The 57,195-nt window shown below is 72.1% G+C and carries 44 protein-coding genes and 2 pseudogenes (1 of these 46 running past the window's edge); 28 read left to right on the forward strand and 18 right to left on the reverse strand.

Annotation, left to right across the window (positions count from 1 at the left end; all coding sequences use genetic code 11):
- The first annotated feature begins 196 nt into the window (after nt 1–196).
- Nucleotides 197–1,231, forward strand: coding sequence for a WxL protein peptidoglycan domain-containing protein (locus ACZ5WG_RS12865; protein ID WP_468722742.1), 1,035 nt, complete (start codon nt 197–199; stop codon nt 1,229–1,231).
- A gap of 134 nt (nt 1,232–1,365) precedes the next feature.
- Here the strand turns inward: ACZ5WG_RS12865 and ACZ5WG_RS12870 are convergent, their stop codons facing one another.
- The 4 genes from ACZ5WG_RS12870 to iolC are packed head-to-tail and all read right to left on the reverse strand — an operon-like array spanning nt 1,366 to nt 6,604.
- Nucleotides 1,366–2,865 (reverse strand): CoA-acylating methylmalonate-semialdehyde dehydrogenase, encoded by a 1,500-nt coding sequence (locus tag ACZ5WG_RS12870; RefSeq protein ID WP_468722743.1) that lies wholly within the window; start codon nt 2,863–2,865, stop codon nt 1,366–1,368.
- A 12-nt stretch (nt 2,866–2,877) separates the two neighbouring features.
- Nucleotides 2,878–4,746 carry a 3D-(3,5/4)-trihydroxycyclohexane-1,2-dione acylhydrolase (decyclizing) gene (iolD, locus tag ACZ5WG_RS12875; RefSeq protein WP_468722745.1) on the reverse strand — a complete coding sequence of 623 codons (1,869 nt, stop codon included), beginning with the start codon at nt 4,744–4,746 and terminating at the stop codon, nt 2,878–2,880.
- The gene (iolB, locus tag ACZ5WG_RS12880) at nt 4,743–5,672 is read right to left on the reverse strand and encodes a 5-deoxy-glucuronate isomerase (protein WP_468723045.1); all 930 of its coding nucleotides are present in this window, start codon (nt 5,670–5,672) and stop codon (nt 4,743–4,745) included. The genes iolD and iolB overlap by 4 nt, the downstream gene beginning before the upstream one ends.
- A gap of 20 nt (nt 5,673–5,692) precedes the next feature.
- The gene (gene iolC / locus ACZ5WG_RS12885) at nt 5,693–6,604 is read right to left on the reverse strand and encodes a 5-dehydro-2-deoxygluconokinase (RefSeq protein WP_468723047.1); all 912 of its coding nucleotides are present in this window, start codon (nt 6,602–6,604) and stop codon (nt 5,693–5,695) included.
- Between the two features lie 80 nt (nt 6,605–6,684).
- Here iolC and ACZ5WG_RS12890 point away from each other — a divergent pair, with 80 nt between their 5' ends.
- From ACZ5WG_RS12890 to ACZ5WG_RS12900, 3 genes are all read left to right on the forward strand, one after another.
- Entirely contained in the window at nt 6,685–7,599 is a 915-nt protein-coding gene (locus ACZ5WG_RS12890; RefSeq protein WP_468722746.1) for a sugar phosphate isomerase/epimerase family protein, read from the forward strand.
- Nucleotides 7,600–7,619: 20 nt separating this feature from the next.
- Nucleotides 7,620–8,630 (forward strand): Gfo/Idh/MocA family protein, encoded by a 1,011-nt coding sequence (locus ACZ5WG_RS12895; RefSeq protein WP_468722748.1) that lies wholly within the window; start codon nt 7,620–7,622, stop codon nt 8,628–8,630.
- Nucleotides 8,631–8,897: 267 nt separating this feature from the next.
- Nucleotides 8,898–9,098, forward strand: a complete 201-nt coding sequence (locus ACZ5WG_RS12900; protein ID WP_030297784.1) for a helix-turn-helix transcriptional regulator — start codon at nt 8,898–8,900, stop codon at nt 9,096–9,098.
- A gap of 95 nt (nt 9,099–9,193) precedes the next feature.
- On the opposite strand, the gene ACZ5WG_RS12905 is transcribed toward ACZ5WG_RS12900, so the two are convergent.
- Nucleotides 9,194–11,488, reverse strand: a complete 2,295-nt coding sequence (locus tag ACZ5WG_RS12905) for an MMPL family transporter (protein ID WP_468722750.1) — start codon at nt 11,486–11,488, stop codon at nt 9,194–9,196.
- Between the two features lie 131 nt (nt 11,489–11,619).
- Here ACZ5WG_RS12905 and ACZ5WG_RS12910 point away from each other — a divergent pair, with 131 nt between their 5' ends.
- The 3 genes from ACZ5WG_RS12910 to ACZ5WG_RS12920 all read left to right on the forward strand — a co-directional run bounded on the left by ACZ5WG_RS12910 (nt 11,620) and on the right by ACZ5WG_RS12920 (nt 15,133).
- On the forward strand, nt 11,620–12,315 hold the full coding sequence (locus tag ACZ5WG_RS12910; RefSeq protein WP_468722752.1) for a TetR/AcrR family transcriptional regulator: 696 nt from the start codon (nt 11,620–11,622) through the stop codon (nt 12,313–12,315).
- A gap of 192 nt (nt 12,316–12,507) precedes the next feature.
- Nucleotides 12,508–12,744 carry a heavy-metal-associated domain-containing protein gene (locus ACZ5WG_RS12915; RefSeq protein WP_468722754.1) on the forward strand — a complete coding sequence of 79 codons (237 nt, stop codon included), beginning with the start codon at nt 12,508–12,510 and terminating at the stop codon, nt 12,742–12,744.
- A gap of 88 nt (nt 12,745–12,832) precedes the next feature.
- Nucleotides 12,833–15,133, forward strand: a complete 2,301-nt coding sequence (locus ACZ5WG_RS12920) for a heavy metal translocating P-type ATPase (RefSeq protein WP_468722756.1) — start codon at nt 12,833–12,835, stop codon at nt 15,131–15,133.
- Nucleotides 15,134–15,557: 424 nt separating this feature from the next.
- On the opposite strand, the gene ACZ5WG_RS12925 is transcribed toward ACZ5WG_RS12920, so the two are convergent.
- Both ACZ5WG_RS12925 and recD2 read right to left on the reverse strand, forming a co-directional pair.
- Nucleotides 15,558–16,847 (reverse strand): citrate synthase, encoded by a 1,290-nt coding sequence (locus tag ACZ5WG_RS12925; protein WP_360902915.1) that lies wholly within the window; start codon nt 16,845–16,847, stop codon nt 15,558–15,560.
- A gap of 182 nt (nt 16,848–17,029) precedes the next feature.
- Nucleotides 17,030–19,276 (reverse strand): SF1B family DNA helicase RecD2, encoded by a 2,247-nt coding sequence (gene recD2, locus ACZ5WG_RS12930; protein WP_468722758.1) that lies wholly within the window; start codon nt 19,274–19,276, stop codon nt 17,030–17,032.
- Nucleotides 19,277–19,553: 277 nt separating this feature from the next.
- Here recD2 and ACZ5WG_RS12935 point away from each other — a divergent pair, with 277 nt between their 5' ends.
- Together ACZ5WG_RS12935 and ACZ5WG_RS12940 are read left to right on the forward strand one after the other, a co-directional pair.
- On the forward strand, nt 19,554–20,081 hold the full coding sequence (locus ACZ5WG_RS12935; RefSeq protein WP_468722760.1) for a DUF937 domain-containing protein: 528 nt from the start codon (nt 19,554–19,556) through the stop codon (nt 20,079–20,081).
- A 76-nt stretch (nt 20,082–20,157) separates the two neighbouring features.
- Nucleotides 20,158–20,655: pseudogene (locus ACZ5WG_RS12940) on the forward strand (GNAT family N-acetyltransferase); the annotation flags it as partial.
- On the opposite strand, the gene ACZ5WG_RS12945 reads toward ACZ5WG_RS12940, so the two are convergent.
- The gene (locus tag ACZ5WG_RS12945; protein WP_468722761.1) at nt 20,606–21,562 is read right to left on the reverse strand and encodes an EamA family transporter; all 957 of its coding nucleotides are present in this window, start codon (nt 21,560–21,562) and stop codon (nt 20,606–20,608) included. The pseudogene ACZ5WG_RS12940 and the gene ACZ5WG_RS12945 sit on opposite strands and share 50 nt — an antisense overlap.
- A 119-nt stretch (nt 21,563–21,681) precedes the next feature.
- Here ACZ5WG_RS12945 and ACZ5WG_RS12950 point away from each other — a divergent pair, with 119 nt between their 5' ends.
- Entirely contained in the window at nt 21,682–22,638 is a 957-nt protein-coding gene (locus ACZ5WG_RS12950) for a LysR substrate-binding domain-containing protein (protein WP_468722763.1), read from the forward strand.
- Between the two features lie 55 nt (nt 22,639–22,693).
- Complete coding sequence (locus tag ACZ5WG_RS12955; RefSeq protein ID WP_468723049.1) at nt 22,694–24,613, forward strand: glycoside hydrolase family 3 protein; 1,920 nt, start codon at nt 22,694–22,696, stop codon at nt 24,611–24,613.
- Nucleotides 24,614–24,671: 58 nt separating this feature from the next.
- Here the strand turns inward: ACZ5WG_RS12955 and ACZ5WG_RS12960 are convergent, their stop codons facing one another.
- The 6 genes and pseudogenes from ACZ5WG_RS12960 to speB all read right to left on the reverse strand — a co-directional run bounded on the left by ACZ5WG_RS12960 (nt 24,672) and on the right by speB (nt 33,984).
- The gene (locus ACZ5WG_RS12960; RefSeq protein ID WP_468722765.1) at nt 24,672–26,105 is read right to left on the reverse strand and encodes a S28 family serine protease; all 1,434 of its coding nucleotides are present in this window, start codon (nt 26,103–26,105) and stop codon (nt 24,672–24,674) included.
- Between the two features lie 84 nt (nt 26,106–26,189).
- On the reverse strand, nt 26,190–26,591 hold the full coding sequence (locus ACZ5WG_RS12965; protein ID WP_468722767.1) for a hypothetical protein: 402 nt from the start codon (nt 26,589–26,591) through the stop codon (nt 26,190–26,192).
- 130 nt (nt 26,592–26,721) lie between these two features.
- On the reverse strand, nt 26,722–30,567 hold the full coding sequence (locus ACZ5WG_RS12970; RefSeq protein ID WP_468723050.1) for an ABC transporter ATP-binding protein: 3,846 nt from the start codon (nt 30,565–30,567) through the stop codon (nt 26,722–26,724).
- 138 nt (nt 30,568–30,705) lie between these two features.
- Nucleotides 30,706–31,137: pseudogene (locus ACZ5WG_RS12975) on the reverse strand (GntR family transcriptional regulator); the annotation flags it as partial.
- A gap of 134 nt (nt 31,138–31,271) precedes the next feature.
- A complete protein-coding gene (locus tag ACZ5WG_RS12980; protein ID WP_468722769.1) occupies nt 31,272–32,957 on the reverse strand; it encodes a thiamine pyrophosphate-binding protein in 1,686 nt (561 codons plus the stop codon).
- 46 nt (nt 32,958–33,003) lie between these two features.
- Nucleotides 33,004–33,984, reverse strand: a complete 981-nt coding sequence (gene speB / locus ACZ5WG_RS12985; RefSeq protein WP_403736639.1) for an agmatinase — start codon at nt 33,982–33,984, stop codon at nt 33,004–33,006.
- A gap of 116 nt (nt 33,985–34,100) precedes the next feature.
- Here speB and ACZ5WG_RS12990 point away from each other — a divergent pair, with 116 nt between their 5' ends.
- The 6 genes from ACZ5WG_RS12990 to ACZ5WG_RS13015 all read left to right on the forward strand — a co-directional run bounded on the left by ACZ5WG_RS12990 (nt 34,101) and on the right by ACZ5WG_RS13015 (nt 39,818).
- Complete coding sequence (locus ACZ5WG_RS12990) at nt 34,101–35,567, forward strand: helix-turn-helix domain-containing protein (protein WP_468722771.1); 1,467 nt, start codon at nt 34,101–34,103, stop codon at nt 35,565–35,567.
- 130 nt (nt 35,568–35,697) lie between these two features.
- Entirely contained in the window at nt 35,698–36,021 is a 324-nt protein-coding gene (locus tag ACZ5WG_RS12995) for a hypothetical protein (protein WP_468722773.1), read from the forward strand.
- 170 nt (nt 36,022–36,191) lie between these two features.
- A complete protein-coding gene (locus ACZ5WG_RS13000) occupies nt 36,192–37,349 on the forward strand; it encodes an acyl-CoA dehydrogenase family protein (protein WP_468722775.1) in 1,158 nt (385 codons plus the stop codon).
- Between the two features lie 35 nt (nt 37,350–37,384).
- Nucleotides 37,385–38,263, forward strand: coding sequence for an acyl-CoA thioesterase (locus ACZ5WG_RS13005; RefSeq protein ID WP_468722776.1), 879 nt, complete (start codon nt 37,385–37,387; stop codon nt 38,261–38,263).
- Nucleotides 38,264–38,371: 108 nt separating this feature from the next.
- Nucleotides 38,372–38,860: a hypothetical protein gene (locus ACZ5WG_RS13010; protein ID WP_468722777.1), complete on the forward strand. Its 489-nt coding sequence runs from the start codon at nt 38,372–38,374 to the stop codon at nt 38,858–38,860.
- Between the two features lie 22 nt (nt 38,861–38,882).
- Nucleotides 38,883–39,818 carry a cation diffusion facilitator family transporter gene (locus ACZ5WG_RS13015; protein ID WP_468722779.1) on the forward strand — a complete coding sequence of 312 codons (936 nt, stop codon included), beginning with the start codon at nt 38,883–38,885 and terminating at the stop codon, nt 39,816–39,818.
- Here the strand turns inward: ACZ5WG_RS13015 and ACZ5WG_RS13020 are convergent.
- Nucleotides 39,815–40,294 carry a MarR family winged helix-turn-helix transcriptional regulator gene (locus tag ACZ5WG_RS13020; protein WP_468722781.1) on the reverse strand — a complete coding sequence of 160 codons (480 nt, stop codon included), beginning with the start codon at nt 40,292–40,294 and terminating at the stop codon, nt 39,815–39,817. The two genes, ACZ5WG_RS13015 and ACZ5WG_RS13020, sit on opposite strands and share 4 nt — an antisense overlap.
- Nucleotides 40,295–40,372: 78 nt before the next feature.
- Here ACZ5WG_RS13020 and ACZ5WG_RS13025 point away from each other — a divergent pair, with 78 nt between their 5' ends.
- Nucleotides 40,373–41,233: an SDR family NAD(P)-dependent oxidoreductase gene (locus tag ACZ5WG_RS13025; protein ID WP_468722782.1), complete on the forward strand. Its 861-nt coding sequence runs from the start codon at nt 40,373–40,375 to the stop codon at nt 41,231–41,233.
- Nucleotides 41,234–41,281: 48 nt separating this feature from the next.
- On the opposite strand, the gene ACZ5WG_RS13030 is transcribed toward ACZ5WG_RS13025, so the two are convergent.
- Nucleotides 41,282–42,103, reverse strand: coding sequence for a phosphatase (locus ACZ5WG_RS13030; protein ID WP_468722783.1), 822 nt, complete (start codon nt 42,101–42,103; stop codon nt 41,282–41,284).
- 56 nt (nt 42,104–42,159) lie between these two features.
- Entirely contained in the window at nt 42,160–42,738 is a 579-nt protein-coding gene (locus tag ACZ5WG_RS13035; RefSeq protein WP_468722785.1) for an SACE_7040 family transcriptional regulator, read from the reverse strand.
- 99 nt (nt 42,739–42,837) lie between these two features.
- Here ACZ5WG_RS13035 and ACZ5WG_RS13040 point away from each other — a divergent pair, with 99 nt between their 5' ends.
- The 10 genes from ACZ5WG_RS13040 to ACZ5WG_RS13085 all read left to right on the forward strand — a co-directional run bounded on the left by ACZ5WG_RS13040 (nt 42,838) and on the right by ACZ5WG_RS13085 (nt 56,194).
- On the forward strand, nt 42,838–44,454 hold the full coding sequence (locus ACZ5WG_RS13040; RefSeq protein ID WP_468722786.1) for a carboxyl transferase domain-containing protein: 1,617 nt from the start codon (nt 42,838–42,840) through the stop codon (nt 44,452–44,454).
- 23 nt (nt 44,455–44,477) lie between these two features.
- Nucleotides 44,478–46,625, forward strand: a complete 2,148-nt coding sequence (locus ACZ5WG_RS13045; RefSeq protein ID WP_468722787.1) for an acetyl/propionyl/methylcrotonyl-CoA carboxylase subunit alpha — start codon at nt 44,478–44,480, stop codon at nt 46,623–46,625.
- 11 nt (nt 46,626–46,636) lie between these two features.
- Nucleotides 46,637–47,557 (forward strand): hydroxymethylglutaryl-CoA lyase, encoded by a 921-nt coding sequence (locus ACZ5WG_RS13050; protein WP_468723053.1) that lies wholly within the window; start codon nt 46,637–46,639, stop codon nt 47,555–47,557.
- 7 nt (nt 47,558–47,564) lie between these two features.
- Entirely contained in the window at nt 47,565–48,725 is a 1,161-nt protein-coding gene (locus ACZ5WG_RS13055) for an acyl-CoA dehydrogenase family protein (RefSeq protein WP_468722788.1), read from the forward strand.
- A gap of 136 nt (nt 48,726–48,861) precedes the next feature.
- A complete protein-coding gene (locus ACZ5WG_RS13060) occupies nt 48,862–49,908 on the forward strand; it encodes an ABC transporter substrate-binding protein (RefSeq protein ID WP_468722789.1) in 1,047 nt (348 codons plus the stop codon).
- Nucleotides 49,909–49,961: 53 nt separating this feature from the next.
- Nucleotides 49,962–50,912 (forward strand): siderophore-interacting protein, encoded by a 951-nt coding sequence (locus ACZ5WG_RS13065; RefSeq protein ID WP_468722790.1) that lies wholly within the window; start codon nt 49,962–49,964, stop codon nt 50,910–50,912.
- A gap of 144 nt (nt 50,913–51,056) precedes the next feature.
- Nucleotides 51,057–52,538, forward strand: a complete 1,482-nt coding sequence (locus tag ACZ5WG_RS13070) for a pyridoxal phosphate-dependent decarboxylase family protein (RefSeq protein WP_468722792.1) — start codon at nt 51,057–51,059, stop codon at nt 52,536–52,538.
- Nucleotides 52,522–53,832, forward strand: a complete 1,311-nt coding sequence (locus ACZ5WG_RS13075) for a lysine N(6)-hydroxylase/L-ornithine N(5)-oxygenase family protein (RefSeq protein WP_468722794.1) — start codon at nt 52,522–52,524, stop codon at nt 53,830–53,832. Before ACZ5WG_RS13070 ends, ACZ5WG_RS13075 begins: the two co-directional genes overlap by 17 nt.
- A complete protein-coding gene (locus ACZ5WG_RS13080) occupies nt 53,829–54,413 on the forward strand; it encodes a GNAT family N-acetyltransferase (RefSeq protein WP_468722795.1) in 585 nt (194 codons plus the stop codon). Before ACZ5WG_RS13075 ends, ACZ5WG_RS13080 begins: the two co-directional genes overlap by 4 nt.
- Nucleotides 54,410–56,194, forward strand: coding sequence for an IucA/IucC family protein (locus tag ACZ5WG_RS13085; RefSeq protein WP_468722796.1), 1,785 nt, complete (start codon nt 54,410–54,412; stop codon nt 56,192–56,194). Before ACZ5WG_RS13080 ends, ACZ5WG_RS13085 begins: the two co-directional genes overlap by 4 nt.
- A gap of 71 nt (nt 56,195–56,265) precedes the next feature.
- On the opposite strand, the gene ACZ5WG_RS13090 is transcribed toward ACZ5WG_RS13085, so the two are convergent.
- On the reverse strand, nt 56,266–57,195 hold the 3' portion of the coding sequence (locus ACZ5WG_RS13090) for a beta-N-acetylhexosaminidase (protein ID WP_468722798.1). The gene runs 648 nt beyond the window's last position; 930 of the gene's 1,578 nt are visible here — the last part of the coding sequence; its start codon lies beyond the right edge, outside the window — the gene reads right to left on this strand; its stop codon occupies nt 56,266–56,268.

Here is a 57,195-nt window from a genome sequence, read left to right on the forward strand (position 1 = left end):
CGGCGCGGGGGTGACCAACCTCCCCCTTTTTGTTTTCACCGAAACCCACCAGCGGTTCGCCACCTTTTCGGTCGCCGCCCCCGGGGGGGGGGGGGGGGCGGGGGGGGCCCCCCCCCCCCCCCCCCCACCACCCCTTCGCCTTCCGTCCCCGCCCCGTCCCCGCCCCCGCCTCCCCGCGCCGACTGGAGATCCGCCCATGCGCCCCCGCGTCTCTGTTTCGTACGGTCCGCTCCTCGCCCTGTTGCTGCTGGTCGCGGGCCTGCTCCTGCCCGCCGCGACGGCGAAGGCCGCGGACAACGGCACCTGGGGGGTGTTCCCGACGCCTCCGGCCGGCGCCGCGATGACCGACCGCGCGTACTTCTTCCACCAGGGCGCGGCCGGGACCACGGTCAGCGACAGCGTGACGATCCTGAACTCCTCCGACAAAGAACTGACCTTCCAGGTCTTCGCCACCGACGCGGTGAACACCCCGGCCGGCGGCGCCTTCGCGCTGCTCCCGGTGGACCAGAAGCCCAAGGACGTGGGCACGTGGATGGCACTGCCGCCCGAGACGGCGACCACGGTGACCGTGCCGCCCAAGGGGCGCAAGGACATCCCGTTCACGGTGAAGGTCCCGCAGGACGCGACGCCCGGCGACCACGTCGGCGGGATCGTCGCCCTCAACACCGCCGTGGAGGGCATCCGGCAGGAGGGCAAGGTCCAGGTCGGGGTGAAGCGGCAGGTCGGCTCGCGGCTGTACTTCCGGGTGCCGGGGCCGGTGACGGCGGGGCTGAGCGTGGAGAACGTGAAGGTCAGCCGGTCCGCGCCGCTGCTGGCGTGGGTCAAGGAGGCCCGCGCCACGGTCTCGTACACGCTGGTCAACCGGGGCAATGTGGTCGTCGAGCCCAAGGTGGCCGTGTCTGCTGAGGGGTTGTTCGGCCGCACGGTGCTGGACCGGCCGGCCCGCGAGCTGAAGCTGGTGCTGCTGCCGGGCCAGCGGATCGAGCTGACCGAACCGTGGGCGGACGCACCGCAGTCGGACTGGGTCACCGTACGGATCTCGGCCGGGGCGAGCGCCCATCCTGACCTCACCTCGGCATCCGAGGCGGAGTTCGTCGCCGTACCGTGGACCGCCCTCGGCGCACTGCTGGTCCTGGCGGGCGCGGCGCTCACCGTCCGGGTACTCCGCCGACGCCGCCGGTCCCCTGCGGAACAGGCCGAGCCCGCACCGGACTTCGCCGCAACGCACTGACGGGCTCTGCCAGCCCGGAGGCCGGGGCCCGGAGGCCGGGGCCCGGATCGGAAACGGAGCTCGCCCCCCGCGCGAGAGGTGCGGGGGGCGATCGGGTCCTGCGGTCCTACGAGCCTTGCGGCGCGCGGTCCCGGTCAGTGGTTGCGGGGGAAGCCCAGGTCCACGCCCGACGGGGCCTCGGAGGGGTCCGGCCAGCGGGTCGTGACGACCTTGCCGCGGGTGTAGAAGTGGATGCCGTCGTTGCCGTAGATGTGGTGGTCTCCGAAGAGCGAGTCCTTCCAGCCGCCGAAGGAGTGGTAGCCCACCGGCACCGGGATCGGCACGTTGACGCCGACCATGCCCGCCTCGATCTCCAGCTGGAAGCGGCGGGCTGCGCCGCCGTCGCGGGTGAAGATCGCGGTGCCGTTGCCGAACGGCGAGGCGTTGATGAGCGCCACGCCCTCCTCGTAGGTCTCGGCGCGCAGCACGCACAGCACCGGCCCGAAGATCTCGTCGCGGTAGGCGTCGGAGTCGGTCCTGACGTTGTCCAGCAGCGACAGGCCGATCCAGTGGCCCTTCTCGAAGCCGCCGACCGTGTAGCCGGTACCGTCCAGGACCACGTCGGCGCCCTGGCCGGCCGCGCCCTTCACGTACGAGGCGACCTTGTCGCGGTGGGCGGCCGTGATCAGCGGACCCATCTCGGAGGTCGGGTCGTTGCCCGGGCCGATCTTGATCTTCTCGGCGCGCTCGCGGATCTTCTCGACCAGCTCGTCACCGATGGAGCCGACCGCGACGACCGCCGAGATCGCCATGCAGCGCTCGCCGGCCGAGCCGTACGCGGCCGAGACCGCCGCATCGGCGGCCGCGTCCAGGTCGGCGTCCGGCAGCACCAGCATGTGGTTCTTGGCGCCGCCCAGGGCCTGGACCCGCTTGCCGTTCGCGGAGGCGGTGGTGTGGATGTGGCGGGCGATCGGCGTGGAGCCGACGAAGGAGACGGCCGCGATGCCCGGGTGGGCGAGCAGCGCGTCGACGGCGACCTTGTCACCGTGGACGACGTTGAGCACACCGGCCGGCAGACCGGCCTCGGACGCCAGCTCGGCCAGCTTGTTGGCGGCCGACGGGTCCTTCTCGCTCGGCTTGAGGATGAAGGTGTTTCCGCAGGCCACGGCCAGCGGGAACATCCACATCGGCACCATCGCCGGGAAGTTGAACGGGGTGATGCCCGCGACCACGCCGAGCGGCTGGCGGATCGAGGAGACGTCCACGCGGTTCGAGACGGACGTGGACAGCTCGCCCTTGAGCTGCGTGGTGATCCCGCAGGCCAGCTCGACGATCTCCAGACCGCGGGCGACCTCGCCCAGCGCGTCCGAGTGCACCTTGCCGTGCTCGGCGGTGATCAGCTCGGCGATGGCGTCGCGGTTGGCGTCCAGCAGCGCGCGGTAGGCGAACAGCACCTTGGTGCGGGCGGCCAGCGAGGACTGGCCCCAGCTCTGGAAGGCCTCCTGGGCGACCCGTACGGCCGCGTCGACCTCATCGGCCGACGCGAGGGCGACCTGCGTGGTGACCTCGCCGGTGGCCGGGTCGGTGACCGGGCCGTAGTTGCCCGACGCGCCCTCGACGGTCTTGCCACCGATCCAGTGGTTGACGGTCTTCATTGCCTTGCTCCTTCACAGATGGCGACGTCGCTGCGCGGCTTGCCGGTCGTACTCTTCGCGGGCCGCGTTCGCGGACGCACGGGTCGCGGTCTCGGCCACAGGAACATCCCACCACGCCTGTGCCGGGGGCGGGCCCGACACAGTGTCGGGTGTTCGGGTCTGTGCGTAGACACATGTGGGACGGTCCGCCTCACGCGCTTCGGCGAGGGCTTTCCGCAGGTCACCGATGGTGCGGGTGCGGATCACGGCCATCCCGAGGGAGGCTGCGTTGGCCGCGAGGTCCACCGGCAGGGGCGCTCCGGTGTACGAGCCGTCGTCCGCCCGGAAGCGGTATGCGGTCCCGAAGCCCTCCCCGCCCACGGCCCCGGAGAGGCCGCCGATGGAGGCGTAGCCGTGGTTGTCGAGGATCACCACCTTGATCGGGATCCCCTCCTGCACGGCCGTGACGATCTCGGTCGGGTTCATCAGGTACGTCCCGTCGCCGACCAGCGCCCACACCGGGCGGCCGGGGGCGGCGAGCGCCGTGCCGATCGCCGCCGGGATCTCGTAGCCCATGCAGGAGTACCCGTACTCCACGTGGTACTGGTCGGGCGAGCGCGAGCGCCACAGCTTGTGCAGGTCCCCGGGGAGGGAGCCGGCGGCGTTGATCAGGATGTCGTCGGCGTCGACGAGTGCGTCGAGCAGCCCGAGCACCTGGGCCTGCGTCGGGGCGGCGTCCTCGTCGGGGGCCGCGTAGGCCTGGTCGACCAGCCGCTCCCAGCTGCGTTTCCGCTCTTTGTACGCCGTCTCGTACGCGGGGTCCACGCGGTACCCGGCAGCCGCGCCCCGGAGGTCTTCCAGGCCCACCCGCGCATCGCAGACCAGCGGCCGGGCGGCGAGCTTGTGGGCGTCGTACGGGTCGAGGTTGAGCCCGAGGAAGCGGACGGCGGGGTTCTGGAACAGGGTCGCCGAGGCGGTGGTGAAGTCGGTGAGCCGGGTCCCGGCGGCGATGACCAGGTCGGCGCCGCGGGCCAGCTCGTCGGCGGCGGCCGTCCCGGTGTGCCCGATGCCGCCGACATCGGCGGGGTGGTCGTACGGGAGCACCCCCTTGCCCGCCTGTGTGGAGGCGACCGGGATCCCGGTGGCCTCGGCGAACTCCGCCAGTGCGGCCTGGGCCGCGCTGTGCCGGATCCCGCCGCCGGCGACGATCAGCGGGCGCGCGGAGCCCCGTACGGCCTCGGCGGCCCGGGCGAGCTCGTCCCGGTCGGGCCGTGGCCGGCGTACGCCCCACACGCGCTCGGCGAAGAACTCGGGCGGCCACTCGTACGCCTCGGCCTGGACGTCCTGCGGCAGCGCCAGGGTCACCGCGCCGGTCTGGACGGGGTCGGTCAGCACCCGCATGGCCTGGAGGGCGGCCGGGATCAGGGCCTCGGGGCGGGTGATCCGGTCGAAGTGGCGGGAGACGGGCCGCAGGGTGTCGTTGACGGAGAGGTCGCCCGCGTACGGCACCTCGAGCTGCTGCAGCACGGGATCGGCGGGCCGGGTGGCGAAGGTGTCGCCGGGCAGGAGGAGGACGGGGATCCGGTTGATGGTGGCGAGGGCGGCCCCGGTGACGAGGTTGGTGGCGCCGGGCCCGATGGAGGTGGTGACGGCGTGGGCCGAGAGCCGCTCGCGCTGGCGGGCGTACCCGACGGCGGCATGCACCATGGCCTGCTCGTTGCGCCCCTGGAGGAAGGGCATCTCCCGCGGGCCGCTCTCGAGGAGGGCCTGCCCGATGCCGGCGACGTTCCCGTGCCCGAAGATCCCCCAGGTGGCGGCGATCAGCCGGTGCCGGCGGCCGTCGCGCTCCGTGTACTGGCGCGCGAGGAAGCGGACGAGGGCCTGCGCGACGGTGAGCCTCATCGGGTCTCGTCCTCCGCTCGGTAGAAGGGCAGCCGGGGGTCGGTGTCCTGGCCGGGCCAGGTGTCCTTGATCCAGCCGTGGTCGGGGTGGTCCCGGATCAGCCACTCCCGCGGCGGGCCCGGGGGCCCGGCCATGACGTTGAGGTAGTACATGTCGTGCCCGGGAGCGGCGATGGACGGCCCGTGCCAGCCGTCCGGGATGAGCACCGCGTCGCCGGTCCTCACCTCCGTGAGGATGTCGGTCTTCCCCGCCGGGGAGGGGGTGACACGCTGGTAGCCGAGGCCGGGGGTGTCCCCGTGCGGGGCGATCTCGAAGTAGTAGATCTCCTCGAGGCGGGACTCGTGGCCGGGGTGGAACTCGTCGTGCTTGTGGGGCGGGTACGAGGACCAGTTGCCGCCGGGGGTGAGGACCTCGACGGCGATGAGGCGGTCGCAGTCGAAGACGCCGGCGGCGGCGAAGTTGTTGACCTGGCGCGTGCAGTGGGCTGCGCCGCGGATCTCCAACGGGATGTCCCGGGCGGGCCCGTACCGGGCGGGCAGTACGGTCTCGCACCGCGCCCCGACCAGCGCGAACCGTCCCCCGGCGGCGGACCCGATCTCCGCCTCCCCGTCCCGGGGCAGGTACGCGAAGTCGGTCAGCCCGCTGAACACGCTCTCGCGTCCCCGCAGTTCGAACACCTGGGGCCCGGTGTCTGCGGAGCCTCCCCCCGCCCCGCCCTTCTCCCGTTCACCGGGCTCCGTCCGGACCCGGTCCTCGGACGCCGGACGGGCTGGAAGCTCCGGCCCCGCCGGCGTTCGAGGCGGCTGCGCGCAGCGGACCACGCACGCCCCGGCCAGCGGGAGGACGATCCACTCCCGGTCCCCGCACGCGTGCGCATACGTCTCGCCGGGCGCGAGCTCCAGCACCCGCAGCGCGGTGAACTCCATCTCGTGCGACGCGGTCACCGTCACGGCTCCAGCACCTCCTCCACTTCCTTCGCGTACGGCATGGCCGCCGAGCACGCCAGCCGTGACGCCACGATCGCCCCCGCCGCATTGGCGTAGCGGATCACCTGCGCCAAGTCCCAGCCCGCCAGCAGCCCGTGGCACAGCGCCCCGCCGAACGCGTCCCCCGCGCCCAGCCCGTTCACCACCTCCACCGGCACCGGCGCCGCCTCCACCACCGTTCCGTCCCGCCGCATCGCCAGTACCCCGTCCGGCCCCCGCTTCACCACCGCCAGTTCCACCCCGGCCGCCAGCAGCGCCCGCGCCGCGGCCCGGGGTTCGGACTCGCCCGTCGCGATCGTGCACTCCTGCGCGTTGCCGACCGCCACCGTGGCGAGGCCCAGCGCCTGCGCGTACGCGTCCTCCGGCTCGTCCTCCCACAGCATCGGCCTCCAGTCGAGGTCGAAGACCGTGATCCCGGACTTCGCGCGGGCTTCCAGCGCGGCCAGAGTGGCGGACCGGCTCGGCTGCGCGCTCAGGCCGGTCCCCGTCATCCAGAACACCCGTGCGGCCCGTACCGCCGCCAGGTCCAGCTCTGCCGGCTCGATCTCCAGGTCGGGGGCCTTCGGCAGCCGGTAGAAGTAGAGGGGGAAATCGTCCGGCGGGAAGATCTCGCAGAACGTGAGCGGGGTCGGATAGCGCGCCTCCTCCCCCACCCACCGGTCGTCCACCCCGAACCCGCGCAGCTCGGCCCGCAGGTAGGCGCCGAAGGGGTCCGCTCCGGTCTTGGTGATCACCGCCACCCGGCGGCCCAGCCTGGCCGCTGCGACGGCGACGTTGGCGGGCGAGCCGCCCAGGAACTTCCCGAAGGTGTCCGCCTCCGCCAGCGGTACGCCCGTTCTCAGAGGGTAGAGATCCACCCCGATGCGCCCCATCGTGATCAGGTCGAACGCGACATCGTCCGCGGTGGTCACAGGCAGTCCTCCCACTCGTCTCGCACCCTAAGGTGGCCGTCATGACGTCCTCCCCGCCCGCGTTGACCCGTATCCGCATCGGTTCGGCTCCGGACTCATGGGGTGTCTGGTTCCCCGACGATCCGCTGCAGACCCCGTGGGACCGGTTCCTCGACGAGGTCGCCGACTCCGGGTACGAGTGGATCGAGCTCGGCCCGTACGGCTATCTCCCCACCGACCCCGCCCGCCTCGCCGAGGAGACCGCCGGACGGGGCCTGCGGGTCAGCGCCGGCACCGTCTTCACGGGACTCCATCACGGGCCCGCCGTCTGGGCGGACACCTGGGAGCACGTGTCGCGGATCGCGGCGCTCACGCAGGCCATGGGCGCGGGCCACCTCGTCGTCATTCCCTCGTTCTGGCGGGACGACAAGACCGGCGAGGTGCTGGAGGACCGCACCCTCACGCCCGCGCAATGGCGTGAACTGACCACGCAGACCGAACGCCTGGGCCGCGAGGTCCAGGACCGGTACGGACTGCGGATCGTCGTCCATCCGCATGCGGACACGCACATCGACACCCCGGACAACGTGGCCCGCTTCCTGGACTCCACCGACCCGGACCTGGTCTCCCTCTGCCTGGACACAGGTCACTACGCCTACTGCGGCGGCGACAGCGTCCAGGCCGTCGAGACCTTCGCCGAGCGGATCGGCTACCTCCACCTCAAGCAGGTCGACCCGCGGATCCTCGCCGAAGTCGTCGCGGAGCAACTGCCCTTCGGGCCGGCCGTGGCCCGCGGGGTGATGTGCGAACCGCCGTCGGGGGTGCCCGCGCTGGAGCCCGTACTGGCGGCCGCCCAGCGGCTCGGCGTGGACCTGTTCGCGATCGTGGAGCAGGACATGTACCCGTGCCCGCCCGACCGGCCGCTGCCGATCGCCCGCCGCACCCGCGCCTACCTGCGCTCCTGCGGCGCCCGCTGACCACCTGGAGGGAACACGACATGAGCACGCTGGGCATCGCCGTCATCGGGACGGGGAAGATGGGCGCCGACCACGTCCGCCGGATCGGGCGGACGGTGGGCGGGGCCCGGGTGGTGGCCGTGGCCGATCCGGACGGCGACCGGGTCAAGGCGGTCGCGGCGGCGCTGGACGGCGCGAGCGCGCACACGGATCCGGCGGCCGCGATGGCGGCACCGGGGGTGCAGGCCGTACTGATCGCCTCCCCGGGGCCCGCCCACGAGGAGGCGATCCTGCAGGCCCTGGAGCGGGAGTTGCCGGTGCTGTGCGAGAAGCCGCTGACCCCGGATCCGGCGGGGTCGCTGCGGGTGATGGAGGCGGAGCAGCGGCTGGGCCGGCGCCTGGTGCAGGTGGGGTTCATGCGGCGGTTCGACTCCGAGTACGAGCGGCTCAAGGAGCTGCTGGACGCGGGCGGGATCGGCCGGCCGCTGTTCCTGCACTGCCGGCACCGGAATGCCTCCTCGCCCTCCTTCTTCACCAGCGACATGCTGATCACCGACTCCGTCGTGCACGAGGTCGACACGGCGCGCTGGCTGCTCGGGCAGGAGATCACCGCGGTGTCCGTGCTCTCCCCGGCGCCCACCTCGGCGGCCCCCGAGGGGCTGCGCGATCCCCGGCTGGTCCTGCTGGAGACCTCGGGCGGGGCGATCGTGGACGTGGAGATCTTCGTCAACTGCGGCTTCGGCTACGAGGTCCGGTGCGAGGCGGTCGGCGAGGCGGGGAGCGCCCAGATCGGCGAGGGGCAGGCGATGGTCGTCCGGTCCGCGGGCCGCAGCTACGGGGAGATCGTCCAGGATTTCACCGTGCGCTTCGCCGATGCGTACGACCGCCAGCTGCGGCGCTGGGTGGCCGCGGCCGCGCAGGGCCGGGTGGCCGGGCCCGACGCCTGGGACGGCTACGCGGCGGCCGCGGTCTCCGCAGCAGGGCTCACTGCCGCGCACAGCGGCGTACGGACCCCGGTGGAGCTGGTGGAACGGCCGGCCCTGTACCGCTGAGCCGGCCTCCCGCCCCGCTCACTGCTCCCCGTTCGCTGCTCCCCTTTCGCCTCCCATCCGTTGTGCCGCATCTGTCACAGGCGTCGACCTCGTGTCACGGATATCCGCATTACACGGGTCTTCCGTCACAGCAACTCAACAGCCCCTCCCGCGCCTTCACCCCCCGCCGTTCTCCGGGCACAACCTGACTGATCGTCTGTGTCCACGCGTCGGCTCCCCCGACGGCTTCCAGGCCGGCCCCGCGGCGTGGACAAGGAGGTGTCGTGGATGAGCGACCGGCAGCTGTGGTCGTACAAGGAGATCGCCGCCCACATCCGGGTCCAGCCGGACACGGTGCGCTCGTACCGCAAGCACGGGCTGCTCCCCGCTCCCGACCACGTGGAAGGCGGCAAGCCCTACTGGTACGCCGACACGATCCGCACCTGGGTGGCCCGCCGCCCCGGCAACCGGGGCCGCCGCGAGGACTGACCGCCACGCTCGCAGCTCCGGCCGCGGACGGGACCCCCCGGGGCCCCGTCCGCAGGGGGAGCCGCCCCCAGCCGCGGCGGCTCCCCCACCACTCCCTAGCGGCTGCCCGCGGGTATCCGGTCCGGCTCCGGCGCCTCCCCCGGCACCTGCGGCAGCGGTCCCGGCGCGGACTCCCCCTCGCTCAGCCCGAACCGCTCGTGCAGTCTCCGCAGCGGGCCCGGCGCCCACCAGGTGGCCTTCCCCGTCAGCTTCATGACCGCCGGGACCAGGAGGCTCCGTACCACCAGCGCGTCCATCAGCACGGCCAGCGCGATGCCGAGCCCCAGCATCTTGGTGTTGGTCACCCGGGAGCTGCCGATGGCCACCATCACCACCGCCAGGATCACGGCCGCCGCGGTGATCAGCCCGCCCGTGCGGACAAGTCCGGCGCGCACCGCTCCCTCGTGGTCCCCGGTCCGCTCGTACTCCTCCTTGATGCGGGATATGAGGAACACCCCGTAGTCCATGGAGAGTCCGAAGGCGATGCAGAACATCAGGACGGGCAGGGTGGTCTCGATGTCCCCGGTGGAGGTGAAGGAGAGCAGTCCGGACAGGTTGCCCTCCTGGAAGACCCACACCACCGCCCCGAACATCGCCGTCAGGCTCAGCGCGTTGAGCAGTACCGCCTGGACGGGTATCAGCACGCTCCCGGTGAGCAGGAAGACCAGCAGCAGCGTGGCCAGGACCACCAGGGCCAGGGCCGCCGGCAGTTTCTGCGCTATCGCCTTCTGGGCGTCGACGAGTACCGCCGCCTGCCCTGTGACCGAGGTGTCGAAGGGCGCGTCCACCCCTCGCACCTCGCCGACGAGGTCCTGGGCCTGCTGCCCCACCGCCTCGCCCTCGGTGACCACCGAGAAGTACGCGTACCCCGGCCGGGCCTCGGAGGCCACCGGCCCGTTCACCCGCACCCCGGGCAGGGCGGCCAGCCGGTCCCGGTAGGCGGCCAGGTCCGCGGGACCGGACGCGCCCTCGGCCAGCACGGTAAGCCCGGCGCCGGGGCTGCCCGGGAAGCCGTCGCGGATCTGCTGCTGGACCAGGTGGGACGAGGCTGTCTTCGGCAGCTGCCGGTCGTCCACGGTGCCGAACTTCACCCCGAGGAAGGGCAGTCCGAGGAGGAGCAGCCCGGCCGTCGTGGCGATGGCGAACACCGGGGCCCGGCGCATCACCAGCGCGGTCGCCCGCGCCCAGCCCCGGCCGGCCTCGGCATCCGCGCCCGGCGCCCCTGCGGCCGCCCCGGCGCGCCCCCGCCGCCACAGCCGCCGCAGGTCGAGCGAGTTGACCCGCTCGCCGAGCAGCACCAGCGCCGCCGGCAGCAGGATCAGGGCGGCGGCCGCCGCGAGCAGGACCACCGCGACGCCGGCGTAGGCGAAGGACCGCAGGAAGTACATCGGGAAGAACAGCATCGCCGAGAGCGAGACGGCCACGGTCAGCGCCGAGAACAGCACCGTACGCCCGGCGGTCCGCAGCGTGGCCCCCACGGCCGCCACCGGATCCCGCCCGGCGGCGAGCTCTTCGCGGAACCTCCGCACGATGAACAGGGCGTAGTCGATGGCGAGTCCGAGGCCCAGCGCGGTGGTCAGGTTCTGGGCGAAGACGGAGACGTCGGTGAACTCGGTGAGGCCGCGCAGCACGGCATTGGTGCCGAGGATGGCGACGATCCCCACGCCCAGCGGCAGCAGCGCGGCGACGGCGCTGCCGAAGACGATGACGAGCAGGACGAGGGTCACCGGCAGGGCGATCACCTCGGCGCGCAGCAGGTCCTCCTGGATGGTGGTGGTCACCTCGCGCTGGACGGCGACCGGCCCCCCGAGGGAGACGCGCACCGGCCCGTGCTCGCCCCGGTAGCGCGGGGCGATCCGCTCCAGCACCGCGGCGCGGGTCTTCTCGTCGCCGAGCACCCGGGCGGCGATCAGGGCCTGCCTGCCGTCCTCGGAGCGCAGCGCGGGCAGGTGCGTGCGCCAGTACGAGCCGACCCCGGCCACCCCCTGCTCGGAGGCGAGTTGCGCGGTCAGCCGCTCGGCCTCGGCGGCGACGGCGGGATCGTCCACCCCGGCCGCCCCCGGCCCCGCGCCGGCCCCGGTGCCGGTGCCGGTGCCGGAGTCCACCAGCAGGAGCAGGTTGGGCTGGGAGCCGGGGAACTCGCGCTCCAGGACCTTGGCGGCGTAGGTGGACCGGGCGTCCGGGTCCTCCCAGCCGCCGCTGCCCATCCGGTCGGCGACGCCGCCGCCCGCGAGGACGGCCAGTGCCGTGACCACGAGGGCGAGCAGCAGCGAGAGCCGCGGCCGGGCCGTGACGATCCGGGTCCACCGTCCGCTCTCCCCGGGCGACGGCGGTTTTTTGACTTCGGACATGACTCGGTGTCCCCTTCACCGTGATTGCCAGGCCAATTAAACTGGCAAATACGAGCAGTCGCTCGCGTTTTCCAAGAATGCGAGCGCCCTCTCGCGTTTGTCAATCACCCACGGGAAGCAAAGGACGTGACATGCCGGAGAGGTCCCGGGCCGAAACCGCCGCAAAGGCCACGAAGGCGACGAAGGCCCCGGAGCCCACGAAGGCCCCGAAGAAGGCCGCCGCACCCAGGCGCCAGGCCCGCGGGGAGCGCCGGATCGCCCAGCTCCTGGCGGCTGCCGCCAGCGTGTTCTGCCGTACCGGCTACGCCGCGGCCAGCACCAACGCCATCGCCCGCGAGGCCGAGGTCTCGCCGGGCACGCTCTACCAGTTCTTCCCGAACAAGGAGGCCATCGCCATCGAACTGGGCGGCCAGCTGCTCCGGCGCGCCCACGAGATGCACGGCCAGGTGTTCCTCCCGGAGAACCTGGACAGGCCCCTGCCCGAGCTGCTCGACGCCGTCCTGGACCCGGTCATCGCCTTCAACTGCGAGAACCCGGCGTTCTGGGCCCTCATGCACGGCTCCGGCATCCCCGGCATCACCCAGGAGCACGAAGAGCTGCACTCCGGGCTGCAGACCCGGATCCAGAGCGTCCTGCGCAGCTTCTGCCCGGACAGCACACCCGACGAGATCACCCACGTCTCCCAGATGATCCTGGGCATCTTCAAGGCGTCGCTCGACCTGATCCTGGCGAGCGAGGGCGCCGAGCGGGCCGCGTACGTCGCCGAGCTGAAGACCGTACTGCTGCGCTACCTGGAGCCGATGGCCACCGCGTCCCGCCGGCACTGACGTACGCCTTCACACTCCCGCGCCCGCCACGGTCGCCGCGGTCGCCGCCCCGGACACATCCGGAACCGGCCGGAAGTGGCAGCGAACGCTCGCATTGATACCCCCTAGGGGTATAGTCTCCAGGAGTCGGGAGGACGGTGGAGCGAAACCGCCGCCCCGGCGACCGGACACGCCCTTGAAGAGGAGAACGACATGACCGCCGAGACGGACACCCAGACCACCACCGTCTACCGGGTGACCGGCATGACCTGCGGGCACTGCGAGGGCGCGGTGACCACCGAGATCTCCGCCCTGCCGGGCGTCAGCTCGGTCAAGGCCGTCGCCGCGACCGGCGAGGTCACCGTGGTCTCCGCCGCCGCGCTCGCCGACGAGGACGTCCGCGCCGCCGTGGACGAGGCCGGGTACGACTTCGCCGGCCGGGCCGCCTGAGCACCCTCTCCTTCGCAGTACCCCGCCGGGTCGTGCCGGCCAGCTCATACTGGTTCCGTACGACCCGGCCCTCCCCCTGGAGCCGGACATGAGCAGCAGCACAGTGCACGACGGGCCCATAGCGGCGGCCGGAGCCGCCGAGGTCGAGCTGACCATCGGCGGGATGACCTGCGCCTCCTGCGCCGCCCGCATCGAGAAGAAGCTGAACCGGATGGACGGGGTCGCCGCCACGGTGAACTACGCCACCGAGAAGGCCCGCGTCTCGTACGGCGGCGGAGTCCAGGTCGCCGACCTGATCGCGACCGTCGTCAAGACCGGGTACACCGCCGAGGAGCCCCCGCCGCCGGAACCGGAACCCGAAGCAGAGGCCCCGGAGTCCGCACGGGCAGGCGCCCCCCGCGACCCCGAACTGGCCGCGCTGCGCCAGCGGCTGCTGGTCTCCGCCGTGCTGGCCCTGCCCGTCGTGCTGCTCTCGATGATCCCGGCCCTCCAGTTCGACGACTGGCAGTGGCTCTCGCTGACCCTGGCCGCCCCCGTGGTGGTCTGGGGCGCCCTCCCCTTCCACAAGGCCGCCTGGACCAACGCCCGGCACGGCGCCGCCACCATGGACACCCTGGTCTCCGTCGGCACGCTCGCCGCCTTCGTCTGGTCGCTGTGGGCCCTGTTCTTCGGCCACGCCGGAATGCCGGGGATGCGTCACGGCTTCGCCCTCTTCACCGTTCAGGGGGGCGCCCTCTCGCGTACGGACGGCTCCTCCGCGATCTACCTCGAGGTCGCCGCTGGCGTCGTCAGCTTCATCCTGCTCGGCCGCTATCTGGAGGCCCGCTCCAAGCGGAAGGCGGGCGCCGCCCTCAAGGCCCTGCTCGAGCTGGGCGCCAAGGACGTCGCCGTCCTGCGCGGCGGCACCGAGGTACGCATCCCCGTGGCGCAGCTCGCGGCCGGTGACCGGTTCGTCGTCCGCCCCGGCGAGAAGATCGCCACCGACGGCACGGTCGTCGAGGGCGCCTCCGCCGTGGACGCCTCGATGCTGACCGGCGAGTCCGTCCCGGTCGAGGTCGCCGTGGGCGACTCCGTCACCGGCGCCACCGTCAACACCTCGGGCCGCCTCGTCGTCGAGGCCACCCGGATCGGCGCCGACACCCAGCTCGCCCGGATGGCCAGGCTCGTCGAAGAGGCACAGAACGGCAAGGCCGAGGTGCAGCGCCTCGCCGACCGGATCTCCGCGGTCTTCGTGCCGGTCGTGCTGGTGCTGGCGCTCGGCACCTGGGTCACCTGGCTGCTGATCACCGACAACCCCACCGCCGCCTTCACCGCCGCCGTGGCCGTCCTGATCATCGCCTGCCCCTGCGCCCTGGGCCTGGCCACCCCGACCGCGCTGATGGTCGGCACCGGGCGCGGCGCGCAGCTCGGCATCCTGATCAAGGGCCCCGAGGTGCTGGAGTCCACCCGCCGCGTCGACACGGTCGTCCTCGACAAGACCGGTACGGTCACCACCGGCCGGATGACCCTGTCCGGCGTGCACACCGCCGCCGGTACGGACGAGCGCGAACTGCTGCGCCTCGCGGGCTCGCTGGAGCACTCCTCCGAGCACCCGATCGCGCGGGCGATCGCCACCGGCGCCGCCGAGAGGGCCGGGGCCCTGCCGGTCCCGGAGTCCTTCGAGGCCCTCGCCGGGCTGGGCGTCCAGGGCGTCGTGGACGGACACGCCGTTCTGGTCGGCCGCGAGCGGCTGCTGACCGACTGGTCGATCACCCTGCCCGCCGGTCTCGCCGAGGCCAAGGCGGCCGCCGAGGCCGCGGGCGGCACCGCCGTCCTGGTGGCCTGGGACGGGGCGGCGCGCGGGGTCCTGACCGTGGCCGACGCGGTCAAGGAGACCAGCGCCGAGGCGGTGTCCCGGCTGCGGGCGCTGGGCCTGACCCCGGTGCTGCTGACCGGCGACAACAAGGCCGTGGCCGAGACGGTGGCCCGCGAGGTGGGCATCGACGAGGTGATCGCGGAGGTGCTCCCGCAGGACAAGGTGGAGGTCGTACGCCGGCTCCAGGCGGAGGGCCGTACGGTCGCGATGGTGGGCGACGGGGTCAACGACGCGGCCGCGCTGGCTCAGGCCGACCTCGGCCTGGCCATGGGCACCGGCACCGACGCCGCGATCGAGGCGGGCGACCTGACCCTCGTACGGGGGGACCTGCGGGTGGCGGCGGACGCGATCCGGCTCTCCCGGCGGACCCTGGCCACCATCAAGGGCAACCTGTTCTGGGCGTTCGGCTACAACGTGCTGGCCTTGCCGCTCGCGGCCGCCGGCCTGCTGAACCCGATGATTGCGGGGGCAGCGATGGCGTTCTCCTCCGTTTTCGTGGTGAGCAACAGCCTCCGGTTGCGATCCTTCCGCTAGTGGATCTTCTCCCCACTGTGCGCACATTTTCTTCACGGGAGACGCAGATCACAGTGATTGCAACGTAACCATCCGGCACTGCAGTGGGTCTAATGGGGCGATGCCAGGAACGTCTTGGGGGACGTTCACGGGGGTCTTGGGGGACGTCCGGGGCATCAGCCGGCCGGGACGCGTGCTCAACGGGGTGCTTTGAGCGGCCCTCCCGACCCGTACGGGTCCCGGCAGACACCCACTGGAGCGCACCGCGCGTGCGCTCCTCGCCGACACCCCGGCTCGGGTCCCGTGGGGGGAATCCGTTCCGGGGAAAGGAAAGCGCCCCGACCGTCGACCCGTGGGGGGATCGACGGCGGGGCGCTTTTCGCTTGCCTGGTGGCCTCTTCGCCCGACTGAACGCGTCGGCTGAGGGCCTCGGTTGAGCCTCGGGTCAGCGGGCCTCGACCGGGACGAAGTCGCGCAGGACCTCGCCGGTGTAGATCTGGCGCGGACGGCCGATGCGGGAACCGGGCTCCTTGATCATCTCGTGCCACTGGGCGATCCAGCCGGGAAGGCGGCCGAGCGCGAAGAGCACGGTGAACATCTCGGTCGGGAAGCCCATGGCCCGGTAGATCAGACCGGTGTAGAAGTCCACGTTCGGGTAGAGGTTGCGGGAGACGAAGTACTCGTCGGCCAGCGCGTGCTCTTCCAGCTTCAGGGCGATGTCGAGCAGCTCGTCGCTCTTGCCGAGCGAGGAGAGCACGTCGTGCGCCGCAGCCTTGATGATCTTCGCCCGGGGGTCGAAGCTCTTGTAGACGCGGTGCCCGAAGCCCATGAGGCGGACGCCGTCTTCCTTGTTCTTCACCTTGCGGATGAAGGCGTCGACGTCGCCACCGTCGTTCTTGATGCCCTCGAGCATCTCCAGAACGGACTGGTTGGCGCCACCGTGCAGCGGACCCCACAGGGCCGAGATGCCGGCGGAGATCGAGGCGAACATGTTCGCCTGCGAGGAGCCGACCAGGCGCACGGTGGAGGTCGAGCAGTTCTGCTCGTGGTCCGCGTGCAGGATCAGCAGCTTGTCGAGCGCCGCGACCACGACCGGGTCCAGGTCGTACTCCTGGGCCGGCACGGAGAAGGTCATGCGCAGGAAGTTCTCGACGTAGCCGAGGTCGTTGCGCGGGTAGACCACCGGGTGGCCGACCGACTTCTTGTACGCGTACGCGGCGATCGTCGGGAGCTTGGCCAGCAGCCGGATCGTCGAGAGGTTGCGCTGCGTCTCGTCGAACGGGTTGTGGCTGTCCTGGTAGAACGTCGACAGCGCGCTGACCACGGAGGACAGCATCGCCATCGGGTGCGCGTCACGCGGGAAGCCGTCGTAGAAGCGCTTCACGTCCTCGTGCAGCAGCGTGTGCTGGGTGATCTCGTTGCGGAAAGACGCGAGCTGGTCGACGGTCGGCAGCTCACCGTTGATCAGCAGGTACGCGACCTCGATGAAGGTCGAACGCTCGGCCAGCTGCTCGATCGGGTAACCGCGGTAACGCAGGATGCCCTGCTCACCGTCGAGGTAGGTGATCGCGGACTTGTAGGCGGCGGTGTTGCCGTATCCGCTGTCCAAGGTGACGAGCCCGGTCTGGGCCCTCAGCTTCGAGATGTCGAAGCCCTGGTCACCGACGGTGCTTTCGACCACCGGGTAGGTGTATTCACCGTCCGCGTACCGGAGTACTACAGAGTTGTCGCTCACGTCATCCCTCACCGACGTAGTGCCTCTTCTTCGAGGTGCCCTGACTGCCTCTACCTTCCCCCATTTGGCGCAGGAGAGTGCACTCGGGGTCGGCCTTTGGTCTTTTTGACGGCACTGAGTGCCTTCAACCTGCTCATCCTGCCCCCTCCGCGCCGGTGCCGGAACCCCAAATGATCGATCATTTAGGTGATGTTTCCCACCGGTACGCGTCCGGACAGCCTGGGCGCGACCGCCGTGTACCTCCTGCCTGCAGAAACCGTACGCACAGCCTGGCCGAGGGCCTTGCGGGACCCGACCAGTACGACGAGTTTCTTCGCCCTGGTCACCGCCGTGTAGAGCAAGTTGCGCTGGAGCATCATCCAAGCTCCGGTGGTGACCGGGATCACCACGGCCGGATATTCACTCCCCTGGGAGCGGTGGATGGTGACGGCGTACGCGTGGGCCAGCTCGTCCAGTTCGGCGAACTCGTAGCCGACCTCCTCGTCCTCCTCCGTCCGTACCGTCAGCCGCTGTTCGTCCACGTCGAGGGCGGTGACCACGCCGACCGTGCCGTTGAAGACGCCGTTGGCGCCCTTCTCGTAGTTGTTCCGGATCTGGGTGACCTTGTCGCCGACCCGGAAGACCCGGCCGCCGAACCGCTTCTCGGGCAGGTTCGGCCGGGCCGGCGTGATGGCCTGCTGGAGCAGGCTGTTGAGGTTTCCGGCACCGGCCGGGCCGCGGTGCATGGGCGCGAGCACCTGGATGTCGCGGCGCGGGTCCAGCCCGAACCGGGCCGGAATCCTGCGGGCCGCCACGTCCACGGCGAGCCGCCCGGCCTCCTCGGTGTCCTCCTCCGGGAACAGGAAGAAGTCCGGCAGCCCGTCGGTGAGCGGCGGCAGGCCCGTGTTGATCCGGTGGGCGTTGGTGACCACGCCCGACTGCTGGGCCTGCCGGAAGATCCGGGTCAGCCGGACCGCGGGCACCGGCCCGCCCTCGGCCAGCAGGTCCCGCAGCACCTCCCCGGCGCCGACCGAGGGCAGCTGGTCCACATCCCCGACCAGCAGCAGGTGCGCACCCGGCGCCACCGCCTTGACCAGCTTGTTCGCCAGCAGCAGGTCCAGCATCGAGGCCTCGTCGACGACCACCAGGTCCGCGTCCAGCGGGCGTTCCCGGTCGTACGCCGCATCCCCGCCCGGCTTCAGCTCCAGCAGCCGGTGCACGGTGGAGGCCTCGGCCCCGGTGAGCTCCGCGAGCCGTTTCGCGGCCCTGCCGGTGGGCGCGGCGAGCACGACCTTGGCCTTCTTGGCCCGGGCCAGCTCCACGATCGAGCGCACGGTGAAGGACTTCCCGCAGCCCGGCCCGCCGGTGAGGACGGCCACTCTGTGGGTCAGCGCCAGTCTGACGGCGTCCCGCTGCTCGGGGGCCAGCTTGGCTCCGGTGCGCCCGGCCAGCCAGCCCAGCGCCTTGTCCCAGTCCACGTCCTGGAAGCCCGGCATCCGGTCGCCCTCGGCGCCCAGGAGCCGCCGCACCTGCCCCACCAGTGAGAGCTCGGCGCGGTGGAAGGGCACCAGGTACACGGCGGTCAGCGGGTCCGGACCGCCCTGCGGATCCGGCACGGATTCCCGTACGACGCCCTCCGGGTCGGCGGCGAGCTCGGCCAGGCATTCGATGACCAGCCCGGTGTCCACCTGGAGCAGCTTGACCCCGTCGGAGATCAGCCGCTCCTCGGGCAGGAAGCAGTGCCCCTGGTCCGTGGACTGGGACAGCGCGTACTGGAGCCCGGCCTTGACCCGTTCGGGGCTGTCGTGCGGTATGCCGACGGCCTGGGCGATCCGGTCGGCCGTGAGGAAGCCGATGCCCCACACATCTGCGGCGAGCCGGTAGGGCTGGTTCCTGACCACCGAGATGGAGGCGTCCGCGTACTTCTTGTAGATGCGGACCGCGATGGAGGTGGAGACGCCGACGCCCTGGAGGAAGACCATGACCTCCTTGATCGCCTTCTGCTCCTCCCACGCGGCGCCGATCAGCTTGGTCCGCTTGGGGCCGAGCCCGGGCACCTCGATCAGCCGCTTCGGCTCGGCCTCGATGACGTCGAGGGTGTCGGTGCCGAAGTGCTCCACGATCCGGTCGGCGATCTTCGGGCCGATGCCCTTGATCAGGCCGGAGCCGAGGTAGCGGCGTATGCCCTGGATGGTCGCGGGGAGCACGGTGCGGTAGTTCTCCACCGTGAACTGCTTGCCGTACTGGGGGTGGGAGCCCCAGCGGCCCTCCATGCGCAGCGATTCGCCGGGCTGGGCCCCGAGCAGGGAGCCGACGACCGTGAGCAGGTCCCCGCTGCCTCGGCCGGTGTCGACCCGGGCGACCGTGTACCCGCTCTCCTCGTTGGCGTAGGTGATGCGCTCGAGCACCCCCTCGACCACTGCCGGTTGCACCGCCCCGTTGGTTGCCATGGCAATGAAACTACCGCCCGCCGCCGACAGCCCGTCAGGCCTGTGGACAACCAGAAGGGGGTCCGGCCTCGCGGCCGGACCCCCTCACGGTTACCCCTCCCGTGCCGGACTTCCCGATCCCCCCAGATCCCTCCCCGGAAGTGCCGACGCACCATACGACCCGCTGCCCCGCCCCTGGGTTGCACACAGAATCGGAACTTTACGTTTCCATTACCTACGCGCCCTCCGGCGTACGTCCGAGGTGCCGCCGAATCCCCACAGAAGTAGCGTTTCGGCCATGAGTGAATCCTCGTTCCAGGATGACGTGATGGGCGAGCTGGGATCCGACCGGCTGACCGAGATCGCCGGCCTGCTCGGCACCGACGAGGCGGGCGCGCGCGACACCGTCGCGACCACGGTCGGTGCCATGGCCGGCGGTCTCCAGGAGAAGGCCGGCGCCGCGGACGCGGACGGCGACGAGGTCCGCCGGGCCTTCGCCGAGGTGGCCGAGCCCCCGCTGACGGGTGTGGCCACGCTCGGCGGCGGTCTGCTCGGCGGCGGGCTGATGGCCGGGGTGCTCGCGAAGGCGAGCAGGCCGGTCGCCGCGGCGGTCGCCAAGAAGACCGGTATCCCCCAGGCCACCGTCAGCCGCGTCGTCGAGCTGCTGATCCCGGTGCTGCTGGCGGTCTTCGCGAAGCGCGCGGCCGCCGGCAAGGGCGCCGCCGCCGGAGCCCCTGCTCCCGGGTCCGCCGCCGGGTCCGCCCCGGCGGAGAGCGGCGGACTCGGCGACCTGCTGGGCCAGATCCTGGGCGGCGCCAGGAAGTAGCCCGACCGCCGCCCCGCCGTCCGCCGCGCTATCCTCGGGCGCCATGGAGCCCCCTGCCGACAACTCCCCCGCAGCGGTACGGCTGCGGGACCCCGAGCCCGGGGAGCTGGGCTGGATCGTGCAGCGGCACGGCGCGCTCTACGCCGCCGAGTACGGCTGGAACACGGACTTCGAGGGCCTGGTGGCCCGGATCGTCGCGGACTTCGCCGAGGACCACGACCCGTATCTGGAGCGGGTCTGGATCGCCGAGCTGAACGGCCGCCCGGTCGGCTCGGTGATGTGCGTCCGCGAGGACGGCTCACCGGGCACGGCGCGGCTGCGGCTGCTCCTCGTCGAGCCGGAGGGGCGCGGGCACGGCATCGGGTCCCTCCTCGTCGACACCGTCGTCGCCTTCGCCCGCTCGGTCGGCTACCGCGAGCTGGTGCTGTGGACCAACGACGTGCTGACCTCGGCCCGTTCCCTCTACCAGCGCGCCGGCTTCACCCTGGTCGCCGAGCGCCCGCACCGCTCGTACGGCGTCACGCTCACGGGGCAGGACTGGCGGCTGCCGTTGCAGGAGGACTCCCCGCGCTGACCGCCCCGGCACCGCCCTCCACCGCGCCGCCGCCCTTCGTACGGATTCCGGCGCGGGCGGGGGCCAGCGAGGTCATGCCCACTCCGCCGACCAGCAGCAGCGCCGCCACCCAGCGCAGCCCCGAGACGCTCTCGCCGAGTACCAGCGCGGCCGAGGACATCCCGAACACCGGCACCAGCAGCGAGAACGGCGCGACGGAGGAGGCCGGGTAGCGCTTCAGCAGGTGGTTCCAGGCGCCGAATCCGAACACGGTGGACACCCAGGCCACGTACCCGATGACCGCGACCCCGGACCAGTCCAGCCCGCGCAGCGCGGCCAGGTCCCGCTCGGGGCCCTCGAGCAGCAGCGAGAGCCCGAACAGCGGCAGCACCGGGACGGTGCACACCCAGACCATGAAGTTCAGCGCGTCGGGCGGGGACGCCTTCCGCGTCAGCACGTTGGACACGCCCCAGCAGGCGGCGGCCGCGACGACCAGGGTGAAGCCGAGCACCGGCCCGGAGGTGCCCCCGTCCACGGCGGCGACGGCGATCCCGGCGAGCGCCACCGCCATGCCGGCCACCCGGACCCGCCCGGGCCTCTCGCGCAGTACGAGCGAGGCGAGGACGGCGGTGAAGACGGACTGGACCTGGAGCACGAGGGAGGACAGTCCGGCCGGCATCCCCGCGGCCATGCCGGTGAACAGGAGGCCGAACTTGGCGATGCCGAGGGCCGCCCCGACCGCGATGATCCACTTCCAGGCGGTCTTGGGCCGGCCGACGAAGAACACGGCGGGCAGCGCGGCGACGAGGAAGCGCAGGGCGGACAGGAGCAGCGGCGGGAAGTGGCCGAGGCCGATCTCGATGACGACGAAGTTGAAGCCCCAGACGGCGGCGACGAGTACGGCGAGTGCAGTGTGGACGGGACGCATGCTTCGAGCATCGGCGGCGCAACCATGTAGCACCAGCGCGGATCTCTTCCGGGATGGATGAAGCATTGCTTACGGATGACCAGCGGTCCGGCGGCCCGGCGATGCCTACGATGGGCCGCATGCTCGACCTCTCCCGGCTGCGCGCCCTGCACGCCGTCTCCGTCCACGGCTCTGTCGCGGGCGCGGCGGCCGCCCTCGGATACACCCCCTCCGCCGTGTCCCAGCAGATCGCCAAACTGGAGCGGGAGACCCGCACCACGCTGTTGGAGCGGCGCGGGCGCGGAGTCGCACTCACCGAAGAGGCCCGGCATCTCGCCGAGACCGCCCAGGAGTTGCTGGCGATCGTGGAGCGCGCCGAAACCACCCTGGAGGAACGGCGCGGGCAGCCGAGCGGCCTGCTGACCGTGGCCGCCTTCGCCTCGGCGGCGCGCGGGCTCCTGCCGGGGGTGCTCGCCGATCTCGCGCGCCGGCATCCCGCGCTGGACGTGCGCCTCACGGAGGTCGACCCCCATCTGTCGGTGGACCTGGTGGCCCGGGGGGTCACGGATCTGGCGGTGGCCCACGACTGGGACATCGCACCGCTGCCGGCCCCGGAGGGCGTCGAACAGGCGGTCATCGGGGACGACCCCTGCGACCTGGTGGTGCCGCGCGACCACCCGTTCACGGCGCGGGCGGTCATCCGCAGGGCCGACCTCGGCGGCCAGCGCTGGGTCTGCCAGCCGCCCGGCCGGGTCTGCCACGACTGGCTGATGCGGACCCTGCGCACGGCCGGGTTCGAGCCGGACATCGCGCACGTGGCCGAGGAGAACCACACCATCGTCGCGCTCGTCGCGGCCGGGCTCGGGGTGGCCGTCGTACCGCGGCTGGGCACCGGAGCGCTGCCGCCGGGCGCGGTGGCCGTGCCGCTGGAGCCCGGCCCCGTACGCAGGCTGTACGCCCTGTGGCGGACGGGGGCGGCCCGCCGGCCGGCGATCACCGAGGCCGTGCGGACCCTGCAGGAGCACTGGGCGTACGCGGCACCCCTTCCGGGGGACCTCCCGAGTGTCCGCAGCGCCGGGGGCGCGGCCCGGCAGTAGGGTCCGGCGCGTGTCGTACCACGCGTCCCGCAGGTCCCTGCTCACCGCGGCCGCCATGGCCGCCGTCACGGCCGCCGGAGTGGCCTCGTACGCCGTGGGCGGTGGCCCGGGCGGCGGGGACGGCGAACCGCACGCCGACGACCCGCGTCCCGGCGACCGTCCCCCCGGCCGGGCACCCGACCGGGCGGCGCTGCGCCGCCTGGTGGCCGGGATGAGTCTGGCCGAGAAGGTCGGGCAGCTCTTCGTGTCCCGCGCGTACGGCCATTCGGCGACCGACCCCGACCCGGCGGACGCCGAGCAGAACCTGAAGCTGTTCGGGGTGCGCACGGCCGCGGAACTGGTCGCCCGCTACCACCTCGGCGGGATCATCTACTTCTCCTGGGCGCACAACACCCGTGGCCCGCAGCAGATCGCCGAGCTGTCGGCCGCCCTCCAGCGGGCGGCCGCCGGCTCCGGTTCCGGCATCCCGCTCATGCTCTCCACCGACCAGGAGCACGGAGCCGTGGCGCGCATCGGCAAGCCCGCGACGCTGCTGCCCGGGGCGATGGCCCTGGGGGCGCGGCACGGCGCGGGCGGCACGGCGGGCGCCTCCGCCGAAGCAGCCACGGCCGGCCCGGCCGCAGGCACCGGCCCGGCCGCAGCCACCGCCGGCCCGGGCGCGAGCACCACCGGCCCGGCCGCAGGCGCCGATTCCGCGGCCACCGCCGAGGCCCGCCGCGCCGCGCGCATCGCGGGCGCCGAGCTGGCCGCGATGGGCATCCGGCAGGACTACGCGCCGGTGGCCGACGTGAACGTCAACCCGGCCAACCCGGTGATCGGCGTACGGTCCTTCGGCGCCGACCCGCAGGCGGTGGCGGCGCTGGTCGCCGCCCAGGTCCGCGGCTACCAGGGCGCCGGGGTCGCCGCCACCGCCAAGCACTTCCCCGGCCACGGGGACACCGAGACCGACAGCCACGTCGGTCTGCCGGTGATGCGGCACAGCCGGGCCCAGTGGGAGGAGCTCGACGAGCCGCCGTTCCGGGCGGCGGTGGAGGCGGGCGTGGACGCCGTCATGACGGCGCACATCGTCTTCCCCGCGCTCGACCCTTCGGGGGACCCGGCGACCCTCTCCGGACCGATCGTGACCGGCATCCTGCGCGAACGCCTCGGCTTCCGGGGGGTGGTGGTCACCGACGCCCTCGACATGGCCGGGGTCCGGCAGAAGTACGGGGACGACCGGGTACCGGTGCTGGCCCTGAAGGCGGGCTGCGACCAGCTGCTGAACCCGCCGGACCTGGGCCTGGCGCATCGCAGCGTGCTCGCGGCCGTCGAGGCGGGCGAGCTGACGCAGGACCGGATCGAGGAGTCGGTGCTGCGGATCCTCGAACTGAAGGCCCGCCGGGGCCTGTTCGACGCGGCGCACACCGCCGCCGGGCAGATGGACGCGATGGTGGGGATCCCGGCGCACCTGACCGCCGCCGACGAGATCGCGGCGGGTACGACGACCCTGCTGGCCAATCCCGTGAAACTGCTGCCTCTGGATGCGACGGCCGCGCCCCGGGTGCTGGTCACCGGGACCGACCCGGCCTCCCCCAGCGGTACGACGGGACCCCCTACGGCGGTACTGGCCCGGGAGCTGACCGCCCTGGGCTGCCGTGCGACGGCCGTACCGCCCGCCCGGGCGGTGGCCGCGGCCCCCGGCAACGCGGCGGTGCTGGTGTGCACGTACAACGTCCCGGAGGGGGACGGTCCGCAGCGCACGCTGGTCACGGAGCTGCTGGCCACCGGGGTGCCGGTGGTCGTGGTGGCGATCCGCAATCCGTACGACCCGGCCCGGCTGCCCACGTGCGCGGCGGAGCTGGCGACGTACACCTGGACGGACGTGGAGATGCGGGCGGCGGCCCGGGTGGTCACCGGGGCGGCACGGCCCTCGGGCCGCCTCCCGGTCCCGGTGCCGGGCCGCTACCCGCTGGGCCACGGGCTGTCGTACGACTGAGTACGTCTGGTACCAGCCGTACCACCTCTCCCGTGGCCCCTCGGGCCCTGCCCGGGAGCTACGGCCGCAGCTGCGGCTCGCGCTCCTGGTCCTTCTGGTCGAGCACGGCGTCGGGCTTCGCCAGCGGCGTCGCCCGGCCCGCGTCGGCGAGCGCGGCGGCCGGGGCGACCCCGGCCCACTGCAGGATCTTCTGCGTGGCCAGCGCCTTCTCGCCCTCCTGGAGCTTGGCGACGTTGGCGCCGTGGTTGGCGCCCGGCGCGATCATCACGTAGCTGTCGCGGACGGTGTAGCCGAGGTGGAACGGTTCGGCACCCCACGGGTCGTTCTGCCCGTACACGAACAGCATCTGGTCGGCGTTGCGCTTCACCCAGTTGTCCACGTCCGCCATGACCCCCGGCTGGAAGGTCATCGGGATCTCGCGGGGCACGAAGTTGCGCGGCGGCTGGTAGCCGTAGCGGCTCAGGCCCCGCAGGTGCGGCTGCTTGATGTCGGGCGAACCGAGCTGCGTACCCGCCTGGTAGTAGTACGGCGTGTACGTCTCCAGGCCCTGGTCGGCGTAGGCCGAGAAGCCGGAGATCGTGTCGATCGAGTCCCAGATCTCCTGGTCGCTCGCGGTCGCGGCGGCCGGGATGGAGGCGCAGTCGGCCAGCAGGCTGTACTGCCAGAAGGCCCACACGTAGTCGAGCACGACGGCCTCGTAGGCCTTGTCGAGGTTGCCGACGGTGGTGAAGGTCCAGCCGTTCTCGGCGGCGGCGGCCGCGTACTTGGCCTCCAGCGGCTCACGGCGGACGAGGGCCTCGCGCTGCACCGCGTTCAGCTTGTCGCGGCACTCCTTGGTGCCGACCTTGGCGAAGAACCGGTCGTACGCCGAGTCCTCCTTGTTGACGACGTCGTTGGGCGCGACGTAGGCGACGACACCGTCCATGTCACGCGGGTAGTAGCGCTCGTAGTACGTCGCCGTCATACCGCCCTTGCTGCCGCCCGTGGCGAGCCAGTTCTTCTTGTAGACCTTCTTCAGGGCGGTGAAGATGCGGTGCTGGTCGCTGGCGGCCTGCCAGATGTCCAGGTTCGCCCAGTTGGCCGGATCGGGCCGGGAGGGCGTGAAGAATCGGTACTCCAACGACACCTGGTTGCCGTCGACGATGGTCGTCGGCTCGCTGCGGCGCGGGCTGGTGTTGACGTTGTAGCCGGAGGTGAAGAACACCGTGGGCCGGGAGACGTCCTTGTGCAGCAGGGTGAGGCGCTGCTTGAAGGTGCCCTTCGACGGGTTCCGGTGGTCGACCGGCTGTTCGTAGTTCAGTACGAAGAAGCGGTACCCGGGGTACTCCTTCTCCTCGATCAGACTCATCCCCGCAATGGCGAGGATCTCGTCCTTGATGTCCGTCGCGGCGGACGGCCCTGCGGCGGTGGCCGCCTGAGCCGTGAAGCCGGCTGCGCCCATGGTGCCGATCAGCACCACGAGCGACAGCAGCCAGCCGAGCGTCTTGCGCATTCACCCTCCCCTGAGTTCACTTCGGTCGCCCGTGAACCTAGCGGGGTCAACGCACGGCTGACCAGACCTAGTTGGGACGCTCGTTCAGCACAGAATCCAGCCGGATTCGACGGATCCGGCCTCGATGCTCCCCTTTACGTACACGCAGCGGCTGATCGCGCCGACAGTGACGGGGCCGGCATATCGGGTGAATCGCCCCGCATCGCCGACCGGGACCCCGCCGCGCGGCTGGATGCTCACCGCCATCGCCCGGCGCCGGCCCGGGTCGTGGGCCACCGTCACCGCACAGGCCTGCGTACGGCTCTTGTAGATGCGCACCTCACCCGTCGGCAGGGGCAGCGTCCTGACCAGGCCGCCCCCGCAGCCACCGGTCGCCGCGTGCGCCGGCGGCGCCGCGATCAGGCCGCCGAGGCAGAGCACGAGCCCCACCGCGAACGCCCCTGCCGACGCGGCCCCCCGGCCGCGCCCCTTCCGCTCGTGCTCCACACTGCCCCCCGATCGGTCGTACGTAACACGCACACACGTACGACGCACGGACCCCCCGGAAGGTTGCATACAGCAAGATCCGGGGGCCGGGGCGCAGCGACGGCGCGTACTGCGACTCAGACGGGGCGACTCATGCCGCGGCGGGCTCGTCCTCGCCGACGAAGGTGCGCCACAGGTCGGCGTACCGGCCGCCGCGGGCGACGAGTTCGGCGTGGGTGCCGTCCTCCACGACCCGGCCGCGGTCCATGACCACGACCCGGTCGGCGCGCGCGGCCGTGGTCAGCCGGTGTGCCACCACGAGGGTGGTCCGCTTGCCGGCGAGCCGGTCCGTGGCCTGGTTGACCTGTGCCTCGGTGGCCAGGTCGAGCGCGGCGGTGGCCTCGTCGAGCAGCAGCACGTCCGGGTCGACGAGTTCGGCGCGGGCCAGGGCGATCAACTGCCGCTGACCGGCCGAGAGGTTGCGCCCGCGCTCGGCGACGGCGTGCAGGTAGCCGCCGTCGAGGGTGGCGATCATGTCGTGGGCGCCGACCGCGCGGGCGGCCGCCTCCACCTCGGCGTCGCCCGCCTCGGGCCGCCCGTAGGCGATGGCGTCGCGGACCGTCCCGGGGAAGAGGTACGGCTCCTGGGGGACGACCCCGAGCCGGTGGCGGTACGCCGTCAGGTCGAGCTCCCGCAGGTCGGCGCCGTCGGCGGTGACCCGGCCCGAGGTCGGGTCGTAGAACCGGGCCACGAGCTTGACCAGCGTGGACTTGCCGGCGCCGGTCTCGCCGACGAACGCGACGGTCTGGCCGGCGGGTATCCGCAGGCTGATACCGGCCAGCGCGTCGTCCTTCTCGCCGCGCTCCTCGGCGGTGCCGTACGCGAACCGCACGTCCTCGAAGGCGATCTCGCCGCGCAGCTCCTCGACCGCGCGCGGGTCGGCCGGGCGGGGGGTGCTGGTGGGCTCGCGCAGCAGCCCCTGGATCCGGCCGAGCGAGACGGTGGCCTGCTGGTAGCCGTCGAAGACCTGGGAGAGCTGCTGGACGGGGGCGAAGAACAGGTCGATGTAGAGGAGGTACGCCACCAGCGCGCCGGTGGTGAGGGTGCCGGCCTCGACCCGGCCCGCGCCGACGATCAGCACGGCGGCCGCGGCCCCGGAGGACAGCAGCTGCACGAACGGGAAGTAGACGGATATCAGCCACTGGCCGCGCACCCGGGCCTCGCGGTACGAGTCGCTCCGCTCGGCGAACCGGGCGGCGCCGGCCCGCTGGCGGCGGAAGGCCTGGACGATGCGCAGCCCGGAGACGGACTCCTGGAGGTCTGCGTTGACCAGGCTGACCCGGTCGCGGGCCAGCTCGTACGCGGCGACCGACTTGCGGCGGAACACGATCGTGCCGAGGACCAGCACGGGGAGGGTGGCGAAGACGATCAGCGCGAGCTCGACGTCGAGGACGAGCAGGGCGATCAGGATGCCGAAGAAGGTGAAGACGGAGACGACGGCGGTGACGAGCCCGGTCTGCAGGAAGGTCGAGAGTGCGTCCACGTCGGTGGTCATCCGGGTCATGATCTTGCCGGTCAGCTCGCGCTCGTAGTAGTCGAGGCCGAGGCGCTGGAGCTGGGCGAAGATCTTGACTCGCAGGGCGTACAGCACGCGCTCGCCGGTGCGCCCGGTCATCCGGGTCTCGGCGAACTGGGCGGCCCACTGCGCGACGACGACGGCGAGGGCGAGGACGGCGGCCACCCAGACGGCGCCGAGGGCGGCCTGTTCGACGCCCTTGTCGATGCCGTGCCGGATCAGGATCGGGAGCAGCAGCCCGGAGCCGGCGTCGACGGCGACGAGGCCGAGGCTGACGGCGAGGGGCGCCCAGAATCCGCTGAGCAGCCGGCGCAGGTTGTAGCTCTTCTCGGCGGACGCGGCCTGCTCCTCGTCCACGGCGGGCTCGTCGTCGGCGGGCGGCAGCGCGGCCACCTGCGCGAGCAGCTCGGGGGTCGCCGGCATGCCGGCGACGGCGCCGGCCATGGACGGGACGGCGCCGGGTGCGCCGGTCGCCGCGGCGGTCCCGGCCGCGGCGGACTCCGATTCCTCCTGGCGGCGCCACAGCTCGGGGGTCACCCCGTCGGCGACCCGCCGCTTGGCGTTGACCGGCTCGGAGTCGATCTCGGCCTCGAGCTCGATGTCCCGTTCGAGGTTCCCCTCGATGTCCCGCTCGATGTCCCGCTCGAACTCGGCCATCGCGGGCGCGTCGGAGGTGCGCGGCGACGCGGCGCCGAGCGCGTCCGGGTCGGTGAGCAGCCGCCGGTAGAGGGGCGATCTGCGCTCCAGCTCCTCGTGCGTCCCGATGTCGGAAAGCCGCCCGCGGTCGAGTACGGCGATCCGGTCGGCCAGCGCGAGCGTGGAGCGGCGGTGGGCGATGAGGAGGGTGGTGCGACCGGCCATGACGGCGCGCAGCGCCTCGTGGATCTCGTGCTCGACGCGGGCGTCCACGGCGGAGGTGGCGTCGTCGAGGAGCAGCAGCCGGGGGTCGGTGAGGATGGCGCGGGCGAGCGCGATGCGCTGGCGCTGGCCGCCGGAGAGGGTGAGCCCCTGCTCGCCGACCTTGGTGTCGTAGCCGGCGGGCAGGGCCTTGATGAACCCTTCGGCCTGGGCTGCGCGGGCGGCGGCCTCGATCTGTGCGCCGGTGGCGCCGGGGCGGCCGTAGGCGATGTTGGCGCGGATGGTGTCGGAGAACAGGAAGGAGTCCTCCGGCACGAGCCCGATGGCGGCGCGCAGGGAGTCGTACGTCAGGCCGCGCACGTCGTGGCCGCCGACGCGGACGGTGCCGCGGTCGGCGTCGTAGAAGCGGGGCAGGAGGAGGGAGACGGTGGACTTGCCGGAACCGGAGGCGCCGACGACGGCGACGGTCTCGCCCTCGGTGATGGTGAGCGAGAACCCGTCCAGGACGGGCCGCTCGGGGTCGTACCCGAAGACGACCTCGTCGAACTCGACGGTGGCGGGGGCGTCGGCGGGCAGCTCGTGCGTGCCCTCTTCGATGACGGGCTCGGTGTCGATGAGCTCGAAGACCCGCTCGACGCCGGCGCGGGCCTGCTGGCCGACGGTGAGGACCATGGCGAGCATGCGGACGGGGCCGACGAGCTGGGCGAGGTAGGTGGAGAAGGCCACGAAGGTACCGAGGGTGACCTGGCCGTTGGTGGCCATCCAGCCGCCGAGGGCCAGCATGGCGACCTGGGCGAGGGCGGGCACGGCCTGCAGGGCGGGGGTGTAGCGGGAGTTGAGCCGGATGGTCCGCATCCGCCCGGCGAACAGCCGCCGCCCGGCGGCGCGCAGCTTGCCGGTCTCCTGCTCCTCCTGGCCGAAGCCCTTGACGACGCGGACGCCGGTGACGGCCCCGTCGACGACGGTGGCGACGGCGGCGGCCTGGCCCTGGGCCCACCAGGTGGCGGGGAAGAGCTTCTTGCGGCTGCGCTTGGCGATGAACCAGAGGGCGGGGGCCATGAGCAGCGCGACGAGGGTCAGGAGCGGGGACAGCCACAGCATGACGCCGAGGGATATCCCGAACAGCAGGAAGTTCCCGATGGTCATGGGCAGCATGAAGAGCAGCCCCTGGATCAGCTGGAGGTCGCTGGTGGCCCGCCCGACGACCTGGCCGGTGGACAGTTCGTCCTGGCGGCGCCCGTCGAGGCGGGCGATGGTGTCGTACATGTCGGTGCGCAGGTCGTGCTGGACGTCCAGCGCGAGGCGGCCGCCGTAGTACCTGCGTATGTACGTCATCACGTACACGAGGACCGCGGCGCCTATGAGCAGCCCTGCCCACATCCCCATGGGCTTGCTGTGGTCGCCGATGACGTCGTCGATGATGACCTTGGTGACCAGCGGCACGAGCGCCATGACCGCCATGCCGCCCAGGGAGGACCCGAGCGCCAGCAGCACGTTGAGCCGGTACCGCCAGGTGTATGCGGCGAGCCGCCGGGCCCAGCCCTGTTTCCCGCCCGCTGCCATCTCTGCCGCCGCCACGTGACGCCTCCCCGTTGGTCTTGTCCTGCCGCCTCCCCCAACGCCGCGACCGGCGGATTTCATCCCCCGGCAACAATTGCACCGGGGTCGGCCCCCGGCGACCGCGCTTCACCCGACCGGGGGCTACGGGGCGTCGAACTCGTACTCCAGGACGTACGCGGAGGCGTCGAGGACCATCTCCTTGACCTCGACCACCCGCCCGTCGGCGGCGAAGGCGGTACGGCAGACCAGTACCACCGGGGTCCCGGCCGCCAGGCCGAGCCGTTCGGTCTCCTCCGGGGACGGCATCCGCGACCGGACCTCCTCCCGGAACCGAGCGGGCCCGTACCCCAGCTCGGCGAGCCGGGCGTAGGTCCCGCCGGGGCCGCTGTCGGGCTCCGCGATGGGGGTACCGGCGACGAGGACGGCGTCGAGGTAGGACGTGGCGAGCAGTACGGGCTTCCCGTCGAGCAGGAACCTCCGGCGCCGGACGCAGGCCGGCGCCCCCTCGGCGAGTCCCAGCACGGCCGAGACGGCCGCCGGTGCGGGCTCGTCCCCGACGGAGAGGAACTCGACGGCGGCCGGCCCCTCGGCTCGGAACCGTCCGGTGCCGTCACCCGGCATGCGGATCCTCCCTGATCACCCCTGAATGAAACTGGACATCTCCGGACATCCTAGGCAGGAGATCGGATGGGCGCCCGATTCGGGGGTCAGAGGTGCGTCGGGGCGAACATTTTGAGCGTGGCCGGGAGGAGCAGGAGCGACGGGCCCGGGGTGCCGAGGGACTTGGCCAGGTCTTCGCGGAGGGTTTCCGGAGAGGTGACGGACGCCGGGACGCCGAAGGACCGGGCCAGGGCCACGAAGTCCGGGCGGGTGAGTTCCGTGCCCGTCGTGCGGCCCTCGAAGGAGTCCGTCATGTACTCGCGCAGGATGCCGTAGCCGCCGTCGTCCACGATCAGCCAGGTCACGTCCAGGTCGTGCTGGACGGCCGTCGCCAGGTCGGCGATCGAGTACATCGCGCCGCCGTCACCCGAGACGGCCAGGACCGGGGTGTCCGGTTCCGCGATGCAGGCGCCGAGGGCCGCCGGGAAGGCGTAGCCGAGGCCGCCCGCGCCCTGGGCCGAGTGCATCGCGTTGGGGTGCTTCGCGTCGAACGCCGACCAGGCCCAGTAGGACAGGATCGTCATGTCCCAGAAGGACGGGGAGCGGGCGGGCAGCGCGGCGCGGATCGCAGTGAGGAGTTGGCGCTCCAGATCCACGTCCTGGCCGGCGAGTCGCGTTTCGATCGCCGACAGGACCATCCGGACGCGCTCCGGCGCTTGGGCGTCCTCGCGTTCCGGGACTGTTTCCAGGAGGGCTTGGAGGGCGAGGCGGGCGTCCGCGTGGATGCCGAGGGCCGCGTGGTTGGACTCCAGCTTGCCGAGGTCCGCCTCGATCTGGACGACCCGGCCCGTCGGGAAGAACGTGTGGTAGTTCGAACTCAGTTCGCCGAGGCCGGAGCCGACGACCAGGAGTACGTCCGCGTCCTCGAGGAAGTCCGTCATGTGGCGGTCCTCCAGCCAGGACTGGAGGGACAGCGGGTGCGTCCACGGGAAGGCGCCCTTGCCGCCGAAGGTGGTGACCACCGGGGCGTTCAGCCGCTCCGCCAGCAGGCGCAGCTTGCCCGCAGCGTCCGAGCGGATCACCCCGCCGCCCGCGATGATCACCGGGCGGGAGGCCCGTCCCAGCCAGTGCGCCGCCAGAGCGGTGAGCTCGGGGCGCGGGGCGAGCTCGTGCGGGGTCGCGTCCACGCCCGTGACCTGGGGGATCACCGTTTCCGCGCGGAGGACGTCCTCCGGGATCTCCACCCAGACCGGGCCGTGCGGAGCCGTCAGGGCCGATTCCCAGGCCTCCGCGATCACGGAGGGGATCTGCGACGGGGTGCGGGCCGTGTGGACCGACTTCACCACGTCCCGGAACGACGCCGACTGGTCGCGCAGCTCGTGCAGGTGCCCGCGCCGGCCGCCGCCCAGGCCCGCCACCGGGACCTGCGAGGCGATGGCGAGGACCGGTGCGGATGCGGCGGCCGCCTCCGCGAGGGCCGGCAGGGCCATCAGCGCGCCCGGCCCGGTGGAGAGCAGGAGGGGAACCGCCTCGCCGGTGATGCGGCCGTACGCGTCCGCCGCGAACCCGGCGTTGTTCTCCGTCCGCAGCCCGATCAGCCGCAGGTCCGAGCGCCCCACCGCGTCGAACATGCCGAGCGCGTGCTGCCCCGGCAGCCCGAACACGGTGGTGGCGCCGAGCGAGCGCAGCGTCTCCACGACCAGGTCCCCGCCCGTCCGCCCCGGCGGCGGGGCCAGGGCGGCGGCCGTCTGGGCCTCAGTGGGACGGAGTACCAGGTCGTGGTCGTGCGTCACGTGCGCTTACTCGCCCTTCGGGTTCGCCTTCGCCGCCGCGCTGTGCTTATCGGCCCTGCCTGGCGGCAGCGATCTGACGGCTCATGATCGTGGTCAGCTCGTACGCGGTGTGCGAGGCCGCGACCGAGGTGATCTCGGCGTGATCGTACGCCGGGGCGACCTCGACGACGTCCGCCGAGACCAGGTTGCACGAGGACAGGCCCCGGATGATCTCCAGCAGCTCGCGGGAGGTCATGCCGCCCGCCTCCGGGGTGCCGGTGCCGGGCGCGTGCGCCGGGTCCAGCACGTCGATGTCGATCGAGATGTACAGCGGGCGGTCGCCGATGCGCTGGCGCAGCTGGTCCGCGACCTCGTCGGCGCCGCGGCGGTAGACGTCCGCCGAGGTCACGATGCCGAAGCCCATCTTGGCGTCGTCGTCGAGGTCCTGCTTGCCGTAGAGCGGACCGCGCGTACCGACGTGGGACAGCGCCTCGGTGTCGAGGATGCCCTCCTCCACGGCACGGCGGAACGGCGTGCCGTGCGTGTACTCGGCGCCGAAGTACGTGTCCCAGGTGTCCAGGTGCGCGTCGAAGTGCAGCAGCGCCACCGGGCCGTGCTTCTTGGCGACGGAGCGGAGCAGCGGGAGGGCGATGGTGTGGTCGCCGCCCAGGGTCATCAGGCGGGAGCCTGCGCCGAGGAGCTCGTCCGCGGCCGCCTCGACCGTCTCGACTGCCTCGTTGATGTTGAAGGGGTTCACCGCGATGTCACCGGCGTCCGCCACCTGGGCGAGCGCGAAGGGGGAGGCGTCCTGCGCCGGGTTGTACGGACGCAGCAGGCGGGAGGCCTCGCGTATGGCGTTGCCGCCGAAGCGGGCACCGGGGCGGTACGAGACACCCGAGTCGAACGGCACGCCGACGACGGCGACGTCCGCCGAGCCGACCTCGTCCAGACGCGGCAGCCGGGCGAAGGTCGCGGGGCCCGCGTAGCGCGGGATGCGGGAGGAGTCGACCGGTCCGCGCGGCGTCTGCTCGGTGCGCTCGTTGCTCATCGGGGTGTGCCCTTCTGGATGTCCTACGGTGCGGTCCTTCGAGCGTAAGCGGCGGGTGCCGGGGCGCGAAGTGTACGTTTTATCCACCGAGCGACCTCGAACTGTACGGAGCATCCATGCCCAAGCCCGCCTGGGCCGACAGCCCGCCCACACCTGCGGTCGGGCTCGGCGCGCTGCTCGCCGACCAGGCACTGGACCTGCGGCTGGTCTCCGGGCCGCAGCGGGCGGAGGTGCACGGGGTGCACGCCTCGGAGATGGCGGACCCGTCCCCCTACCTCCTGGGCGGCGAGCTGCTCCTCACGGCGGGGGCGGGGCTGACGGGGCCGGGGCTGACGGGGCCGGAGGCCGGCCCGGCCGACGCGACGGACACGGCCGATGCGGCCGATGCCGCCGATGCCGCCGACGCGTACGTGCGGCGACTGGTCGGCTCGGGGGTGGCCGCGCTCGGGTTCGGGGTGGCGCCGCTGCACGCGGAGGTGCCCCCGGAGCTCGTCCGGGCGAGTGCCCGGCACGGGCTGCCGCTGCTGGAAGTTCCGCCGCAGACCCGGTTCACGGCCGTCGCCCGCGCCGTCTGGCGCCTCATGGCCGAGGCGCGGACCCGCGAGCTGCGCCGGGTCACCGAAGCCCAGCAGGCCCTCGCGGCCGCGGCCGCCCGCCCCGATCCGGTCCCGGCGGTGCTGGCCCGCCTCGCGGCGAGCCTCGGCGGGCACGTACGGCTGTGGCCGGACGGCCGGGCCGCGGGCAGCCCGCCGCCTCCGGAGGCCGGGTCCGTACCCGCGGCCCTCGATGCACTGCTGGCCCGCGTCGGCCGCGCCGAGGGTCCCGCGACCGCCACCGACCAGGCCGACGGCTGGCACCTGGCCGCCTACGCCCTCGGCCGCCACGCCGCGCTCGGCACGGCCACCCCGGCGCGGACCCCCGGCGACCACACCGTCGCCTCGGTCGCGGCCGTCCTGCTGGCCCTGCTCACCGCCGACCGGCCGGCCGGGGCCGAGGCGGCCGCGCTGGCCCGGCTGCTGCTGGGCGGCTCCCCCGCGGAGGCGCTGGCCGGGCCCGGGCCCTGGTACGCCGTCCACGCCCGCGGCGGCGCCGATCCGCAGGCCCTCGCCGCCGCGCTGGGCACCGTACTGCTGGACCCGGCCGGGCCGGCCGTACGGCTCCTCACCGACCGGGAGCCCTCCGCGCAGCCCGGGTGGCGGCTCGGGGTGAGCGCCCCGGCCGCGCCCGACACCCTGGCCACCGCCGACACGCAGGCCCGCCGTGCGCTGGAGCGGGCCGAGGCGGCCCGCACGCCGCTGGTCCGGCACACCGGCGCGGGGCTCGGCGCCCTGGTGGACGCCGCCGAGGCACGCGCCCACGCCGAGGCCCTGCTCGCCCCACTGCCCCCGGCCCACCGGGAGACCCTGCGCGCCTGGCTGGCGCACCACGGCAGCTGGGACCGGACGGCCTCCGCCCTCGGCGTCCACCGCAACACCGTCCGCCAGCGCATCGCGCGCACGGCCACGCTCCTCGGCACCGACCTCGACGACCCGGACACCCGGATGGAGCTGTGGTTCGCGCTGACCCGGGACACCGAGGCCTGACGGGCACCGCCACCGGGACGGCTGCGCCGTACGGATGGACTCGGGCCGCACGGCGGCCGGTGCGGTGCCTCGCGGTGCGCGGCGGCCTACGTTCGCACTGCTCCCCGCCCCCTCCTCGAAAGGCTCACCCGTGCGATCGATCCGCCTCGCCCTGACCGCTCTCGCCGCCGGCGGCGTCATCCTGGCCGGTGCGTCCGCCGCCTGTGCCGACGGCACCTTCACCGTGTACGCGCCGGTCGACAACACGTACTCGATCGTGTTCGGCGACCTGACCCAGGTGGCCGGCGACGACGTGTTCAACGCCGGACGCGACAACACGGTCGGCTCGCACAACGGCGCAGCGCCGACCGGCGACATCGGCATGGCGGCGATGCCCGGGACCCAGGTCCTGAGCAACGAGTCCCTGATGCAGGGTGCCGCCGGCCAGTGGACCGGCGGCATGATCGGCAAGTAGGCCCGGGCACCGGTGTCCGGCGGCCCGCACCACGGGGCCGCCGGACATCACACCCCGTCCCCCTCCCCGACTCTGGACAGCCCGCCCAACCCACGGGTAACTTAATGGTCTGAGCAAGCGCTTAGACACGGCGCGACAGCGCGACGGGCGACAGGATCGAGGAGGCGGCTGTGCGCCGTACCGTTTTCAACGAGGACCACGAGGCGTTCCGCGAGACCATCCGCGCCTTCATAGAGGCCGAGGTCGTCCCGGTCTACGACGAGTGGTTCGCGGCCGGCCAGGCCCCGCGCGACTTCTACTACAAGCTCGGCGAGCTGGGCGTCTTCGGCATCAACGTCCCCGAGGAGTTCGGCGGCGCCGGCCTGGACACCCACAAGTTCGAGGCCGTCCTCTACGAGGAGACCTCCCGCGCGGGCGTGAACTTCGGCGGCTCCGGCGTGCACGTGCTGCTCGCCCTCCCCTACATCAAGATGCTGGCCGGCGACGAGCAGAAGAAGCGCTACCTGCCGAAGTTCGTCACCGGTGAGGAGATGTGGGCCCTCGCGATGACCGAGCCGGGCACCGGCTCCGACGTCGCGGGCATGAAGACCACCGCCAAGCTCTCCGAGGACGGCACGCACTACGTCCTCAACGGTTCCAAGACCTTCATCACCGGCGGTGTGCACGCCGACCGCGTGATCGTCTGCGCCCGCACCTCCGCCCCGCGCGAGGACGACCGCCGCTTCGGCATCTCCCTCTTCGCCGTGGACACCAAGTCCGAGGGCTACTCGATCGGCCGCAAGCTCGACAAGCTCGGCCTGCGCACCTCCGACACCGCCGAGCTGGCGTTCGTCGACGTCAAGGTCCCGGTCGAGGACCTCCTCGGCGAGGAGAACAAGGGCTTCTACTACCTCGGCCAGAACCTGCCCTCCGAGCGCTGGGGCATCGCCTTCGGCGCCTACGCGCAGGCCAAGGCCGCCGTCCGGTTCGCGCAGCAGTACGTGACCGAGCGCACCGTCTTCGGCAAGCCCGTCGCGCACTTCCAGAACACCAAGTTCGAACTGGCCTCCTGCCAGGCCGAGGTGGACGCCGCCGAGGCCGTCGCCGACCGCGCCCTGGAGGCCCTGGACGCCGGTGAGCTGACCGCCGCCGAGGCCGCGTCCGCGAAGCTGTTCTGCACCGAGGTCGCGCACCGCGTCATCGACAAGTGCCTCCAGCTGCACGGCGGCTACGGCTACATGAACGAGTACCCGATCGCCCGCCTGTACGCCGACAACCGCGTGAACCGCATCTACGGCGGCACCAGCGAGGTCATGAAGTCCATCATCGCCAAGTCGATGGGCCTGTAAGGGCCCCTCGGGACAAGGGACTTACCCTTCCCCTCATGAACGAGGCACTGACGACGCTCCTCGATCTGCTCGACCTCGAGCAGATCGAGGAGAACATCTTCCGCGGTACCAGCCGTCCGTCGCTGGTCCCGCGCGTCTTCGGCGGCCAGGTCGCGGCCCAGGCCCTGGTCGCGGCCGGCCGGACCGTGCCCGAGGACCGCACCGCGCACTCGCTGCACTCGTACTTCCTGCGTGCCGGGGACCCGGGCGCGCCGATCGTGTACGCGGTCGACCGGATCCGCGACGGGCGCTCCTTCACCACCCGCCGGGTGGTCGCCGTCCAGCACGGCCAGCCGATCTTCCACCTCTCCGCGTCCTTCCAGACGTACGAGGAGGGCCTCGACCACCAGGTCGCGATGCCGGACGCGCCCGATCCGGAGACCCTGCCGACGGCCGCCGAGTCCCTGCCCGCGTACCGGGAGATCTTCCGCGACCCCGGCACGGTGGAGCGGCTGATCGAGGCGCGCGGCGCGGTGGACCTGCGGTACGCGACCGTCCCGCCCTGGGGCAGCGTCGGCGAGCCGGTCGAGCCGCGCTCGCAGGTGTGGTTCCGTACGGCCGGCAAGCTGGAGAGCGACGACGCGCTCCTGCACACCTGCCTGGCCACGTACGTCTCGGACATGACCCTGCTCGACTCGGTGCTGCTCGCGCACGGCCGGGGCGGCTGGGCCGTCGGCGACGTGGTCGGCGCCTCGCTGGACCACGCGATGTGGTTCCACCGGCCGTTCCGCGCCGACGAGTGGCTGCTGTACGACCAGGAGTCCCCGTCGGCGGCCGCCGGGCGCGGCCTCGGGCAGGCCCGGATCTGGACGCAGGACGGGCGGCTCGCCGTGACCGTCATCCAGGAGGGCGTGGTGCGCGTCCCGCGCGCCTGACCCCGGATCGCCCGCGCCTGACCCCGGATCGCCCCACGGGCTCGGGGCACGACGTGGGCTCGGCCACAGTGCGGAACTGACCGGGCGGGCGGGGCGTCGGCTGGAGGCATGATCGCTTTGCTCTTCACCCTCGCCCTGGTCTCCCCGTTCGTGGGTGTCCTGGTCCTCGGCCGGCTCGCCGTCCACCTGGTGGTCACGGTCCGGCGGCGCCCCGCCCCGGACCTGCTCGGCGCGGGCACCTTCCTGCTGGCCGCCCTCCTCGCCCTGTGCGCCGCCGGCTCGGTCTACATCTGGGGCGTGTCGTACGGGGTGTACGTCCTCCATCCCGACGAGGTGTGCGGATACGCCCAGTGGGGCGAGCACGAGAAGACGGTCGTCTGGGAATCGTCCTTCCCGCTCTCCGTCCACTGCGCCGACCACCCCGGGGATCCGGGCGGGCGGCAGCTGATCCCCGGCTGGGTGAACCCGGTCTTCGTGGCCGCCGCCGCGACCGCCGCGGCCTGCGCGCTCGCGGCGCCGTTCGCGGCCCCGCTGCGGCGCAAGGTGCTCGGCGGCCGGACGGTGGTCCCGTCGGGTGTCGCTGACCCCCCGGCCTGAGCACCGGCCCTACCGTCGCCTCATGCCCGAGGAATCCGAAAGCGTCGGTACGGTCGTCGTCGCCGTGGTCACCAATCTGGGGATCGCGGCGGCCAAGGCGTTCGGCGGCATCGTCAGCGGGTCGAGCGCGATGCTGTCGGAGGCCGCGCACTCGGTGGCGGACAGCGTGACGGAGGTCCTGTTGCTGGCCGCGCTGAAGCGGAGCGCACGGCCCGCGGACGAGGCCCACCCGCTGGGCTACGGGCCGGAGCGGTACATCTGGGCGCTGCTCGCGTCGATCGCGACGTTCGCCGGCGGCGCGGTGTTCTCCGTGTACGACGGGATCCACACGCTGGTGCAGGGCGAGGAGCCGGGCGACCCCGCGCTCTCGTACGTGATCCTCGCCGTGGCCTTCGTACTGGAGGGCTACTCGCTGCTGGTGGCCTGGCGGCAGATGCGGGGCGAGGCGGCCCGGATACGGGCCCCGCTGGGCGTGTACGTGAAGCACACCCCGGACACACCGGTGAAGGCGGTGCTGCTGGAGAACGTGGCGGCGCTGATCGGGCTCGCCCTGGCGGCGGGCGGCCTGCTGGGGGCGCAGCTCACCGGGTCGGGGGTGTCCGACGGGATCGCGTCGCTGCTGATCGGTCTGCTGCTGGTGGCGGTGGCGTGGGAACTGGGCCGCTCGAACGCCCAGTACCTGATCGGGCGGTCGCTGCCTGCGGCGATGCGGGCCGAGGTGCGGGAGGAGCTGTTGACCGTGCCGCACATCGAGGGCGTGCTGGAGCTGACGACGCTGGTGCAGGGGCCGTCGGAGGTGCTGATCGCGGCGAAGATCGACTTCCACGACCTGGCGTCGGCCCGGCAGGTGGAGGCGGCGTGCGAGGACGCGGAGGACCAGCTGCGGGAGCGCTGGCCTGCCATCCGCCGGGTGTACCTGGACCCGACGCCCGGCCCCGATGCCCCGGACGCCCGCTAGGACCGGGGCTGTTCTCCGTTCGCCGGCTGGGCCTTGAGCTTGGCCCAGATCGCCTCCAGCGTGGCTATGTCCGCGTCGTCGAGGCGGTCGTCGAAGACCTCGGCGAGGGCCTCGCGGCGGGTGGCGTCGGCCTCCGCGAAGGCGCGGCGGCCCGCCTCGGTGAGGGTGATGCCGACGGACCGGGCGTCCGTCGGGGACGGGACCCGTTCGATCAGGCCGCGGGCCCGGAGCGAATCGGCGACACGGGAGACCTGGCTGCGGCTGAGCAGGGTCCTGGTGCCCAGCTCGGAGGGGGCGACCGGCTCTTGCTGCACGCTCAGCCACAGCATGACCTCGAACCACGACAGCGGCAGGTCGTGCCGGCGGGTGAGCGCCTGGTCGACCCGGGCGGTGAGGGTGGTTCCGGCCCAGACCAGGCCGTAGAAGGCGTGGTCGCGGGCGGTGAGACCGTTCAAGCTGAGATTCGCGTGCGCCATGAAGGCAGGATACCGGGTTGCGTGCACGCGCACACATCGTTAATGTGTGTGTGCACGCACAAATCTAGGGAGCCTTCCATGAGTACCAAGACCACCGCCAAGACCGTCCTCATCACCGGCACCTCCTCCGGCATCGGCCTGGCCGCCGCGGTCGCCTCCGCCCGGGCGGGCTGGCACACCGTCGCCACCATGCGGGACACCACCCGTGCCGACGCCCTGAACAAGGCCGCCGCCGAAGCCGGCGTCGCCGACCTCGTCCAGGTCAAGCGGCTCGACGTGACCGACGCGGAGTCGGTGGCCGCGTGCGTGGCCGAGGTCGTCGCCGAGCACGGGCACCTCGACGCGGTCGTGAACAACGCGGGCGCCGGCTTCGTGGGCACGATCGAGCAGCACAGCATGGAGCAGCTGCGGAACGTCATGGAGGTCAACTTCTTCGGGGTGGCCGAGCTCACCCGGGCGGCGCTCCCGCACCTGCGCGCCTCGGGCGGCCGGGTCATCACCGTGACGAGCGTCGGCGGAATGATCGGCCAGCCGTTCAACGAGTCCTACTGCGCGGCCAAGTTCGCCGTCGAGGGCTTCATGGAGTCCCTGGCTCCGGTCGCCGCGTCCGCGGGCGTCCAGGTGGCCGTCGTCGAACCGGGCGCCGTCAGCAGCGAGTTCGTGAACAACGTCGGGCTCGACATCCCGACGCTGACCGCCCAGGCGGGTCCGTACGCCCCGGCGCTCCAGGGCTACATCAACCACGCCCTGGAGGTCTTCGGCAGCGGCACCGCCCAGACCTCGGAGCAGGCGGCGGCGCCGGTCATCGAGGCGCTGACCGCCGAGAAGATGCCGTTCCGGATCCAGACTTCCGACTGGGCCCGCGACTTCGTGGGCATGAAGCTCGCGGACCTCGACGGCTCGGCCGTCCAGACCGCGATGACCGGCTGGCTGCGATAGGCCGGCCCCGAACGCCGGCGGGGCCGAACCGAAGCCCCGCCCGGCGGGCTAGCGCAGGCCGGCAGCAGCCAGCAGGTACGCCACCATCGGGTCGTAGAAGCGCGGGTCGCGGACGTGGTCGTCCAGCGGGACCGCCACCTGGAGGGTGCCCTCGGCCTCGCCGATGAACAGCGCGGGGTCGTTGCAGTCCGCGTAGCCCACCGCGTCCAGCCCGCGCTGCGCCGCGCACCCCGCCCAGCCGTGGTCGGCGACGACCAGGTCCGGCTGGGGGCGGTTCGCCGCCGTCAGGCCGTCCAGGATCGCGGCCATCGGCTCCGGGGAGTGGGTGTGCCACAGCGTGGCCCCGCGCTCCAGCACGGCGACGTCCGCGAACTGCCACACCGAGCCCTCGTCCGCGACCAGGCCGGGCGGGATCACCACGATCTCGCAGCCCGCGGCGCGCAGCGCGGCCGCCGTCGCCCGGTGGACGTCCAGCAGGCCTCCGGGGTGCCCCGTGGCCAGCAGCACGCTCTGCCGGTCCAGGGCCGCCTTGCGCAGCCGCGCCGCCATCCGGTCCAGGCCGGACACCGTCAGCTCCGGGTCGATCGTGTCCTGACCGAACCGGTACGCGGCGTCGTCGACGACCCCGCACCGCTCCGCCATCACGGCGAGCACGTCCTGCTCGTCCGCCCAGCGGTCGCCCAGCTCCAGGCCCAGCCAGTAGTGCCGGTCGCCGTTGGCGAGCTTGCGGTAGTGCGACAGGTTGTTCTCACGGGGCGTGGCGACCTGGCCCGAGATCCGGGTGCGGACCAGGTGCTCGACGAGTTCGGCGCGGCTCGGCGGTTCAACTGACAGGGCGTGCGTCTCTATCGGCTTCGGCATACGGCCCATTCTGCCGCCGCCCGGGCCCAGTCGCCGGTTCCATTCCGACCAGCGGACGCGTCGTTTCACCCCGACAGCGCCCCGAACGCCCCGTGCGCCAGTCGCCGCAGCAGCGATTCCGTCGCCTCCCGGCCGAGCGCCGCCAGGTGCGGGGTGGAGTTGAGCAGGCCGAAGACGGCATGGACGGACACCCGCACCTCCGCCTCGCCGACCTCCGGGTGCAGTTCCCGTACGACCTCCACCCACAGCTCCACGTACTTGCGCTGGAGCTGCCGTACGAGCTTGCGGTCGGTCTCCCGCAGCCGGTCCAGCTCCCGGTCGTGCAGGGTGATCAGCGCCCGGTCGTCGAGGGCGAAGTCGATGTGGCCGTCGATGAGGGAGGCCAGTACCCCGTCCGGGTCGCCCGCGGCCTCGGCCACCCGGTGGCGGCCACCCGTCAGCAGCCGCTCGCTGATCCCGACCAGCAGCTCGGCGAGCATGGCGTCCTTGCCCGCGAAATGCCGGTAGAGGCCGGGGCCGCTGATACCGACCGCGGCCCCTATCTCGTCCACGCCGACGCCGTGGAACCCGCGCGCGGCGAAGAGGCGGGCGGCCTCACTGAGGATCTGCTCGCGACGGGTCGGGGCGGCCGCTCTGGTGCTCATGGGAATCCATTCTAGACAGAGCCGTTAGCGCTCGTTAACCTAGGCGGTACATGCGTTAACGCTCATTAACAGCGTGCACCGAGCAAGGGAGCTCGACCGATGCAGCAGGCACCAGTGCTGACGAGCGCCGCGGACCCGGCGTCCGAGGCCTGGCGGACCAACGAGGCCGCCCACCGCGAGCTCGCCGAGGGGCTGCGGGCCCGGCTCGACGCGGCCCGGCTCGGCGGCGGCGAGAAGGCCCGCGCCCGCCACACCGCCCGCGGGAAGCTGCTCCCCCGCGACCGCGTGGACACCCTCCTGGACCCCGGGTCCCCCTTCCTGGAGCTGGCCCCGCTGGCCGCCGAGGGCATGTACGGGGGCGCGGCCCCCGCCGCCGGGGTCATCGCGGGCATCGGCCGGGTCAGCGGCCGCGAGTGCGTGATCGTCGCGAACGACGCCACCGTCAAGGGCGGCACGTACTACCCGATGACCGTGAAGAAGCACCTGCGCGCCCAGGAGGTGGCCCTGGAGAATCGTCTCCCCTGCCTCTACCTGGTCGACTCGGGCGGCGCCTTCCTCCCCATGCAGGACGAGGTCTTCCCCGACCGGGACCACTTCGGCCGCATCTTCTACAACCAGGCGCGCATGTCCGGCGCCGGCATCCCGCAGATCGCCGCCGTCCTCGGCTCCTGCACGGCGGGCGGCGCGTACGTCCCGGCGATGAGCGACGAGGCCGTCATCGTCCGCGGCCAGGGCACGATCTTCCTCGGCGGCCCGCCGCTGGTGAAGGCCGCCACCGGCGAGGTGGTCACGGCCGAGGAGCTCGGCGGCGGCGAGGTCCACTCCCGGATCTCGGGCGTCACCGACCACCTCGCGGAGGACGACGCGCACGCGCTGCGGATCGTACGGAACATCGTGGCGACCCTGCCCGAGCGCCAGGCCCTGCCCTGGTCGGTCGAGGCGCCGGAAGAGCCGAAGGTGGACCCGTACGGGCTGTACGGCGCGGTCCCGGTCGACTCGCGCACCCCGTACGACGCACGCGAGATCATCGCCCGGATCGTGGACGGGTCCCGCTTCCAGGAGTTCAAGTCGGAGTTCGGGCAGACGCTGGTCACCGGTTTCGCCCGGATCCACGGCCACCCGGTCGGGATCGTCGCCAACAACGGCATCCTGTTCTCCGAATCCGCCCAGAAGGGCGCGCACTTCATCGAGCTGTGCGACCAGCGCGGGATCCCGCTCCTCTTCCTCCAGAACATCTCCGGCTTCATGGTCGGCAAGGACTACGAGGCCGGCGGCATCGCCAAGCACGGCGCCAAGATGGTCACGGCCGTGGCCTGCACCCGGGTCCCGAAGCTGACCGTGGTCGTCGGCGGCTCGTACGGCGCGGGCAACTACTCGATGTGCGGGCGGGCGTACTCCCCGCGGTTCCTGTGGATGTGGCCCAACGCCAAGATCTCCGTGATGGGCGGCGAGCAGGCCGCCTCCGTGCTCGCCACGGTCAAGCGGGACCAGATCGAGGGCGCCGGCCAGGAGTGGCCGCTCGAGGACGAGGAGGCCTTCAAGGCCCCGGTCCGCGCGCAGTACGAGGAACAGGGCAACGCCTACTACGCCACCGCGCGGCTGTGGGACGACGGGGTCATCGACCCGATGGAGACCCGGCAGGTGCTGGGACTGGCCCTGACCGCGTGCGCGAACGCCCCGCTGGGCGACGCGGGCTTCGGCATCTTCCGAATGTGACGTGTGACGTGAGGACTTCTTCGATGTTCAGCACTGTTCTGGTCGCGAACCGGGGCGAGATCGCGGTCCGGGTCATCCGCACGCTGCGGGAGCTCGGGGTGCGGTCCGTGGCCGTCTTCAGCGACGCGGACGCGGACGCACGGCACGTAGGGGAGGCCGACACGGCCGTCCGGATCGGCCCGGCGGCGGCAGCCGAGAGCTACCTGTCGGTGGAGCGGCTGCTCGACGCGGCGCGGCGCACGGGGGCCGAGGCCGTCCACCCGGGCTACGGCTTCCTCGCGGAGAACGCCGCCTTCGCGGCCGCCTGCGCGCAGGCGGGCCTGGCCTTCATCGGGCCGCCTGCCTCGGCGATCTCCCTGATGGGCGACAAGATCCGCGCCAAGGAGACCGTGAAGGCGGCCGGCGTCCCGGTCGTGCCCGGCTCCTCGGGCAGCGGCCTGTCGGACGCCGAACTGGTCGCGGCCGCCGAGAAGATCGGCATGCCGGTGCTCCTGAAGCCTTCGGCGGGCGGCGGCGGCAAGGGCATGCGGCTCGTCCGCGACGCCGGCCTGCTGGGCGAGGAGATCGCGGCGGCGCGCCGCGAAGCCCGCTCCTCGTTCGGCGACGACACGCTGCTCGTGGAGCGGTGGGTGGACCGGCCGCGGCACATCGAGATCCAGGTGCTGGCGGACGCGCACGGGAACGTGGTGCACCTGGGCGAGCGCGAGTGCTCGCTCCAGCGGCGCCACCAGAAGGTGATCGAGGAGGCCCCGTCGGTCCTGCTCACGCCGGAACTGCGGGCCTCGATGGGCGCGGCGGCGGTGGAGGCGGCGCGCTCGTGCGGGTACGTCGGCGCGGGCACGGTGGAGTTCATCGTCCCGGGCGGGGACCCGTCCTCGTACTACTTCATGGAGATGAACACCCGTCTCCAGGTCGAGCACCCGGTGACCGAGCTGATCACGGGCCTGGACCTGGTGGAGCAGCAGCTGCGGGTCGCGGCGGGCGCCGAGCTGGCATTCACGCAGTCGGACATCACCCTCACGGGGCACGCCATCGAGGCGCGCGTCTGCGCCGAGGACCCGGCGCGCGGGTTCCTGCCCTCGGGCGGCAAGGTCCTGGCCCTGTCCGAGCCGTCGGGCGGGTCCGTACGGACGGACTCCGGGCTGGTGGCCGGGGTCGACACGGGGTCGACGTACGACCCGATGCTGTCGAAGGTGATCGCGTACGGGCCGGACCGGGCGGCCGCCCTGCGGGTGCTGCGGGGCGCGCTGGCGGACACCGTGATCCTGGGTGTCCAGACCAACGCCGGGTTCCTGCGGCGGCTGCTGGCCCACCCGGACGTGGTCTCGGGCGACCTGGACACCGGGTTGGTGGAGCGGGACCTGGGCTCGTTGCTGCCGGAGGGCGTCCCGCCGGAGGTGTACGCGGCTGCGGCGCTGCTGTCTGTCCCCCACCCCGCCCCTTCCCGGAACCCGGGGCTCCGCCCCGAGGCCCCGGTCCGCGATCACCGGACGGGCCGGGAAGGTTCCGGCGGCTCCGCCGCCTGGGTCGACCCGTTCGGGGCGGCCAACGGCTGGCGCCTCGGCGGTACCCCGGCCTGGACGGTCCACCACTTCCGGCTCCCCGGCCAGGACCCCCTCACCGTCCGCACCCGCCCGTACGGATCCGACACGGAGCTGCTCCTCACACCCGCAGTCGGCAGCGGCGCCGGCCAAGATCCGGCCCCGCCGGCGATTGAGGCGCGGGGTCCGGGGCAGAGCCCCGGGATGCCGGCCCTCGGCCGGATCGTCAGCCGCACCCGGAGCCATCTCACCATCGAGGTCGACGGGGTCACGCACCGCTTCGCGTATGCCGCATCCCCCGAGGGGACTTGGCTCGGCCGCGACGCGGACAGCTGGCACGTCCAGAACCACGACCCCGTGGCAGCAGCCCTCACCGGCGCCGGGCACGCCGGCGCCGACACCCTCGCCGCCCCCATGCCCGGCACCGTCACCGTCGTCAAGGTGGCCGTCGGGGACCAGGTCATCGCGGGCCAGAGCCTGCTCGTCGTCGAGGCGATGAAGATGGAGCACGTCATCTCCGCCCCGCACGCCGGGACCGTCACCGAACTCGACGTCACCCCGGGCACCACCGTCGCCATGGACCAGGTCCTGGCCGTGGTCACCCCCGAAGCGGAGGAGGAGGGCGCGTGAACGGGCTGCCCATGACCGTCCCGGCCCCCGGGCTGCCGGCCCGCGTCCGCATCCACGAGGTCGGCGCCCGCGACGGGCTGCAGAACGAGAAGACGGCCGTACCCACCCACGTCAAGGCCGAGTTCATCCACCGGCTGGCCGCGGCCGGGCTGACCACCATCGAGGCGACCAGCTTCGTGCACCCCAAGTGGGTGCCCCAACTGGCTGACGCCGAGGAGCTGTTCCCGCAGCTCCAGGACCTGGCCGGGGTCCACCTCCCCGTCCTGGTCCCCAACGAGCGCGGGCTCGACCGCGCCCTGGCCCTCGGCGCGGGCCGCATCGCGGTCTTCGGCTCGGCGACCGAGACCTTCGCCTCGCGCAACCTCAACCGGACCGTCGCCGAGTCCCTCGCCATGTTCGAGCCCGTCGTGGCCCGCGCCAAGGAGGGCAAGGCGCACGTCCGCGGCTATCTCTCCATGTGCTTCGGCGACCCCTGGGAGGGCTCCGTCCCGGTCCACCAGGTGGTCCGCGTGGCCAGGGCCCTGCTCGACCTCGGCTGCGACGAGCTCAGCCTCGGCGACACCATCGGCGTCGCCACCCCCGGCCACGTCCAGGCCCTCCTCAGCGAGCTCAACGAGGAGGGCGTCACGACCGACCGGATCGGCGTGCACTTCCACGACACCTACGGCCAGGCCCTGTCCAACACCCTCGCCGCGCTCCAGCACGGAGTGACCACCGTCGACGCCTCCGCAGGCGGCCTCGGCGGCTGCCCGTACGCGAAGAGCGCCACCGGGAACCTCGCCACCGAGGACCTGGTGTGGATGCTCGACGGCCTCGGTATCGAGACCGGCGTCGACCTGGCCGCCCTCACCGCCACGAGCGTGTGGATGGCCGAACAGCTGGGACGCCCCAGCCCCTCCCGTACCGTCCGCGCCCTCTCCCACAAGGAGTAACGAAGACATGCCCCTCGACCACCGGCTCACCCCCGAGCACGAGGAACTCCGCCGCACCGTCGAGGCGTTCGCGCACGACGTCATCGCCCCCAAGATCGGTGACCTGTACGAGCGGCACGAGTTCCCGTACGAGATCGTCCGCGAGATGGGCCGCATGGGCCTGTTCGGCCTGCCCTTCCCGGAGGAGTACGGCGGCATGGGCGGCGACTACCTCGCCCTCGGCATCGCCCTGGAGGAGCTGGCCCGCGTCGACTCCTCGGTCGCCATCACCCTGGAGGCGGGCGTCTCGCTGGGCGCCATGCCCATCTACCTCTTCGGCACCGAGGAGCAGAAGCAGCAGTGGCTGCCGAAGATGTGCGCCGGCGAGGTGCTCGGCGCCTTCGGCCTGACGGAGCCGGACGGCGGCTCCGACGCCGGCGGCACCCGCACGACGGCCGTCAAGGACGGCGACGAGTGGGTGATCAACGGCTCGAAGTGCTTCATCACCAACTCCGGTACGGACATCACCGGTCTGGTCACCGTCACCGCGGTGACGGGCCGCAAGGCAGACGGCCGCCCGGAGATCTCCTCGATCATCGTCCCGTCCGGCACCCCCGGCTTCACGGTGGCCGCCCCCTACTCCAAGGTCGGCTGGAACTCGTCGGACACCCGCGAGCTGGCGTTCGACGACGTGCGGGTGCCGCTGGCGAACCTGGTCGGCCAGGAGGGCCGCGGCTACGCCCAGTTCCTGCGGATCCTCGACGAGGGCCGTATCGCGATCTCGGCGCTCGCCACGGGCCTCGCGCAGGGCTGCGTGGACGAGTCGGTGAAGTACGCGAAGGAGCGCAAGGCCTTCGGCCGGCCCATCGGCGACAACCAGGCCATCCAGTTCAAGCTGGCGGACATGGAGATGCGCGCCCACATGGCGCGGATCGGCTGGCGTGACGCGGCCTCCCGCCTCGTGGCCGGGGAGCCGTTCAAGAAGGAGGCGGCGATCGCGAAGCTGTACTCCTCGACGGTCGCCGTCGACAACGCGCGCGAGGCCACCCAGATCCACGGCGGCTACGGGTTCATGAACGAGTACCCCGTGGCGCGCATGTGGCGGGATTCCAAGATCCTCGAGATCGGCGAGGGCACCAGCGAGGTGCAGCGCATGCTCATCGCCCGTGAGCTGGGCTTCGCCGGCTAGACACCGCAGATCGCAGTACGCACGAGGGGGCCTTGAGGAAACTTAGGGCCCCCTTACCGTTTTCGGCCAAGGTTAGGCTAACCTTCCCTCCGAACGGCCCAGTGGCCGCCCGGCACGCACGAAAGCGGACATCGACATGCCCAAGTCCCGTACCTCCTACCTCTCCCGTCGCGGTCTCATCGCCGCCGGCGGCGCCCTCGGCCTCGTCGCGGCCCTCACCGCATGCGGCGGCTCCGACTCGGCGAAGAGCGAGGCGGGCGACAAGGACAAGGGCGCTTCGGCCTCGGGCGCCTGGAACTTCAAGGACGACCTCGGCAAGGACATCAGCCTCAAGGCCAAGCCGAAGAACATCGTGGCCTACACCGGCACCGCCGCCGCGCTCCACGACTACGGCGTCCAGGTCAAGGGCGTCTTCGGCCCGACCAAGACCGCCGACGGCAAGGCCGACAAGATGGCCGGCTCGATGGACGTCTCCAAGGTCGAGATCCTCGGCAACGTCTACGACGAGTTCAACGTCGAGAAGTACGCGGCCCTCCAGCCCGAGCTGCTGGTCACCAACACCTGGGACGGCAGCTACTGGTTCGTCCCGGAGGCCTCCAAGGACAAGATCCTGAAGCTGGCCCCGGCCGCCGCGATCGGCGTGGGCGGCGACGCCTCCCTCGACAAGGCGCTGGAGCGCACGGCCGACCTCGCCAAGTCCCTGGGCGCCGACCTGAACACCAAGCAGACCGCCGACGCCAAGGCCCGCTTCGAGTCGGCCGCCACCAAGGTCCGCGAGGCCACCAAGGCCAACCCGGGCATCAAGGTGCTCGTCGGCTCCGGCTCCGCCGACCTGTTCTACGTCTCCACCCCGAAGACCTCGGCCGACCTGAAGTACTTCGAGACCCTCGGCGTCGAGTTCGTCGCCCCGGAGCAGGACAAGCTGGACGCGGGCGGCTTCTTCGAGAGCCTCAGCTGGGAGAACGCCGGCAAGTACAAGGCCGACCTGGTCCTGCTCGACAACCGCACCGGCACGCTGCAGCCGGAGGAGCTGAAGGCCAAGCCGACCTGGGCCGAGCTGCCCGCCGTCAAGGCCGGCCAGGTCGCCCCGCGCGTGACCGAGCCGATCTACTCGTACGACAAGTGCGCCCAGATCCTCGAGGACCTCGCGAAGTCCATCCAGAACGCCAAGAAGGTCGGCTGACCCTCGGCGACCCGACCAGGCACCGTTTCCACTGACGAGGGGGGACTCTCCGCATGACCGCCACCGCACCCGACGCCACGGTGTCCGACGCCACGGTGTCCGACGCCACCGCATCCGGCACCGCCCCGGCCGCCGCCCACTTCCGGTTCTTCGAACTCGAAGTGCTCCGCACGCGCCGCCTCGGGCACTCGTTCCTGCGGGTCACGTTCGGCGGGGAGTCCCTCTCGGGCTTCCGTTCGGGCGGCTACGACCAGAGCCTCTCGCTCTTCCTGCCGCCCGCCCACCAGGAGCACACCGTTCTCCCGTCCACGGACGAGGACACCTGGTTCGCGGCCTGGCGCGGAATGCCGGACGAGGAGCGGCCGGTGATGCGCTCGTACACCGTGCGCGAGCAGCGCCGTACGCCCGAGGGCGCCGACGAGGTCGACATCGACTTCGTGCTCCACGGGGACACCTCCCCGGCCTCGTACTGGGCCGGCCGGGCGGTGACCGGCCGCCGGATCACGGCGATCGGCCCGGCCGTCGCGGAGAACAAGTCCGTACGGTTCCAGCCGCCGGCCGGCACCGACGCGTTGCTCATGTACGCGGACGAGACCGCGCTCCCCGCGGCCGCCGCGATCCTGGACCGGCTCCCCGCCGGGACCCGGGTCGCCGCATGGTTCGAGGTCCCGCACGCCGACGACCGGCTCGTCCTGCCGACGCTCGCCGACGCGGACATCACCTGGATCGTGCGGGGGAGCGGCGCGGGCAAGGAGCGCACCGAGCGCGTACTGGAGGCGCTCCGGGCGGCCGAACTGCCGGTCGCCGAAGCTCCGTACGCCTGGCTCGCGGGCGAGTCCGGCACGATTCGTGCGGTCCGCCGGCATGTCGTGCAGGAACGTTCCATCGACCGGCGCGCGGTGCGTTTCACCGGGTACTGGCGTCTCGGTGCGAGCGAGGAGGAACTCCTCGCCGAGGCGTACGCGGGCCAGGCGGCCAGCGAGGAACCCACGTCCGAGCTGTAGCAACTCCCGCTTTCCCCACCCCTCTTCAGCGATGGGCCCCGGTTTTCGGCCGGGGCCCATCACTATTTGGCCTGAAGGTTAGGTTAGGCTAACCTAAGAATCACCTTCCCCACCCGCTTCTTTTCCCTGCCCGGAGGAACGTTGATGCGCTCGCATCTGCTGAATGAGACGACCGCGGACCTGTACCGGCGTGCCGTCACGGAAGGCGTCGAGCGCGTCGCTGCCAAACTCGCGACCACCGAGCGGCCGCACACCGGCATATCCGTCGACGAACTCGCCCCGGTCATCAACCGGATCGACCTGGACCGGCCCCTCGAAGACCCGGCCGCCGTCCTCGACGAGCTGGAAGAGGTCTACCTGCGCGACGCGGTGTACTTCCACCACCCGCGCTACCTGGGCCACCTCAACTGCCCGGTCGTCATCCCCGCCGTCCTCGGCGAGGCCGTCCTCTCGGCCGTCAACTCCTCCCTCGACACCTGGGACCAGTCCATCGGCGGCACGCTCATCGAGCGCCGCCTGATCGACTGGACCGCGCAGCGCATCGGCCTCGGCCCGGACGCGGACGGCATCTTCACCTCCGGCGGCAGCCAGTCCAACTTCCACGCGCTGCTGCTGGCCCGCGACGAGGCCTGCCGCAAGGTCATGCAGAGCGGCGAGCGGGCGCTCCCGAAGTCCGAGGTCCTGCCCAAGCTGCGCATCTTCACCTCCGAGGCCAGCCACTTCAGCGTCAAGAAGTCGGCCGCCATGCTCGGGCTAGGCTACGAGGCCGTCATCGCCGTCCCGGTCGACCGCAACCGCCGCATGGACACCTCCGTGCTCGCCCTCGAGCTGGAGAGCTGCGCCCGCGAGGGCCTGTTCCCGATGGCCGTCGTCGCCACTGCCGGAACCACCGACTTCGGGTCCATCGACCCGCTCCCCGAGATCGCCCGCCTGGCCGCCGAGCACTCAGCGTGGATGCACGTGGACGCCGCGTACGGCTGCGGACTGCTGATCTCCCCCACCCGCCGGCACCTGCTCGACGGCATCGAACTGGCCGACTCGGTCACGGTCGACTACCACAAGTCGTTCTTCCAGCCGGTGAGTTCCAGCGCGATGCTGGTCCGCGACCGCGACACCCTCAAGCACGCCACGTACCACGCGGACTACCTCAACCCCCGCCGCATGGCGGAGGAGAGGATCCCGAACCAGGTCGACAAGTCCATCCAGACCACGCGCCGCTTCGACGCGCTCAAGCTCTGGATGACCCTGCGCACCATGGGCGCCGACGGTCTCGGCTCGCTCTTCGACGAGGTCATCGACCTGGCCGCGGCCGGCTGGGACGTCATCGACGCCGACCCGCGCTTCGAGGTCGTCGTCAAGCCCCAGATCTCCACCCTGGTCTTCCGCTACGTGCCCGCGGGTGACGTCCGCAAGGACTTCGTCGACGAGGCCAACCTGCACGCCCGCAAGGCGCTGTTCGCCTCCGGCGAGGCGGTCGTCGCCGGCACCAAGGTGGACGGCGACCAGTACCTGAAGTTCACCCTCCTCAACCCGCAGACCACGACGGCCGACATCGCTGCCGTCCTCGACCTCCTCGCGTCCCACGCCGAGCAGTACCTGGGAGAATCCCTTGTCCACGCCTCGTGAGCCCCGCCAGCCGTTCGATTTCATCGGTATCGGCCTCGGTCCCTTCAACCTGGGACTCGCCTGCCTGACCGCTCCGATCGACGAGCTCGACGGCCTCTTCATCGAGACGAAGCCGCACTTCGAGTGGCACGCCGGGATGTTCCTTGACGGTGCGCACCTGCAGACGCCGTTCATGTCGGACCTGGTCACCCTGGCCGACCCGACCTCGCCCTTCTCCTTCCTGAACTACCTGAAGGACAAGGACCGGCTGTACTCGTTCTACATCCGGGAGAACTTCTACCCGCTGCGGACCGAGTACAACGACTACTGCCGCTGGGCCGCCGACCGCCTCGACAACGTGCGGTACTCCACCTCCGTCACGCAGGTCACGTACGACGAGCAGGCCGGCCTGTACGAGGTCCACACCGACCGCGGCGAGACCCACCTGGCCCGCCGCCTGGTCCTGGGCACCGGCACCCCGCCGTTCGTCCCGCAGGCCTGCGCCGGACTCGGCGGCGACTTCACGCACAACTCCGCGTACATGCAGAACAAGGCGGAGCTCCAGCAGAAGAAGTCGATCACGCTGGTCGGCTCCGGCCAGAGCGCGGCGGAGATCTACTACGACCTGCTCTCCGAGATCGACGTGTACGGCTACCAGCTCAACTGGGTGACCCGCTCCCCGCGGTTCTTCCCGCTGGAGTACACGAAGCTGACGCTGGAGATGACCTCCCCGGAGTACGTGGACTACTTCCACGCGCTGCCCGAGGAGACCCGCTACCGGCTCGAGCACCAGCAGAAGAACCTCTTCAAGGGCATCGACGGCGAGCTCATCAACGCCATCTTCGACCTGCTCTACCAGAAGAAGGTCACCTCGCCGGGCCCGGTCCCGACCACCCTGCTGACCAACACCTCGCTGAACTCGGCGGCGTACGACACCACCACGGGCGCGTACACCCTGGGGCTGCGCCAGGAGGAGCAGGAGCGCGACTTCTCCCTCGCCACCGAGGGCCTGATCCTCGCGACGGGCTACAAGTACACGCTCCCGGAGTTCCTGAACCCCGTACGCGAGCGCCTGTCCTTCGACGGCCACGGCCGCCCCGACGCGGCCCGCAACTACAGCATCGACGTGACCGGCCGCGGGGTCTTCCTGCAGAACGGCACGGTCCACAACCACTCCATCACCGCCCCCGACCTGGGCATGGCCGCGTACCGCAACGCGTACATCATCGGAGAGCTCCTCGGCCGCGAGTACTACAAGGTCGAGAAGTCCATCGCGTTCCAGCAGTTCGCCGCTCCGGAAGGCACGCACGCATGAGCACCACCGAAATCCTGTACCACCGCGTCGACGCGGACCTCGGGACCTTCTCCGTGAGGCCCCTGGACCCCTTCGCCGACGCGGAGCTGCTGCACGGCTGGATCACCCACCCGAAGGCCTCGTTCTGGATGATGCAGGACGCCTCGCTCCCGGACGTCGAGCGCGAGTACATGCGGATCGCCGCCCACGAGCACCACCAGGCCTTCATCGGCCTGCACGAGGGCCGCCCGGCCTTCCTGATGGAGACGTACGACCCGAGCGAGCTGGAGCTCGTCGGCCTGTACGACGCCCGGCCCGGCGACGTCGGCATGCACTTCCTCGTCGCCCCGAGCGACACCCCGCTGCACGGCTTCACCCGCGCCGTCATCACCACGGTCATGGCCGCGGTCTTCGCCGACCCGGCCACCGAGCGCGTCGTGGTCGAGCCGGACGTCGCCAACACCGCCGTGCACGCCCTGAACGAGGCCGTCGGCTTCGTACCGGAGCGGCAGGTCACCAAGCCGGAGAAGGAAGCCCTGCTGAGCTTCTGCACCCGCGCGCAGTTCGAGACGGCCACCGGCCTGACGGGAGCCTCCATATGAGCCTCGCCGACGCGATCTCTCACCTCTCCCCCGAACTGTGGGCCCGCGCGAACCGCGCACTGGTCCGCAAGGCCCTGGCGGAGTTCTCGCACGAGCGCCTGCTGGCCCCGAAGCCCCTGGGCGGCTCGGCGTACTCGGTCCTGAGCGACGACGGCACCGTGGAGTACCGCTTCACCGCGGCCCTCCACGCCCTGGACCACTGGGCGGTCGACGAGGCCTCCGTCACCCGTCACCGGGACGGCGCCGAGCTGCCTCTGGACGCGATCGACTTCCACATCGAGCTGAAGGACGCCCTCGGTCTCAGCGCCGAGGTCCTGCCGGTGTACCTGGAGGAGATCTCCTCCACCCTGGCGGGCTGGGGCTTCAAGTACACGAAGCCCGAGGTCCCGGCCGCCGTCCTGGCGAAGTCCTCCTTCCAGGACATCGAGACGGGCATGACCGAGGGCCACCCCTGCTTCGTCGCCAACAACGGCCGGCTCGGCTTCGGCGTGCACGAGTACCTCTCGTACGCCCCGGAGACGGCGAGCCCCGTCCACCTGGTGTGGGTGGCGGCCCGCAAGGACGTCTCGACGTTCACGGCCGGCGCCGGCCTGGACCACGACTCGTTCATGCGCGAGGAGCTGGGCGGGGCCGCCGTCGCGGGGTTCGAGGCCAAGCTGTCCGCCCTGGGCCTGGACCCGGCGGACTACCACTTCCTGCCGGTCCACCCCTGGCAGTGGTGGAACAAGACCACGGTCACCTTCGCGGCCGAGATCGCGAACCGCCGTCTGGTACTGCTCGGCGAGGGCGAGGACGCGTACCTGGCCCAGCAGTCGATCCGTACGTTCTTCAACACCACGACGCCGACGAAGCACTACGTGAAGACCGCCATCTCGGTCCTCAACATGGGCTTCATGCGCGGCCTGTCGGCGGCCTACATGGAGGCCACCCCGGCGATCAACGACTGGCTGCACCAGCTGATCGAGGGCGACGAGGTCCTGCAGTCGGTGGACTTCTCGATCATCCGCGAGCGCGCGGCCATCGGCTACCACCACCGCCAGTACGAGCGCGCCACGGACCGCTACTCGCCGTACCGCAAGATGCTGGCCGCCCTGTGGCGCGAGTCCCCGGTCAACCACCTCCGGGAGGGCGAGCGCCTGGCGACGATGGCCTCGCTGCTGCACGTCGACTCCGAGGGCAAGTCCTTCGTCGGCGCGCTGATCGAGGAATCGGGCCTCACCCCGTCGCAGTGGCTGAAGCCGTACCTGCAGGCCTACCTCCTCCCGCTGCTGCACTGCTTCTACCAGTACGACCTCGCGTACATGCCGCACGGCGAGAACACCATCCTCGTCATCGAGAACGGCGTGGTGAAGCGGGCGGTCTTCAAGGACATCGCCGAGGAGATCGTGGTCATGGACCCCGACGCGGTGCTCCCGCCGGCCGTCGAGCGCGTCAGGGCCGACATCCCGGAGGACATGAAGCTCCTGTCGATCTTCACCGACGTCTTCGACTGCTTCTTCCGCTTCCTGGGCTCGATCCTGGCCACGGAGGGCATCTGCGAGGAGGACACCTTCTGGCGGGCGGTCGCGGAGTGCGGCCACGCCTACCAGGAGTCGATGCCCCAGCTGTCGGAGCGGTTCGAGCGGTACGACCTGTTCGCCGAGGAGTTCCAGCTGTCCTGCCTGAACCGGCTCCAGCTGCGCAACAACAAGCAGATGGTGGACCTCGCCGACCCGGCGGCCGCCCTCCAGCTGATCGGCACCCTCAAGAACCCCGTCGCGCCTTACGCATCGCGGCGGTGATCAAGGGGGGTGCGCTGCCGAATACGGTCCCTCGGCAGCGCACCCGCCCCTCCGGCAGCCCCTCTTCCCGGCTACGGCCAGGGCACGTCCGGGGCGCGGTAGTACGTGATGTCCTGGGCGTCCAGCCTCGGCCCCTGGGCCGCCACGCGCTGCCGGTACTCCGTCCAGTTCCGCGGGCCCGGGCTCCAGCCGAGTTCCGCGAGGCCCAGGACCCGGGGGAAGGCCATGAACTCCAGGTCCGGGCGGGTGGCGATGGTCTCCGTCCAGAGCGGGGCCTCCACGCCCAGGACCGCGGACTCCGGGACGCCCGTCAGGTACGCACCCGGGTTCCAGTCGTAGGCCCTGCGCACCGGGACGAAGCCCGCCCAGGCCAGTCCCGGCTTCGTCGTCAGGTCGTACTTCATGTCCAGGTACAGCCGGTCCGCCGGGGACAGGATCAGCAGGTGGCCCGCCTTCGCGGCCGTGGCCACCGCCGCCTTCTCGGCGGCCGGGGTCCTGTCGTGGCCCCAGTACTGGAGCACCGCCCCCGGCGCCGGGCGGGCCGTCGCCAGCTGGTGCCAGGCCACCACCGTCTTGCCGTGCCGCCCCACCACCTGCTGGGCGCGGTCCATGAACGCCGCGTAGTCCGCCGCCGGCGTCGAGAGCGCCTCGTCGCCACCGATGTGCAGGTAGCGGCCCGGCGTCAGCTCCGCCAGCTCGCCGAGCACCTCGTCGATGAACTCGTACGTCCGCTCCTTGCCGACGCACAGCGAGCTGAAGCCGACCTTGATCCCGGTGTAGCGCTCGCGCGCCTTCCCGTCGCAGTTCAGTTCCGCGTACGAGGCCAGGGCCGCGTTCACGTGCCCGGGCATGTCGATCTCCGGGACCACGTCCACGTACCGCTGCGCCGCGTACGCCACGAGGTCGCGGTACTGGTCCTTCGTCCAGTACCCGCCGGGCCCGCCGCCGACCTCGCTGCCGCCCCCGTACTCCGCCAGCCGCGGCCAGGAGTCGATCGCGAT

It is taken from the genome of Streptomyces sp. NPDC032745 (genome assembly GCF_055579465.1).

Excerpts from the sequence above, each read along its gene's own strand:
- ACZ5WG_RS12865 (WP_468722742.1), top strand. The coding sequence starts at position 197 with ATGCGCCCCCGCGTCTCTGTTTCGTACGGTCCGCTCCTCGCCCTGTTG.
- ACZ5WG_RS12870 (WP_468722743.1), bottom strand. The coding sequence starts at position 2,865 with ATGAAGACCGTCAACCACTGGATCGGTGGCAAGACCGTCGAGGGCGCG.
- iolD (WP_468722745.1), bottom strand. The coding sequence starts at position 4,746 with ATGAGGCTCACCGTCGCGCAGGCCCTCGTCCGCTTCCTCGCGCGCCAG.
- iolB (WP_468723045.1), bottom strand. The coding sequence starts at position 5,672 with ATGGAGTTCACCGCGCTGCGGGTGCTGGAGCTCGCGCCCGGCGAGACG.
- iolC (WP_468723047.1), bottom strand. The coding sequence starts at position 6,604 with ATGGGGCGCATCGGGGTGGATCTCTACCCTCTGAGAACGGGCGTACCG.
- ACZ5WG_RS12890 (WP_468722746.1), top strand. The coding sequence starts at position 6,685 with ATGACGTCCTCCCCGCCCGCGTTGACCCGTATCCGCATCGGTTCGGCT.
- ACZ5WG_RS12895 (WP_468722748.1), top strand. The coding sequence starts at position 7,620 with ATGAGCACGCTGGGCATCGCCGTCATCGGGACGGGGAAGATGGGCGCC.
- ACZ5WG_RS12900 (WP_030297784.1), top strand. The coding sequence starts at position 8,898 with ATGAGCGACCGGCAGCTGTGGTCGTACAAGGAGATCGCCGCCCACATC.
- ACZ5WG_RS12905 (WP_468722750.1), bottom strand. The coding sequence starts at position 11,488 with ATGTCCGAAGTCAAAAAACCGCCGTCGCCCGGGGAGAGCGGACGGTGG.
- ACZ5WG_RS12910 (WP_468722752.1), top strand. The coding sequence starts at position 11,620 with ATGCCGGAGAGGTCCCGGGCCGAAACCGCCGCAAAGGCCACGAAGGCG.
- ACZ5WG_RS12915 (WP_468722754.1), top strand. The coding sequence starts at position 12,508 with ATGACCGCCGAGACGGACACCCAGACCACCACCGTCTACCGGGTGACC.
- ACZ5WG_RS12920 (WP_468722756.1), top strand. The coding sequence starts at position 12,833 with ATGAGCAGCAGCACAGTGCACGACGGGCCCATAGCGGCGGCCGGAGCC.
- recD2 (WP_468722758.1), bottom strand. The coding sequence starts at position 19,276 with ATGGCAACCAACGGGGCGGTGCAACCGGCAGTGGTCGAGGGGGTGCTC.
- ACZ5WG_RS12935 (WP_468722760.1), top strand. The coding sequence starts at position 19,554 with ATGAGTGAATCCTCGTTCCAGGATGACGTGATGGGCGAGCTGGGATCC.
- ACZ5WG_RS12945 (WP_468722761.1), bottom strand. The coding sequence starts at position 21,562 with ATGCGTCCCGTCCACACTGCACTCGCCGTACTCGTCGCCGCCGTCTGG.
- ACZ5WG_RS12950 (WP_468722763.1), top strand. The coding sequence starts at position 21,682 with ATGCTCGACCTCTCCCGGCTGCGCGCCCTGCACGCCGTCTCCGTCCAC.
- ACZ5WG_RS12955 (WP_468723049.1), top strand. The coding sequence starts at position 22,694 with ATGGCCGCCGTCACGGCCGCCGGAGTGGCCTCGTACGCCGTGGGCGGT.
- ACZ5WG_RS12960 (WP_468722765.1), bottom strand. The coding sequence starts at position 26,105 with ATGCGCAAGACGCTCGGCTGGCTGCTGTCGCTCGTGGTGCTGATCGGC.
- ACZ5WG_RS12970 (WP_468723050.1), bottom strand. The coding sequence starts at position 30,567 with ATGGCAGCGGGCGGGAAACAGGGCTGGGCCCGGCGGCTCGCCGCATAC.
- speB (WP_403736639.1), bottom strand. The coding sequence starts at position 33,984 with ATGAGCAACGAGCGCACCGAGCAGACGCCGCGCGGACCGGTCGACTCC.
- ACZ5WG_RS12990 (WP_468722771.1), top strand. The coding sequence starts at position 34,101 with ATGCCCAAGCCCGCCTGGGCCGACAGCCCGCCCACACCTGCGGTCGGG.
- ACZ5WG_RS13005 (WP_468722776.1), top strand. The coding sequence starts at position 37,385 with ATGAACGAGGCACTGACGACGCTCCTCGATCTGCTCGACCTCGAGCAG.
- ACZ5WG_RS13010 (WP_468722777.1), top strand. The coding sequence starts at position 38,372 with ATGATCGCTTTGCTCTTCACCCTCGCCCTGGTCTCCCCGTTCGTGGGT.
- ACZ5WG_RS13015 (WP_468722779.1), top strand. The coding sequence starts at position 38,883 with ATGCCCGAGGAATCCGAAAGCGTCGGTACGGTCGTCGTCGCCGTGGTC.
- ACZ5WG_RS13020 (WP_468722781.1), bottom strand. The coding sequence starts at position 40,294 with ATGGCGCACGCGAATCTCAGCTTGAACGGTCTCACCGCCCGCGACCAC.
- ACZ5WG_RS13025 (WP_468722782.1), top strand. The coding sequence starts at position 40,373 with ATGAGTACCAAGACCACCGCCAAGACCGTCCTCATCACCGGCACCTCC.
- ACZ5WG_RS13030 (WP_468722783.1), bottom strand. The coding sequence starts at position 42,103 with ATGGGCCGTATGCCGAAGCCGATAGAGACGCACGCCCTGTCAGTTGAA.
- ACZ5WG_RS13035 (WP_468722785.1), bottom strand. The coding sequence starts at position 42,738 with ATGAGCACCAGAGCGGCCGCCCCGACCCGTCGCGAGCAGATCCTCAGT.
- ACZ5WG_RS13040 (WP_468722786.1), top strand. The coding sequence starts at position 42,838 with ATGCAGCAGGCACCAGTGCTGACGAGCGCCGCGGACCCGGCGTCCGAG.
- ACZ5WG_RS13045 (WP_468722787.1), top strand. The coding sequence starts at position 44,478 with ATGTTCAGCACTGTTCTGGTCGCGAACCGGGGCGAGATCGCGGTCCGG.
- ACZ5WG_RS13050 (WP_468723053.1), top strand. The coding sequence starts at position 46,637 with ATGACCGTCCCGGCCCCCGGGCTGCCGGCCCGCGTCCGCATCCACGAG.
- ACZ5WG_RS13055 (WP_468722788.1), top strand. The coding sequence starts at position 47,565 with ATGCCCCTCGACCACCGGCTCACCCCCGAGCACGAGGAACTCCGCCGC.
- ACZ5WG_RS13060 (WP_468722789.1), top strand. The coding sequence starts at position 48,862 with ATGCCCAAGTCCCGTACCTCCTACCTCTCCCGTCGCGGTCTCATCGCC.
- ACZ5WG_RS13065 (WP_468722790.1), top strand. The coding sequence starts at position 49,962 with ATGACCGCCACCGCACCCGACGCCACGGTGTCCGACGCCACGGTGTCC.
- ACZ5WG_RS13070 (WP_468722792.1), top strand. The coding sequence starts at position 51,057 with ATGCGCTCGCATCTGCTGAATGAGACGACCGCGGACCTGTACCGGCGT.
- ACZ5WG_RS13080 (WP_468722795.1), top strand. The coding sequence starts at position 53,829 with ATGAGCACCACCGAAATCCTGTACCACCGCGTCGACGCGGACCTCGGG.
- ACZ5WG_RS13085 (WP_468722796.1), top strand. The coding sequence starts at position 54,410 with ATGAGCCTCGCCGACGCGATCTCTCACCTCTCCCCCGAACTGTGGGCC.